This is a genomic window from Paraburkholderia sp. MM5384-R2, assembly GCF_014201025.1.
Taxonomy (GTDB): domain Bacteria; phylum Pseudomonadota; class Gammaproteobacteria; order Burkholderiales; family Burkholderiaceae; genus Paraburkholderia; species Paraburkholderia tuberum.
In genome coordinates this window covers 1-55,514 of sequence record NZ_JACHDI010000009.1, presented here as the reverse complement: position 1 = coordinate 55,514, position 55,514 = coordinate 1, and the positions used below count along the sequence as shown (strand labels likewise).

General features: G+C 64.8%; 56 protein-coding genes (1 of these 56 running past the window's edge). 22 read left to right on the top strand and 34 right to left on the bottom strand.

The window, feature by feature from the left end:
• The 3 genes from HDG37_RS16570 to HDG37_RS16560 form a co-directional block, all read right to left on the bottom strand.
• Positions 1 to 1,234: the beginning of an efflux RND transporter permease subunit gene (locus HDG37_RS16570; RefSeq protein WP_184049461.1), read on the bottom strand. The gene continues 1,907 nt to the left of window position 1, outside the view; the window shows 1,234 of its 3,141 coding nt (coding positions 1–1,234); the start codon lies at positions 1,232 to 1,234; the stop codon falls past the left edge of the window.
• Positions 1,231 to 2,346: an efflux RND transporter periplasmic adaptor subunit gene (locus tag HDG37_RS16565; RefSeq protein WP_184049459.1), complete on the bottom strand. Its 1,116-nt coding sequence runs from the start codon at positions 2,344 to 2,346 to the stop codon at positions 1,231 to 1,233. Before HDG37_RS16565 ends, HDG37_RS16570 begins: the two co-directional genes overlap by 4 nt.
• Positions 2,347 to 2,429: 83 nt before the next feature.
• The gene (locus HDG37_RS16560) at positions 2,430 to 3,047 is read right to left on the bottom strand and encodes a TetR/AcrR family transcriptional regulator (protein ID WP_184039356.1); all 618 of its coding nucleotides are present in this window, start codon (positions 3,045 to 3,047) and stop codon (positions 2,430 to 2,432) included.
• Positions 3,048 to 3,123: 76 nt separating this feature from the next.
• On the opposite strand from HDG37_RS16560, the gene HDG37_RS16555 reads away from it, so the two are divergent.
• The 3 genes from HDG37_RS16555 (at position 3,124) to HDG37_RS16545 (ending at position 5,724) form a co-directional block, all read left to right on the top strand.
• Entirely contained in the window at positions 3,124 to 4,584 is a 1,461-nt protein-coding gene (locus HDG37_RS16555) for an efflux transporter outer membrane subunit (RefSeq protein ID WP_184049457.1), read from the top strand.
• 130 nt (positions 4,585 to 4,714) lie between these two features.
• Positions 4,715 to 5,290, top strand: coding sequence for a TetR/AcrR family transcriptional regulator (locus tag HDG37_RS16550; protein ID WP_260334889.1), 576 nt, complete (start codon positions 4,715 to 4,717; stop codon positions 5,288 to 5,290).
• A gap of 287 nt (positions 5,291 to 5,577) precedes the next feature.
• Positions 5,578 to 5,724: a hypothetical protein gene (locus HDG37_RS16545; RefSeq protein WP_184049453.1), complete on the top strand. Its 147-nt coding sequence runs from the start codon at positions 5,578 to 5,580 to the stop codon at positions 5,722 to 5,724.
• Here HDG37_RS16545 and HDG37_RS16540 read toward each other — a convergent pair.
• The 3 genes from HDG37_RS16540 to HDG37_RS16530 all read right to left on the bottom strand — a co-directional run bounded on the left by HDG37_RS16540 (position 5,716) and on the right by HDG37_RS16530 (position 7,974).
• The gene (locus tag HDG37_RS16540) at positions 5,716 to 5,985 is read right to left on the bottom strand and encodes a hypothetical protein (protein WP_260334888.1); all 270 of its coding nucleotides are present in this window, start codon (positions 5,983 to 5,985) and stop codon (positions 5,716 to 5,718) included. The two genes, HDG37_RS16545 and HDG37_RS16540, sit on opposite strands and share 9 nt — an antisense overlap.
• 188 nt (positions 5,986 to 6,173) lie before the next feature.
• Positions 6,174 to 7,169: a hypothetical protein gene (locus HDG37_RS16535; RefSeq protein ID WP_260334887.1), complete on the bottom strand. Its 996-nt coding sequence runs from the start codon at positions 7,167 to 7,169 to the stop codon at positions 6,174 to 6,176.
• 226 nt (positions 7,170 to 7,395) lie between these two features.
• Positions 7,396 to 7,974, bottom strand: a complete 579-nt coding sequence (locus tag HDG37_RS16530; protein ID WP_184049451.1) for a hypothetical protein — start codon at positions 7,972 to 7,974, stop codon at positions 7,396 to 7,398.
• 242 nt (positions 7,975 to 8,216) lie between these two features.
• Between HDG37_RS16530 and HDG37_RS16525 the strand changes: the two genes are divergently transcribed.
• Together HDG37_RS16525 and dmeF are read left to right on the top strand one after the other, a co-directional pair.
• The gene (locus HDG37_RS16525; protein ID WP_090809546.1) at positions 8,217 to 8,492 is read left to right on the top strand and encodes a metal/formaldehyde-sensitive transcriptional repressor; all 276 of its coding nucleotides are present in this window, start codon (positions 8,217 to 8,219) and stop codon (positions 8,490 to 8,492) included.
• 6 nt (positions 8,493 to 8,498) lie between these two features.
• Positions 8,499 to 9,416: a CDF family Co(II)/Ni(II) efflux transporter DmeF gene (gene dmeF, locus HDG37_RS16520; protein ID WP_184049449.1), complete on the top strand. Its 918-nt coding sequence runs from the start codon at positions 8,499 to 8,501 to the stop codon at positions 9,414 to 9,416.
• A 122-nt stretch (positions 9,417 to 9,538) separates the two neighbouring features.
• Here dmeF and pcaF read toward each other — a convergent pair whose 3' ends face one another.
• The 7 genes from pcaF to HDG37_RS16485 all read right to left on the bottom strand — a co-directional run bounded on the left by pcaF (position 9,539) and on the right by HDG37_RS16485 (position 16,638).
• Positions 9,539 to 10,741 carry a 3-oxoadipyl-CoA thiolase gene (gene pcaF / locus HDG37_RS16515; RefSeq protein ID WP_184049447.1) on the bottom strand — a complete coding sequence of 401 codons (1,203 nt, stop codon included), beginning with the start codon at positions 10,739 to 10,741 and terminating at the stop codon, positions 9,539 to 9,541.
• A 366-nt stretch (positions 10,742 to 11,107) separates the two neighbouring features.
• The gene (denD, locus tag HDG37_RS16510) at positions 11,108 to 12,088 is read right to left on the bottom strand and encodes a D-erythronate dehydrogenase (protein WP_184049445.1); all 981 of its coding nucleotides are present in this window, start codon (positions 12,086 to 12,088) and stop codon (positions 11,108 to 11,110) included.
• 33 nt (positions 12,089 to 12,121) lie between these two features.
• Complete coding sequence (gene otnI, locus HDG37_RS16505) at positions 12,122 to 12,922, bottom strand: 2-oxo-tetronate isomerase (protein WP_184049443.1); 801 nt, start codon at positions 12,920 to 12,922, stop codon at positions 12,122 to 12,124.
• A 61-nt stretch (positions 12,923 to 12,983) separates the two neighbouring features.
• A complete protein-coding gene (locus HDG37_RS16500; protein WP_184049441.1) occupies positions 12,984 to 13,646 on the bottom strand; it encodes an aldolase in 663 nt (220 codons plus the stop codon).
• Complete coding sequence (gene otnK / locus HDG37_RS16495; RefSeq protein ID WP_184049439.1) at positions 13,643 to 14,956, bottom strand: 3-oxo-tetronate kinase; 1,314 nt, start codon at positions 14,954 to 14,956, stop codon at positions 13,643 to 13,645. Before otnK ends, HDG37_RS16500 begins: the two co-directional genes overlap by 4 nt.
• A gap of 14 nt (positions 14,957 to 14,970) precedes the next feature.
• Complete coding sequence (gene ltnD / locus HDG37_RS16490; protein WP_184049437.1) at positions 14,971 to 15,861, bottom strand: L-threonate dehydrogenase; 891 nt, start codon at positions 15,859 to 15,861, stop codon at positions 14,971 to 14,973.
• 72 nt (positions 15,862 to 15,933) lie between these two features.
• Positions 15,934 to 16,638, bottom strand: a complete 705-nt coding sequence (locus HDG37_RS16485; protein ID WP_184049435.1) for a FadR/GntR family transcriptional regulator — start codon at positions 16,636 to 16,638, stop codon at positions 15,934 to 15,936.
• 245 nt (positions 16,639 to 16,883) lie between these two features.
• Here HDG37_RS16485 and HDG37_RS16480 point away from each other — a divergent pair, with 245 nt between their 5' ends.
• Positions 16,884 to 17,708, top strand: a complete 825-nt coding sequence (locus HDG37_RS16480; protein ID WP_184049433.1) for an IclR family transcriptional regulator — start codon at positions 16,884 to 16,886, stop codon at positions 17,706 to 17,708.
• Positions 17,709 to 17,792: 84 nt separating this feature from the next.
• On the opposite strand, the gene HDG37_RS16475 is transcribed toward HDG37_RS16480, so the two are convergent.
• Positions 17,793 to 18,983, bottom strand: coding sequence for a M20 aminoacylase family protein (locus tag HDG37_RS16475; protein ID WP_184049431.1), 1,191 nt, complete (start codon positions 18,981 to 18,983; stop codon positions 17,793 to 17,795).
• A 111-nt stretch (positions 18,984 to 19,094) separates the two neighbouring features.
• Between HDG37_RS16475 and HDG37_RS16470 the strand changes: the two genes are divergently transcribed.
• Positions 19,095 to 20,003, top strand: a complete 909-nt coding sequence (locus tag HDG37_RS16470) for a LysR family transcriptional regulator (RefSeq protein WP_184039306.1) — start codon at positions 19,095 to 19,097, stop codon at positions 20,001 to 20,003.
• Positions 20,004 to 20,018: 15 nt separating this feature from the next.
• Here HDG37_RS16470 and phnN read toward each other — a convergent pair whose 3' ends face one another.
• From phnN to phnF, 3 genes are read right to left on the bottom strand one after another with little or no spacing between them, the layout of a single operon-like run.
• The gene (gene phnN, locus HDG37_RS16465; protein ID WP_090809526.1) at positions 20,019 to 20,570 is read right to left on the bottom strand and encodes a phosphonate metabolism protein/1,5-bisphosphokinase (PRPP-forming) PhnN; all 552 of its coding nucleotides are present in this window, start codon (positions 20,568 to 20,570) and stop codon (positions 20,019 to 20,021) included.
• Positions 20,567 to 21,331 carry a DUF1045 domain-containing protein gene (locus HDG37_RS16460; protein WP_184049429.1) on the bottom strand — a complete coding sequence of 255 codons (765 nt, stop codon included), beginning with the start codon at positions 21,329 to 21,331 and terminating at the stop codon, positions 20,567 to 20,569. The genes phnN and HDG37_RS16460 overlap by 4 nt, the downstream gene beginning before the upstream one ends.
• Entirely contained in the window at positions 21,328 to 22,086 is a 759-nt protein-coding gene (gene phnF / locus HDG37_RS16455; protein ID WP_090809521.1) for a phosphonate metabolism transcriptional regulator PhnF, read from the bottom strand. The genes HDG37_RS16460 and phnF overlap by 4 nt, the downstream gene beginning before the upstream one ends.
• Before the next feature lie 179 nt (positions 22,087 to 22,265).
• On the opposite strand from phnF, the gene phnG reads away from it, so the two are divergent.
• The 7 genes from phnG to HDG37_RS16420 are packed head-to-tail and all read left to right on the top strand — an operon-like array spanning position 22,266 to position 28,197.
• A complete protein-coding gene (gene phnG, locus HDG37_RS16450) occupies positions 22,266 to 22,781 on the top strand; it encodes a phosphonate C-P lyase system protein PhnG (protein ID WP_184049427.1) in 516 nt (171 codons plus the stop codon).
• Positions 22,781 to 23,392 (top strand): phosphonate C-P lyase system protein PhnH, encoded by a 612-nt coding sequence (gene phnH, locus HDG37_RS16445; protein ID WP_184049425.1) that lies wholly within the window; start codon positions 22,781 to 22,783, stop codon positions 23,390 to 23,392. Before phnG ends, phnH begins: the two co-directional genes overlap by 1 nt.
• Positions 23,392 to 24,528 carry a carbon-phosphorus lyase complex subunit PhnI gene (locus tag HDG37_RS16440; protein WP_184049423.1) on the top strand — a complete coding sequence of 379 codons (1,137 nt, stop codon included), beginning with the start codon at positions 23,392 to 23,394 and terminating at the stop codon, positions 24,526 to 24,528. The genes phnH and HDG37_RS16440 overlap by 1 nt, the downstream gene beginning before the upstream one ends.
• Positions 24,525 to 25,475 (top strand): alpha-D-ribose 1-methylphosphonate 5-phosphate C-P-lyase PhnJ, encoded by a 951-nt coding sequence (locus HDG37_RS16435; RefSeq protein ID WP_184049421.1) that lies wholly within the window; start codon positions 24,525 to 24,527, stop codon positions 25,473 to 25,475. The genes HDG37_RS16440 and HDG37_RS16435 overlap by 4 nt, the downstream gene beginning before the upstream one ends.
• Complete coding sequence (gene phnK, locus HDG37_RS16430) at positions 25,472 to 26,242, top strand: phosphonate C-P lyase system protein PhnK (RefSeq protein WP_184049419.1); 771 nt, start codon at positions 25,472 to 25,474, stop codon at positions 26,240 to 26,242. The genes HDG37_RS16435 and phnK overlap by 4 nt, the downstream gene beginning before the upstream one ends.
• Before the next feature lie 8 nt (positions 26,243 to 26,250).
• Positions 26,251 to 27,027, top strand: coding sequence for a phosphonate C-P lyase system protein PhnL (gene phnL, locus HDG37_RS16425; RefSeq protein ID WP_184049417.1), 777 nt, complete (start codon positions 26,251 to 26,253; stop codon positions 27,025 to 27,027).
• A gap of 36 nt (positions 27,028 to 27,063) precedes the next feature.
• Positions 27,064 to 28,197, top strand: a complete 1,134-nt coding sequence (locus HDG37_RS16420) for an alpha-D-ribose 1-methylphosphonate 5-triphosphate diphosphatase (protein ID WP_184049415.1) — start codon at positions 27,064 to 27,066, stop codon at positions 28,195 to 28,197.
• Between the two features lie 116 nt (positions 28,198 to 28,313).
• Here the strand turns inward: HDG37_RS16420 and HDG37_RS16415 are convergent, their stop codons facing one another.
• Both HDG37_RS16415 and HDG37_RS16410 read right to left on the bottom strand, forming a co-directional pair.
• Entirely contained in the window at positions 28,314 to 30,152 is a 1,839-nt protein-coding gene (locus HDG37_RS16415; protein WP_184049413.1) for a GGDEF domain-containing protein, read from the bottom strand.
• The gene (locus tag HDG37_RS16410; RefSeq protein WP_260334886.1) at positions 30,152 to 31,393 is read right to left on the bottom strand and encodes an extracellular solute-binding protein; all 1,242 of its coding nucleotides are present in this window, start codon (positions 31,391 to 31,393) and stop codon (positions 30,152 to 30,154) included. Before HDG37_RS16410 ends, HDG37_RS16415 begins: the two co-directional genes overlap by 1 nt.
• A gap of 622 nt (positions 31,394 to 32,015) precedes the next feature.
• Here HDG37_RS16410 and HDG37_RS16405 point away from each other — a divergent pair.
• The 5 genes from HDG37_RS16405 to HDG37_RS16385 all read left to right on the top strand — a co-directional run bounded on the left by HDG37_RS16405 (position 32,016) and on the right by HDG37_RS16385 (position 38,410).
• Positions 32,016 to 32,798, top strand: a complete 783-nt coding sequence (locus HDG37_RS16405) for an ABC transporter substrate-binding protein (protein ID WP_184049411.1) — start codon at positions 32,016 to 32,018, stop codon at positions 32,796 to 32,798.
• Positions 32,799 to 33,065: 267 nt separating this feature from the next.
• Entirely contained in the window at positions 33,066 to 34,181 is a 1,116-nt protein-coding gene (locus tag HDG37_RS16400; protein ID WP_184049409.1) for a succinylglutamate desuccinylase/aspartoacylase family protein, read from the top strand.
• 329 nt (positions 34,182 to 34,510) lie between these two features.
• Positions 34,511 to 35,689: a porin gene (locus HDG37_RS16395; protein ID WP_184049756.1), complete on the top strand. Its 1,179-nt coding sequence runs from the start codon at positions 34,511 to 34,513 to the stop codon at positions 35,687 to 35,689.
• A gap of 329 nt (positions 35,690 to 36,018) precedes the next feature.
• Positions 36,019 to 37,311, top strand: a complete 1,293-nt coding sequence (locus tag HDG37_RS16390; protein WP_090809498.1) for an MFS transporter — start codon at positions 36,019 to 36,021, stop codon at positions 37,309 to 37,311.
• 43 nt (positions 37,312 to 37,354) lie between these two features.
• The gene (locus tag HDG37_RS16385; RefSeq protein WP_184049407.1) at positions 37,355 to 38,410 is read left to right on the top strand and encodes a serine hydrolase; all 1,056 of its coding nucleotides are present in this window, start codon (positions 37,355 to 37,357) and stop codon (positions 38,408 to 38,410) included.
• Between the two features lie 130 nt (positions 38,411 to 38,540).
• Here HDG37_RS16385 and HDG37_RS16380 read toward each other — a convergent pair whose 3' ends face one another.
• The 3 genes from HDG37_RS16380 to HDG37_RS16370 form a co-directional block, all read right to left on the bottom strand.
• On the bottom strand, positions 38,541 to 40,274 hold the full coding sequence (locus HDG37_RS16380; RefSeq protein WP_184049405.1) for an IlvD/Edd family dehydratase: 1,734 nt from the start codon (positions 40,272 to 40,274) through the stop codon (positions 38,541 to 38,543).
• Positions 40,275 to 40,494: 220 nt separating this feature from the next.
• Positions 40,495 to 40,920: a DUF1801 domain-containing protein gene (locus HDG37_RS16375; RefSeq protein WP_184039244.1), complete on the bottom strand. Its 426-nt coding sequence runs from the start codon at positions 40,918 to 40,920 to the stop codon at positions 40,495 to 40,497.
• A 240-nt stretch (positions 40,921 to 41,160) separates the two neighbouring features.
• Positions 41,161 to 41,952, bottom strand: coding sequence for a DUF899 domain-containing protein (locus HDG37_RS16370; protein WP_184049403.1), 792 nt, complete (start codon positions 41,950 to 41,952; stop codon positions 41,161 to 41,163).
• Positions 41,953 to 42,249: 297 nt separating this feature from the next.
• Here HDG37_RS16370 and HDG37_RS16365 point away from each other — a divergent pair, with 297 nt between their 5' ends.
• Positions 42,250 to 42,693: a glyoxalase/bleomycin resistance/extradiol dioxygenase family protein gene (locus HDG37_RS16365; protein ID WP_184049401.1), complete on the top strand. Its 444-nt coding sequence runs from the start codon at positions 42,250 to 42,252 to the stop codon at positions 42,691 to 42,693.
• A 53-nt stretch (positions 42,694 to 42,746) separates the two neighbouring features.
• Here the strand turns inward: HDG37_RS16365 and HDG37_RS16360 are convergent, their stop codons facing one another.
• A complete protein-coding gene (locus tag HDG37_RS16360; protein WP_184049399.1) occupies positions 42,747 to 43,124 on the bottom strand; it encodes a BON domain-containing protein in 378 nt (125 codons plus the stop codon).
• 30 nt (positions 43,125 to 43,154) lie between these two features.
• The gene (locus tag HDG37_RS16355) at positions 43,155 to 44,300 is read right to left on the bottom strand and encodes a porin (protein WP_184049397.1); all 1,146 of its coding nucleotides are present in this window, start codon (positions 44,298 to 44,300) and stop codon (positions 43,155 to 43,157) included.
• Between HDG37_RS16355 and HDG37_RS16350 the strand changes: the two genes are divergently transcribed.
• Complete coding sequence (locus HDG37_RS16350; protein WP_184049795.1) at positions 44,263 to 44,451, top strand: hypothetical protein; 189 nt, start codon at positions 44,263 to 44,265, stop codon at positions 44,449 to 44,451. The two genes, HDG37_RS16355 and HDG37_RS16350, sit on opposite strands and share 38 nt — an antisense overlap.
• Here HDG37_RS16350 and HDG37_RS16345 read toward each other — a convergent pair.
• From HDG37_RS16345 to HDG37_RS16315, 7 genes are all read right to left on the bottom strand, one after another.
• Entirely contained in the window at positions 44,439 to 46,064 is a 1,626-nt protein-coding gene (locus tag HDG37_RS16345) for a 3-(methylthio)propionyl-CoA ligase (RefSeq protein WP_184049395.1), read from the bottom strand. The two genes, HDG37_RS16350 and HDG37_RS16345, sit on opposite strands and share 13 nt — an antisense overlap.
• A 49-nt stretch (positions 46,065 to 46,113) precedes the next feature.
• Positions 46,114 to 46,470, bottom strand: coding sequence for a Rieske 2Fe-2S domain-containing protein (locus HDG37_RS16340; protein ID WP_184049393.1), 357 nt, complete (start codon positions 46,468 to 46,470; stop codon positions 46,114 to 46,116).
• Between the two features lie 32 nt (positions 46,471 to 46,502).
• Positions 46,503 to 47,069 (bottom strand): alpha/beta hydrolase, encoded by a 567-nt coding sequence (locus HDG37_RS16335; protein ID WP_184049391.1) that lies wholly within the window; start codon positions 47,067 to 47,069, stop codon positions 46,503 to 46,505.
• An 18-nt stretch (positions 47,070 to 47,087) separates the two neighbouring features.
• Entirely contained in the window at positions 47,088 to 47,936 is an 849-nt protein-coding gene (locus HDG37_RS16330) for a TauD/TfdA family dioxygenase (RefSeq protein WP_018424780.1), read from the bottom strand.
• Positions 47,937 to 47,946: 10 nt separating this feature from the next.
• Positions 47,947 to 48,927, bottom strand: a complete 981-nt coding sequence (locus HDG37_RS16325) for a quinone oxidoreductase (RefSeq protein WP_184049389.1) — start codon at positions 48,925 to 48,927, stop codon at positions 47,947 to 47,949.
• 107 nt (positions 48,928 to 49,034) lie between these two features.
• Positions 49,035 to 50,357: an MFS transporter gene (locus HDG37_RS16320; RefSeq protein ID WP_184049387.1), complete on the bottom strand. Its 1,323-nt coding sequence runs from the start codon at positions 50,355 to 50,357 to the stop codon at positions 49,035 to 49,037.
• A gap of 154 nt (positions 50,358 to 50,511) precedes the next feature.
• On the bottom strand, positions 50,512 to 51,567 hold the full coding sequence (locus tag HDG37_RS16315; protein WP_184049385.1) for a 3-keto-5-aminohexanoate cleavage protein: 1,056 nt from the start codon (positions 51,565 to 51,567) through the stop codon (positions 50,512 to 50,514).
• 242 nt (positions 51,568 to 51,809) lie between these two features.
• On the opposite strand from HDG37_RS16315, the gene HDG37_RS16310 reads away from it, so the two are divergent.
• Complete coding sequence (locus tag HDG37_RS16310) at positions 51,810 to 52,811, top strand: AraC family transcriptional regulator (protein ID WP_090809453.1); 1,002 nt, start codon at positions 51,810 to 51,812, stop codon at positions 52,809 to 52,811.
• 88 nt (positions 52,812 to 52,899) lie between these two features.
• Here the strand turns inward: HDG37_RS16310 and phaC are convergent, their stop codons facing one another.
• The 3 genes from phaC to HDG37_RS16295 all read right to left on the bottom strand — a co-directional run.
• Complete coding sequence (gene phaC / locus HDG37_RS16305; protein ID WP_184049383.1) at positions 52,900 to 54,642, bottom strand: class I poly(R)-hydroxyalkanoic acid synthase; 1,743 nt, start codon at positions 54,640 to 54,642, stop codon at positions 52,900 to 52,902.
• A gap of 14 nt (positions 54,643 to 54,656) precedes the next feature.
• Positions 54,657 to 55,127 (bottom strand): MaoC family dehydratase, encoded by a 471-nt coding sequence (locus HDG37_RS16300; RefSeq protein WP_184049381.1) that lies wholly within the window; start codon positions 55,125 to 55,127, stop codon positions 54,657 to 54,659.
• Between the two features lie 84 nt (positions 55,128 to 55,211).
• The coding region (locus HDG37_RS16295) for an electron transfer flavoprotein subunit alpha/FixB family protein (RefSeq protein WP_221312039.1) at positions 55,212 to 55,514 on the bottom strand (303 nt) is incomplete at its 5' end.

The window sequence follows — 55,514 nt, the reverse complement described above, 5'->3', positions numbered from 1 at the left end:
CGATCGCGATGATCGCGTCGTCCACGAGCAGGCCGAGCGCGAGGATCAGCGATCCGAGCGTGATGCGATCGAAGTTCTTGCCGGTCGCGGCCATCACGACGAACACCACCGCGAGTGTCAGCGGTACGGCCGCGGCAACGACGAGGCCCGCCCGCCAGCCCATGCTGACGAAACTCACCAGCATGACCACCAGCAACGCGACGAAAAACTTGAGCATGAACTCGTCGACCGCCGAATGAATGTTGACGGCTTGATCGGTGACTTTGGTAAGGCTCATGCCTAGCGGCAGCCCGGCGTTGATTGCGCCGACCTCGCTGTCCAGCGCCTTGCCGAGATCGAGCCCGTTCCAGCCGTCGCGCATGACGATGCCCAGCAGCAGTGCCGGTTCGCCGTTGTTGCGGATCATGAACGTCGCCGGATCTTCATAGCCACGTGTGACGGTGGCGATGTCCGACAGCTTCAGCGTGCGGCCCTGCGCTACGACCGGCGTGTCGCGGATCTTCTGCAGGTTGTCAAAGGCACCGTCCAGGCGAATGAACACCTCCGGACCTTTGGTCTCCACGGAGCCGGCCGGCGTCAGGGCATTCTGACCGTTGAGCGCGGCGAACACGTCCTGGGGGCTCACGCCCAGCGTTGCCAGCCGGTCATGTGAGAGCTCGACATAGATTCTCTCCGACTGCTCGCCGATGATGTTGACCTTCTTCACGCCTGGCACGTGCAGCAGCCGTTGGCGCAGCGTCTCGGCATCGCGAACGAGCAGGCGCTGCGGTTCACCCTTCGCCTTCAACGCAAACAGCGCGAAGGTAACATCCGCATATTCGTCGTTGACCATCGGTCCGATTACGCCGGATGGAAGATTGCCCGCCTCGTCGCTGATTTTTTTCCGGGCCTGGTAGAACTGCTCCTGCACTTCCGACGGCGGCGTGCTGTCGAGCAAGGTCAAGGTCGTGAAGGCCAGCCCAGGCCGTGTGTAGGTCTCGGTCCGGTCGTACCAGCGCAGCTCCTGCATGCGCTTTTCGATCTTCTCGGCGACCTGATCGTGCATTTCCTGCGCCGTGGCTCCCGGCCAGGCGGTGATGATGGTCATCACCTTGACCGTGAACGCGGGGTCTTCCGCCCGGCCCAGCTTGAAGAACGAAACGAGCCCGGCCAGTGAAATCAGGCAGATCAGGAACAGGGTGATGGAGCGCTCGCGCACGGCGAGCGCCGACAGGTTGAAACGGCCTTCGCTCACGGACGGGCTCCCTCGGCCGTCATGGCGACGGCTTGACTTGTCACCCGGACCTGCTCGCCTTCGCGCAGCAACTGCGCGCCGAGCGCGACGATCCGGTCGCCTTGCTTGATCTCACCGGCGACGCGAGCACTATCGTCGTCCAGACGTTCGACGGTAACCGGCCGCCAGGCAACCTTTGCCGGCTCGCCGTTGATGACCCACACCCCCGGTCCCTTGCCCGCGTCAAACAGCGCGCCGATCGGCACCTGCAAACCGCCTTGCACCGCGGAACGCGCGTCCGGAATCTGGACCGTGACGGTGGCGCCCAGTGGGGCGTCGGCCAGCTCTCCCTGCAGCACATACCGCGCTTCAAAGGTCCGGGTACGAGGATCCGCCGTATCCGAAAGCTGGCGCAGCGTCGCCGGCACGCTAACGCCGCCGTTGCCGAACAGCGTGGCCTGGGCGACCGAACCGATCGCGGGGCGCAGGGTTTCGGGTAGCTGGATGACAGCCTCGCGGCGCCCGGCGTGCGCGAGGCGTACCACGGGCTGGCCGGCGCTGACGACCTGGCCCGGCTCGGCCAGCGTTTCCATCACGACGCCATCGCCGTCCGCCACCAGCCCGGCATAACCCGTCGCGTTGCGCGCAACGTCGGCGTCAGCCACGGCCGCGCTGAGCTGCGCTTTGGCGGCATCGGCCGCCGCCTTGATCTGGTCATAGGCCGATGCCGATATCGCGCCGGTTCCGCGCAGGTCGCGATAGCGCTCTTCATCCTGCGCGGTCTGCTGCGCGCGTGCTCGCGCGGCGGTGACCGCGTCCTGCCGGGCCTGCGCGGCAAGCCTCAGATCGATGGGGTCGAGGCGCATCAGCAGCTGGCCGCGTTTGACGGTTTGCCCGGCATCCACCAGCCGCTCGAGCACCTTGCCGGAGACGCGAAATCCCAGCTCGCTCTGCACGCGCGCGGCGACGGTTCCGGTAAACGAACGGGAGGCTGGGATCGCCGCCCGAGCGATGGCGGTGCGCACCAGGGGCGCTTCGGTGCGCGAATCGGACGGTGCTTTTGCGCCGCAGGCGGCTAGCGCAAGTGCCAGTGCACAGACGACTGTAGAGGTAGCAAGGCGACGCCGGAGCATGAAAGACCCATTGACGGAGTGATCGGGGCTTTCATTATGGTTCTAGTGACCAACTTAGTCAATGGTCACAACCGAGATTTCCATCAAGGCGACAGACTGCGGAGCACGAGACCGGACAGTTGTGCAGGCGCGACCTTGGTGTAATCGAAGCTGTACTGCAGGAGCATTGGGTTGAGGTAGGGGCGCAACACCAGATAGATCGCCATCGCAGTCTCATCGAGGGGGGTTTTGCGCTCGAAGTCCCCGCTTTGCCGACCCTCCTGGAGGACGTCCCGAAGCAGCTTCTGGACGCGCTCTTCATACGCAAGCACCGCCTGCCAATTCTCCGTGGCCGCCGATGCGGCAATCTCGTAAAGTTTGCGGTCCTGGAAAAACAGACGGAGGCTCGCTTCCGTGAAGACGTTGAACATCCGCCGCAGCTTCTCCGGTGGCAGATCGGTCTGTGCGACGGCCGACCTGACCTCGGTTTCGATCTCGTGCAGGCAGTTCGCGCAAATCATCTCGCCAATGGCCTGCTTGGACTCGAAGAACTTGTAGATGTAGGCCTTGGAAAACCCGATCGCCTTGGCGAGGTCTGAGACCGTCGTTTTCTCGTAGCCATACCGGCTGAAGTGCTCGGTGGCGGCGACAACGATCTGATCCCGTACCTCGTGGTCAGCGGGGCCGCGCGCCGGGATGGGGGAACTGGTGGCTTTTTTCATGGGTATAGCATACAGGAATGGACAACCAGTGACTATTTGGTATTATAGTCACAACCGGAATCTTGCGAAGACGCTCATGCTACCCAAACCCATCCTTGCCGCGGTTATTGCCGCCAGTCTCTCGGCTGGCTGCGCTGTAGGCCCCGATTATGTCCGGCCCAATGTAGCCATGCCCGAGCAGTTCCGGGGCCAGGCCGCGGTGGATCACCGGCACGCGGCGGCCAGTGCCGACCTTGTCACGTGGTGGACGGGTTTCGATGATCCGCAACTGACACGATTCGTCACGCTCGCACTGGATCAGAACCTGGACCTCGCGCAGGCCGCCGCTCGCGTCTCGCAGGCGCGCGCGGGACTTGGCGCGGCGAATGCCGCGCTGCTGCCGTCCGGCACTGTCAGCGGGCAGGCGGCGCGAGTCTACCAGTCGGTCGAAACCCCCTTGGGGCGAGTCCTGAATTCGACGCCCGGTTTCGATCGCTACGGCAATGATTACGAGGCTAATTTCAACGCGAGCTGGGAACTGGATGTGTTTGGTGGCCTGCGTCGCGGGCGGGAAGCCGCACTTGCCGAATACCAGGCTTCGGAAGCCGGTGCGGTGGCCACGCGCCTGGCAGTGGCGGCGCAGACTGGCGATATTTACATCACGATTCGTGGGTTGCAGGCCCGTCTGAAGGTTGCCCGGCGGCAGGTGCAGACGCAGCAGGATCTGCTTTCGACCATCAACCTCCTGTATAGCAAAGGATTGGCGGCCGACCTTCAGGTGAGCCAGGCCGAAGGTGCGCTGTCCCAGGTTCAGGCATCCGTCCCGGTCCTCGAGGCGGGTCTGGATGCAGCGATGAACGCGCTGGATGTAATGCTGGGTTCACAGCCCGGCACGCATCGAGCCGAACTGGTCGAAGCTGGTGACATCCCGGTCGCCCCGCGGATCGCGGACACAGGATCGCCGGGTGAGTTGCTCAGGCGCCGGCCCGACCTGATCGTGGCCGAGCGTCGCCTCGCCGCATCGAACGCGCGCATCGGCGTGGCCATCGCCGAGTATTACCCCAAGGTGTCGCTCAGTGGACTGCTCGGCAGCGCCACCTCGGTGGCCAGCGGCAACCTGTTCAGTACCGGCGCCAATCAGGCCGCTGGCGTGCTGGGGCTGCGCTGGCGTCTGTTCGATTTCGGCCGCATCAATGCGCAGATCGAGCAGGCCAAGGGGCAGCAGGCGGAAATGCTGGCCGCGTATCGGCTCGCCGCGCTTCATGCAACCGAAGACGTCGAGAACTCATTCTCGGCACTCGTGAAGCGCGAGCAAGAGGCCGCGGTGCTCGCCCAGGGAGTGAACTCGCTCGGCCGGGCTCGAGCGGCCTCGTTCGCAGCCTATCAAAAAGGTGTCGTCAGCCTGATCGAAGTCCTGCAGGCCGACGAAAACCTGCTGCGCGCCTCGGATGAGCGAGTGCAGGCGCAAACGGAATCGGCACGCGCAGCCGTTGCTGCCTTCAAGGCGCTCGGTGGCGGATGGCAACCTCGCGAATCCGAAGCGGTCGCCATCAAATAGCAACCCTGCGCACCCAACGATTTGCGAGGAGCGTGGATTTTGGCCATCGTTCTTTGTCATATGAGTGCTTTGCCGCATGCCACACAAACGAATGACGCGAGCAGAAAGTCGCGAGCGAACCCGGCGGCGCTTGCTCGACGCAGCAGCGTCGAGCATCGCCGAAAAAGGGTTTGCTGCGACTAGCGTGGAGGATATCGCAGCCCAGGCCGGCTATACCCGCGGCGCGTTTTACTCGAACTTCAGCAGCAAGAGCGATCTGTTCGTCGAGCTGCTCCGTCTCGATCACCAGAACATGCAAGAAAACTTGCAGAAGCTGCGAGACGCCGCACCGTCCAGCGAAAACCTGCAAGTGCAGCTCACTTTGTTGTACGCGCAGTGCTATCGCGACGACAACAACTACATCATCTGGGCTGAGGCACGTTTGCATGCCATGCGTGACGCGAAATTCCGACAACATGTGAACGCCCTATGCCTGCAAAAGCGCGACATGATCGCGTACTTCATTGAGCAGCTATGCAAGCGCCTCAACATGCAGTTGCCGGGCCCTTTCGCCGACCACGCGCTCGCCGTTATCGCATTGATCGACGGCATCCTCTACTTCAACATGATGATGCCCAATGATCTGTCGAACGCTTCGGCCGAAGCGATTTTGAGCAACGTTTTGACAAAGATGTTCTGCAATGCACCAGTCCTGACTGAAACATAGTTTGATCATGTGCCTCCTCCACAAATACCCGGTCAAGCGATTCAATCCCATCAGTTGGTATCAGCCACACACCAGTCAATCAGCGAGGTCTTCGATGAACCGGACCTTGCGTTACCAGTGGCCGATGGGTCGTTTGTGAGTAAGAGTGCCATCACCCAGGCGCGGCGGCGGCGGCGTGGCGCCACTGGCGTGGCTGTTTCACGAATCAGCCAGAAACTGGGTTGTGCAGAATCAGGACCGATGCCTCTTCAAGGGATTCTCGCTGTTCGCGATGGGGCTATCGCCGCATGCGTCTCGACAAGCTGCCGACGATGCAAGCGGCGCTCGGCCTCTACGCATCGCTGGGATTCGAGCCCATCGACGCCTACGTGTTCAATCCGATCCCCGCCGCAATTTTTCTGGAACGCGATCTGACGCGGCCGCGTTCAATGTAATGGCGGTGCAGGCCTGACCCGGCCTGCAGGTATGCACTCGCTCATTGCCCCGTTCTGCTGGCTCAAGCCACGCACGACCACCTCGGACGATTTGCCGTCACGCCGCGCGAGTTCGGCCAGATCGAGTAACGCGGCGTAGCGCGCGGAACAGTCGCTCGCCGCGCCGGCGTCGGGGTTCGCGCGAAGGTCGTCGCTGGCGTCGCTGGCGTCGCTGGCGTCGCTGGCGTCGATGACTGCGTTGATCGCCAGCAACGTCGCCACGACGATCGTCGCGAGCGCGACCGTTTTGCGGAGCGCGCCCCGCGCAGCCCTTTGCGCTCGCGAGTGACGCTCCGCCTCAGCAGATGGTGGACACGAGCCCGCCATTTCGCACATCGCGTCGCACCGCGCGGCGCGACGTGAGCGCCACGATTCTACGCAGGTTCTGATTCTCATCGCCGCGCTCATCGTCAGGCCCAATGCGCCGGCACCCACACGCGCCCGACCCAATGGCCCGGCACCCAGACCGCGGCCCGCGGCGCGACATACACAGGACGCGGCGCGACGTAGACGGCCGGCGGCGGGGGCGGCGCCACGATTACCACCGGCGGCGGAACATAGGCCGGCGGAGGCGTCACCACGACCGGCGGCGGCACGTACACGACCGGCGGCGGCACGACGACCGGCGGAGGCGGCGCCACGACCACCACCGGCTTCGGCGCAACGACCACGGTCGTACCGGTCGCCGTCGTGGTCCCGCCCGCGACCACCACGCCGCCTGTTACCACCGTACCGCTCGAGGTCACCGTGTGGCCTTGCGTGCCGGTCACGCTCGTCGAAGTCGTCACGACGCCGGGCGCGACCCGCGTCGCGGTGCCTGAGTGATAGACGTTGTTGTTGTCCGGACCCGTCACCGTGCCCGAGCGCGCGCAGGTCGAACCCGCGCAATTCGTCGACGCAGAATGATTGGCCGTATTGCCGTTCGACCCGGTGATCGAGCCCGACGACGAATACTGGCCCGGCGCGGTGCGCGTCACGTCGCCGGACGTCGTCGCCGTTTTGCCGTCGGGACCGGTCAGCGTGCCGCTATGCGAGCAGGAGCCGCCCGCGCAACTGGTGTCGCCCGAGTGCTGCACCGAGTTGCCGTAGCGGCCCGTCGCGGTACCCGAGTTCGAGAACTGGCCGGGCGCCGTGCGCGTGACCGTGCCGGTGTTGCTTGCGAAGCCGCCATAGGGGCCGGCCACGCTGCCCGCATGCGAGCAGCTACCGCCGCCGCACGAGCCGTAGTGCGCGCCGTTATAGACGCCGCGCGACGTGTACGCGGTGCCGTGACCCGACCACGCCAACGCCGATGCGCTGCCGAGCGCGAGCACGGCGGCGGCCGCGCCGAACGCCGCCTTGCGCAGCGCGCCTCGCGCCATGCTGGCGCAGACCCTGTCGGAACCTGCGAATGAACGATTTTTCATGGTATGTCCTTGCTGGATTCGGGCCACTTGCGTCACTGCCGCGTGGCGACGAACGGACTATAGAAGGACACACCGCGGAAATCATCACGGAACATATGTCGCGCTGTTTCACGGCGACGCGGGCCCGCCAGGCAAGGTTTTTCGGGCATTCGGCGGGAGCCGCGACATATTTCGACATAGTTTGCGAAACAGATGCGGCCGCCGGAATCGACTGCGGCCCCGCCGCTCACTGCCCGACCGGCGTCACCTGCACGGCGGCGGCGGACACGAACGCCGCATGCACGGTGTCGCCGACCTTCACGTCGCTCAAATCGACGTCGGGCGCTGCTTCGAAGGTCTGGGTCTGATACGCGCCGCGCAGCGTCACGAGGCGCTGCTTGCGATCGATCTTCAGCACGGTCGCGAGCACCTCGGTCTGCCGCGCCGACTCGTACCCACCCGACGCCGGCGCATAGCTGCGCCGGTCGACCCGCTCGCGAATCCCCTTGCCCGCGCTGCTTGCCTTCTCGACCTTGGTGAGCAACGCATTCTTGTACAGCACGTCGACGCGATCGCCGATCTTCAGCTGATCGAAACCGGCGACCTGCTGGCTGACGAGCACGATCGCGACGTCGCCATGCGGAGCCTTCAATGTCAGCGAACGGTTGCCCGCATCGATGGCGACGATCTCCGCCGTCATATGCACCGGCTGCGCCGCGCTGAGCATCGCTTGCGCGGTGCTCGCCATGTCGTCCTGCGCTCGCGCCGGCGGGGCCGCGGCCACCACCGCGCTGACCAATGCTGCAGCTATCGTCGCTGTTTTCATCCGCGTTCTCCTCCTGCGAGGTATAAATACGGCTTGACGGCCGGTCATGCGCGTCGAGCGCAATCGCTTCGTGCTACGCAGCATTCGTGCCCGGCGTCATGAACTCTGCGCCTACAGGACAACCACGGCCAACAGTATGACGCGAACGATTTGCCGACGTATGCATCGGCATGGCCGCCGACAGCCATCAGAAACGCCATCGCGGTACCGTGCTATCCTATATACCCATAGGGGGTATATGTATGGCACATCTGAGCATACACAAAGACGGCTTATTGAAACGCGTTCGTCGCATCGCGGGCCAGGTTCAGGCTATCGAGCGTTCACTGGAGTCGGACGCCGATTGCGAAAAAGTCCTGCACCTGGTGGCCGCGACCCGCGGCGCAATGAACGGCCTGCTCGACGAGATCGTCGAGGCGCACGCGCGCGAGCATGTCGCGCATCCGGACCTGACGGCCAGCCAGCGCAAGAAGGGAGTTGATGCATTGATCGGCGCAATCCGCCGCTATTCGAAGTAAGTGTGTATGACTGACCATCTGATCCACAAACACGAGCACTCGTTTCTCGGCAGCTCGCACGACGACAACGCGCGCCGGACCCGCTTCGTCGTCGCGCTCACCGTTGTCATGATGATCGGCGAAATCGCGGCCGGTTACGTGACCGGCTCGATGGCGCTGCTCGCCGATGGCTTCCACATGGCGACGCATGCCGGCGCGCTCGGCATTGCCGCGCTCGCGTATGCGTTCGCGAGACGCAACTCGGCAAACCGCGCGTTCAGTTTCGGAACGGGAAAAGTGGGCGAGCTTGCCGGCTTCGCTTCGGCGCTGATTCTCGCGTTGGTGTCGCTTGGCATCGGCATCGAATCGGCGATCCGGCTCGTTCATCCCACCGGTGTCGCGTTCGGGCAGGCCGCGGTGATTGCGGCGATCGGGCTGGTCGTGAACATCGTCAGCGCGCTGCTGTTGTCGGGCGGCCATGCGCACCATGGGCATCACGATCATCACCATCATCACGACCATGCGCATGGGTCCGACAACAACCTGCGCTCCGCCTACGTGCACGTGCTCGCAGATGCGCTGACCTCGGTGCTGGCGATCGTGGCCATGCTGGCCGGCCGCTATCTCCAGTGGGTCTGGATGGACCCGCTGATGGGCATCGTCGGATCGATCGTCATCGCGCGCTGGGCATGGACGCTGATGCGCGACACGGCCGGCGTGCTGCTCGACAGAACCGACGAGCACGTGGCCGGCGAAATCCGCGAAATCCTGGATTCGCACGGCGATGCCGAGATCGCCGACCTGCACGTCTGGCAGATCGGCCCGGAGGCGCGAGCGGCGATCGTCAGCGTGCGCACGCATGGCGGCGTTACGGCCGAGACGATCCGCGCGCGGCTCGCGCCGGTGCATGAGGTCATGCATCTGACCGTCGAAGCGGCGTCATAACGCCTGCGCCCGGCGCAACAAGGCGCGATCAAAACAAAGGGCCGGCGTGTCTCGACGCCGGCCCTTCTTTTCACCATTCAGCTTGTGCGGAGACCGAAGCTCGCGCTAAACCAGCTCACGCATCACACGCGCTCGATCGCGATCGCGATGCCTTGGCCGACGCCGATACACATCGTGCACAGCGCGAAGCGGCCCTGCGTGCGTTGCAGTTGATACATCGCGGTCGTCACCAGACGCGCGCCGCTCATGCCGAGCGGATGGCCGAGCGCAATCGCGCCGCCGTTCGGGTTCACGCGGGGATCGTCGGCGGCGACGCCGAGGGCGCGCAGCACCGCGATACCTTGCGAGGCGAACGCTTCATTCAGTTCGATCACGTCGAACTGGTCGATCTTCATGCCCAGACGCGCGAGCAGCTTCTGCGTGGCGGGTGCCGGGCCGATGCCCATCACGCGCGGCTCGACGCCGGCGGTGGCCACACCGAGCACGCGGGCGCGCGGCGTAAGGCCGAAACGCTTCGCGGTCTCTTCATTGGCAAGCAGCAACGCCGCCGCGCCGTCGTTCACGCCCGATGCGTTACCGGCCGTAACCGTGCCGTCCGGACGCACGACGCCCTTCAGCTTCGCGAGCGTTTCGAGGCTCGTTTCGCGCGGATGCTCGTCCTGCATGACCGTGATCGGATCGCCCTTCTTCTGCGCGATCGTCACGCCGACGATCTCCTGCGCGAGCGTGCCGTCGCGTTGCGCGCGCGCCGCCTTCTGCTGGCTGCGCAGCGCGAATGCGTCCTGGTCGGCGCGGCTGATGTTGTAGTCGGTCGCGACGTTTTCGCCGGTTTCCGGCATCGAGTCGACGCCGTACAGCTTCTTCATCAGCGGATTCACGAAACGCCAGCCGATCGTCGTGTCGTAGACCTCGTTCTGACGCGAGAACGCGCTGGTCGCCTTGGGCATCACGAACGGCGCGCGGCTCATGCTTTCGACGCCGCCGGCAATCATCAGCGCGGCCTCGCCCGACTTGATCGCGCGCGCGGCGATGCCGACCGCATCCATGCCCGAGCCGCACAGACGGTTGACCGTCGAGCCCGGCACGTCCTTCGGCAGACCCGCGAGCAGCAGCGACATGCGCGCGACGTTGCGGTTGTCGTCACCGGCCTGGTTGGCGCAGCCGTAGATGAGGTCGTCGATCGCGGTCCAGTCGACGTTCTTGTTGCGCTCCATCAGCGCCTTGAGCGGCACCGCGCCCAGGTCGTCGGCGCGCACCGACGACAGCGAACCTGCATAGCGGCCAATGGGGGTGCGAATCGCGTCGCACAGGAATGCTTCGGTCATGGGATGTCTCCAGTTGAGATGCTGCGTGCGCTGCGCCTCGGCCGGCTTCGCACCGATGAGGCCGGTTCGATGCGCCGAGGCATCGGCCCTGGGCGCCAACGGCCGCGGACGGGCAACTGCAAAATGGCGGCGGCGTAACGCGCCGTCACGTCGAAGCAGCTTAGCGCAGGATCGTGAACGATGGGCTTGGGATTGACGACCGATACGGCTGCCGCCCCTTCTTCGCCCTACCTCGTGTTCTATATACGAACACAAGGTCATATATCGAACAAAACAGCCTCGATAATAGGCGGGCGCGCGAAAGCATGTCAAGCACGGCCGCAGCCGTGCCAAGCGACACCAGGGAATACGCGGAGGGGGTGATCTTCAGCGAACTTCGATTCCTTCATCGGCGATGTAGCCGCGAATCACGTCCGCGAAACTGCGCTCGGCCGCGAGCCCGAGCCGTTCGGCGCGCGACGTATCCCACGCGCCGGGCCAGCTGCCGACGATCTTCTCGATGCGCTCGTCGGGCTGCCGCACAATGCGGCTCGCGACCGCCTCGCCCGCGACCTCGCGCAGTGCCGCGATCATCTCGTCGACGCTGACCGACAAGCCCGGCAGGTTCAGCACGCGTCGCTTGCCAAGCGCGGCGCCATCGAGTTCGAGGCCGGCGATAAGACCCTCGATCGCCTTGCGCGGCGACAGCAACCACAGCCGCGTCGAACCGGCGATCGGACACACGGCCTCCTCGCCATTGAGCGGCTCGCGGACGATGCCGCTCGCGAACGACGACGCCGCCGCATTCGGCCGCCCCGGCCGCACGCTGATGGTCGGCAGCCGCAGCACGCGGCCGTCGACGAAACCGCGCCGCGAATAATCGTTGAGCAGCAGCTCCGCGATCGCCTTCTGCGCGCCGTACGATGACTGCGGATTGAGCGCGGTGTCGTCCTGCACGACCGCAGGCAGATCGCCACCGTAGACCGCGACCGAACTGGTGAACACGACGCGCGGTTGGTGCCCGCGCTGCCGGCAGATTTCGAGCAGCAGCCGCGACGCATCGAGATTGATGCGCATGCCGAGATCGAAGTCCGCCTCGGCCTGGCCGCTGACGATCGCAGCGAGATGAAAGATCGCCGAGGTTTGATCGTCGATCACGCGTTCGAGCACGCTGCGCTCCGCGATATCGCCGACTTCGGTGCGCACGCGCGCATCGCCGAAATCGTGTGCGCGCACGACGTCGAGCAACACGAGCCCGGTAATCGCTTGCGGTGCGCCGTGCGCATCTCTCAGTGCGCCGCGCGCGAGCAGCTCGCGCGCGAGACGCTGGCCGAGAAAACCGGCACCGCCGGTGATCAGTACTTTCATGGTTACGTGTGCGTCAGTGGTTGTCGGAAAGAGTCAACGCCCCGCATCGAGATAAGGCTTCAGCCAGCCAAGCCCCGCCGAGGTCCCCGCGCGCGGCCGGTATTCGCAGCCGATGTAGCCGTCGTAGCCGAGCGCATCGATCAGATCGAACAGGTACGGGTAGTTCAGCTCACCGATGTCGGGCTCGTGCCGCTCGGGCACACCCGCAACCTGGATGTGACCGATGCCGGCCATATCGCGTTTGAGCTTCATCGCGAGATCGCCCTCGACGATCTGGCAGTGATAGCAATCGAACTGCACCTTCAGATTCGGCGCGCCGAGTTCGGCGCAGATCGCTTGCGCGTCGTCCTGTCGATTGAGGAAATAGCCGGGCATGTCGCGCGTATTGATCGGCTCGATGACGACCGTGATCTGTTCGGCTTGCGCGGCCCGCACGGCATAGGCGAGGTTGTTCAGGTACACGTCGCGTTGTGTTTTGCGCTGCGTTTCGCCCGCTTGATCGCCGGCAATCAACCCCGCCATCACATGCAGCTTGCGATTGCCGAGCACGCGCGCGTACTCGAGTGCCGTGTCGATGCTGCGGCGGAACTCGTCCTCACGGCCCGGCAACGACGCAAGGCCGCGCTCGCCGCCGCTCCAGTCGCCGGGTGGCGCATTGAACAGCGCCTGCGTGAGGCCATGCGCGTCGAGCCGCGCCTTCAGCTCGCCCGGGCGGAACTCGTAGGGAAACAGGAATTCGACCGCGTTGAAGCCGTCGCGCGCGGCGGCGGCGAAGCGATCGAGGAACGCGTGCTCGTTGTACATCATCGACAGATTGGCGGCGAAGCGAGGCATGGCGGCAGCTCCTTCAAGACAGTGCGATACGGTGCGCGGCGTTCATCGGCAATGCGCGCTGCTACCAGCGCGCGCCGAACGCGGCACGGAGTTGTTCGATCGCGGCGGCGTCGAGCGGCGCGGGCCGCGGATTCGTCATCAGCCACAGGCGCGCGGTCTCCTCGAGTTCTTCGAGCGCATACGACGCGTGCGCGACCGAGCGCTCCCACACTACCGGCCCCAGACGTTCGAGCAACACCGCGCGCACCCGATCGGCCAGCGCAGCGATTTGCGCGGCCACTCGGGGATCACCCGGGCGTTCGTAGCGAATCAGCGGCACGTGGCCCACTTTCATCACGTAGTACGGTGTGATCGGCGGCAGCACGTCCGCTTCGCTCCACACGCCCGCGAGCGTCAACGCGACCAGATGCGTCGAATGGGTATGGACGATGCCGCGCGCCTCGCCGTTGCGCGCATAGATACCGCGATGCAGCGCCAGCGTTTTCGACGGCTTGCCGCCCGACACCGCGTGGCCGTTTGCGTCGACCTTCGCGATGTCGGCGGGATCGAGGCGGCCGAGGCACGCGTCGGTCGGGGTGATCAGCCAGCCGTCGTCGAGCCGCGCGCTGATGTTGCCGGCGCTGCCGACCGTATAGCCGCGCTGATACAGGCTCGCGCCGACCGCGCAGATTTCCTCGCGAACGCGCGCTTCGGCGCAGGTGTGAAGTGCCGGTGCGTCGCTCATTGCGCGGCTCCGTCGAGATGGCGCAGCGCCTTGTCGAAGAAGTCGGTGGTGCCGAAATTGCCGGATTTCAGCGCGAGTGCGAGCGGTTCCGCTTCGGTCGTCGCCGTGGCCGGCACGCCCGGATCGATCTGCGCGCCGATGCGCAGCATGCGCACGTCGAGCGCCTGCACGACGGCGCCCGAAGTTTCGCCGCCCGCGACGACGAACTTGCGCACACCCCGTTCGCGCAGACCGCGCGCAATCGCCGCCAACGTCTTCTCGACCAGATGCCCGGCCTCGTTGACGCCGAGTTCGCGCTGCACGGCCTGCACTTCGTCGGGCGATGCGGTCGCATAGACCAGCACCGGTTCCGCGTGCACGAAGCGCTGTTGTGCGAACGCGAGCGCCTCGCCGACGACGTCCTCGCCGCGCGCCGCCGCGAGCGGATCGATGCGGAACGCGGGCCGTGTCGCGCACCAGGCGGCGACCTGCGCGTTGGTCGCCGTCGACGCACTGCCTGCGAGCACCGCCGACAAACCTTCTATACGCGGCAATTGCGCGGCATGGGTTTGCTCGCCGAGCAGACCCGCGCGCCGGAAGTTGGCGGGCAAACCAAGCGCGACGCCGGAGCCGCCGGTGATCAGCGCGAGGTCCGCGCAGGCCGCGCCGAGCGTGTGCAAATCGGCGTCGGACACCGCATCGGCAATCGCGATGCGCACGCCGTCGGCGCGCAACGCGGCGAATGCGGCACGCACGGCCGCATCGCCTTGCGCGAGCTGGTCGTAATGCACGAGCCCGACCTTCGATTGCGTTTGCCGCCGCAGCACGCGCACGAGGTTCGCGTCGCGCATCGGCGTCAGCGGATGGTTTTCCATGCCCGACTCGTTGAGCAGCGCATCGCCGACGAACAGATGACCGCGAAAAATCGTGCGGCCGTTCTCTGGAAACGCGGGACACGCGATCGTGAACGACGCGCGCTCAGCGAACTCGGTGGACAGCGCATTCAGCAACGCATCGGTCACCGGGCCAATGTTGCCCGCATCGGTCGAATCGAAGGTCGAGCAGTACTTGAAGAAGAATTGCCGGCACCCTTGCGCGCGCAGCCAGGCGAGCGCGGCCAGCGATTGCGCGACCGCGTCGGCGGCCGGGATCGTGCGCGACTTCAGCGCGACGACGAGCGCGTCGGCGCCGAGCGCTGCGTTGGAGGTGGGCACGCCGATCGTCTGCACCGTGCGCATGCCACCGCGCACGAGCATGTTGGCGAGATCGGTGGCGCCGGTGAAGTCGTCGGCGATGCAGCCGAGCAGCGCGGGTTTCGTTTGAGCCGTCATGACCTCTCCCTCGCCTAGTGCTTCGTCGGCAATTCGATGCCTGGGAAAATCTTCACGACCGCCGAGTCGTCTTCGCCACCGTGGCCCGCCGTCGACGCCATCATGAACATCTGATGCGCGGCCGCCGACAGCGGCAGCGGAAACTTCGTGCGACGCGCGGTATCGAGCACGAGGCCGAGGTCCTTGACGAAAATATCGACCGCCGACAGCGGCGTGTAGTCGCCCGCGAGAATATGCGGCACGCGGTTCTCGAACATCCACGAATTGCCCGCGCTGTGCGTGATCACGTCGTACAGCGCGTGCGGGTCGACACCTTCGCGCAGGCCGAGCGCCATTGCCTCGGCGGCCACCGCGATATGCACGCCGGCCAGCAGCTGGTTGATGATCTTCACCTTCGAGCCTGCGCCATGCGTGGCGCCAAGCCGATACACGTTGCCGGCGATCGCGGCGAGCACGTCTTCGCACGCGGCATAAGCGGCCGCGGGACCGGACGTCATCATCGTCATCTCGCCCGACGCCGCGCGCGCCGCGCCGCCCGACACCGGCGCATCGAGCATCTGCAGACCGGCCGCCTCGACGCGCCTGCCGAGATCGCTCGCGAACTCCGGCGCGACCGTGGCACTCGCGATCACGACGCCGCCCGGCTTCATGGCCGCGAGCGCGCCGTGCTCACCGAACAGCACGGCTTCGGTTTGCGCCGCATTCACGACCAGCGTGATCACGACCTCGCACTGCGCGCCGAGCTCCGCGGGCGTCGCACAGCCGATGCCCCCTTCATCGACGAACGCCTGCAGCGCGTCGCGCCGCAAGTCGCACGCGTGGACCCTGAAGCCCGCTCGCAACAGCGAGCGCGCGACGCCGAGCCCCATGGCCCCCAAACCAATGACACCGACATTTCTCGACATGCATGACCTCTATGGATGGGTGCCGCATTCGTGGGTTCGCGCGCGTCGGAATCACCGCGCGCCTTCAGCGCGTCAGACGATGCCCGCCTCGGCAAGCCGCCGCGCCGCGTTGTACAGATGCGTCTGCGCGGCATTGCGCGCCGCCATCGGATCGCCGGCACGAATCGCCGCGGCGATCGCCACGTGCTCCTCGCGCACCTGCCGCGAGAAGTCCTCGCGCAGCGCCTCGTTGCGGCGCGTGACGACCGTGCCCGCTTCGAGGTACTGATTGAGGAACGTCAGCGTCTTCAGGAAATACGGATTGCCCGTAGCCGCCGCGATCGCGCGATGAAACGCGACGTCTTCGGCGACGCCGTCTTCGCCAGTGCCGACCGCGCGCTCGATGCGCGCGAGCGCGGCGTCGATCGCGGCCATCTCGGCATCGCTGCGGCGCATCGCGGCTTCCGACGCGACCTCCGCCTCGATCGCGCGTCGCAGCGCGAGGATCTGCACGACCGAGCCCGGCTCCACGGCTTCCGCGTAGTCGATTCGCAGCGGGCGGATCGCGCCGTGCCCGGCGACGAACACGCCACTGCCCTGACGCGGCTCGACCACCCCCTCGTTCTTCAGTCGCGACAGCGCCTCGCGAATCACCGTGCGGCTTACGCCGAACTGTTGTGCGAGCACGGCTTCGGTCGGCAGCCTGGCGCCGCGCGCGAAGGTGCCCTTGTCGATCTGCTTCAGCAGTTGCTGCGCGACGGTGTCGCTCAAAGCGCGCGCGGGAATCTTGTCGAACATGGCGGATCCGTTGGACCGGGTGTCTCGAACTAGTCAGGTTATCGGGTCATCATACAAATTTGGAGTGGGGAATCGCATCCACGCAAACCCTGGGTTTTTTGCACGAATCGGCGTTATTTGGCGAAATAGAAGGCTTAAGCTATCGTCTCGCCTTTGCGCCGCAACGCAAAACGCGGCGCCGCATCGAAACGAACGCGCGTCGCGCGTCCTTCGCACGCACTCTTCCGAACCCACGATCAAGGTCCATGAGCAAAGCCCTGCCGCCGTCTTCCGTCGCGCCCGCCAACGCCGAACCGGCCCCGGAGAAACCGGGCGACTCGTACGTGCAGTCGTTCGCGCGCGGCCTCGCGGTCATCCGCGCGTTCGACGCGACGCGGCCTGAACAGACGCTCACCGACGTCGCCGCGGCGACTGGCCTCACGCGCGCCGGCGCGCGCCGGATCCTGCTGACGCTGCAAACCCTCGGCTATGTGGAAGCCGAGGGACGCCTGTTTCGTCTGACGCCGAAGATTCTCGACCTCGGCTTCGCGTATCTGACCTCGATGCCGTTCTGGAATCTCGCCGAACCGGTGATGGAAAGCCTGTCGGCACAGGTGCACGAAAGCTGCTCCGCGGCCGTGCTCGATCGCACCGATATCGTCTACGTGCTGCGCGTGCCGACTCACAAGATCATGACGATCAACCTGTCGATCGGCAGCCGCCTGCCCGCGTACTGCACGTCGATGGGCCGCGTGCTGCTTGCCTCGCTCGACGACGAGACGCTCGACGCGACGCTGAACTCGACGCCGCTCTACGCGCACACGCCGCGCACCGTCACCGACAAGCAAGAGTTGAAGAAGCTGATCGAGCAGGTGCGTCGCCAGGGGTGGGCGATCGTCGATCAGGAGCTCGAAGGCGGCTTGATTTCGCTGTCCGCGCCGATTCGCAATCGCCAGGGCCGCGTGATCGCCGCGATGAACATCAGCGGCAACGCACAGCGCAATTCGGCCAAACAGATGGTGAAAGCGTTCCTGGAACCGCTGCAGCGAGCCGCGCAGACAGTCTCGGAGATGGTCGCGCGGCGCGGCTAATGAACGCTTCGTGGCTCTGGCCGCGCGGTGATGAGCAGCCGGGCGCGCACGCCTCGTGCGCGCCGCGTCGTGTGCATCAAGCGCTCACTGCGCGAGATAGCGCTCCACCAACCGTGCCCAGAACGCCGCGCCGATCGGCAGACTGCTGTCGTTGAAGTCGTAGTGCGGGTTGTGCACCATGCAACCTTCCTCGCCGACGCCGTTGCCGATGCGCAGGAACGTGCCCGGCCGCTTCTGCAGCATGAATGCGAAGTCCTCGCTACCCATCAGGATGTCGGTCTGCTCGACCACCTTGTCGTCGCCCACCAGTTCGCGCGCGACCTGCACCGCGAAATCCGTTTCGGCATCCGTATTGATGACGACCGGATAGCCTTCGATGTACTCGACGTGCGCTTTGCCGCCATAGCTCGCGGCCTGCGACTCGGCCAACTCAGTGATGCGCTTCTTCAGCAACGAGCGCACCTCGGGGCTGAACGAGCGCACGCTGAGCTCGAGCCGCGCGCTGCTGGAAATCACATTGTTCGCGGTGCCCGCGTGCATCGAGCCGACCGTCACCACGGCGGGCTGCGACGGATCGACGTTGCGCGCGACGATCGTTTGCAGCGCCATCACGATGCTCGCGGCGACCACGACCGGATCGACGGTCAGATGCGGACGCGCCGCATGGCCGCCGACGCCTTCGATCGTGATGATCGCCTTGTCGCCCGCCGACATGAACGGTCCCTTGCGGAACAGCAACACGCCCGGCTCGGCTCCCGGATGGTTGTGCAGGCCGAACACGGCGTCGCACGGGAAGCGCTCGAACAGGCCGTCGTTGATCATCTTCAGCGCACCGCTGTCGATGCCGCTTTCCTCGGCCGGCTGGAAATACAAATGCACGGTGCCCGAGAATTTGCGCGTGGCCGCGAGACGTTGCGCGGCGCCGAGCAGGATCGTGGTGTGGCCGTCGTGGCCGCACGCGTGCATCTTGCCGTGGGTGCCGCTCGCGTACGGCAGGCCGGTCTGTTCGATGATCGGCAACGCGTCCATGTCCGCGCGAATGCCGATGCTGCGCTTGCCGTCACCCTCTTTCAGCGTGCCGACCACGCCGGTCTTGCCGACCCCGCGCGTGACCTGCCAGCCCCACTGTTCGAGTTTTTCCGCGACAAGCGCCGCGGTCTGCACTTCCTCGTACGCGAGTTCCGGATGGTGGTGAATGTGATGGCGAATCTCGCGCAGGCTCGCGGCGGCGGGTTCCAGATCGGACACTTCGGTCAAACGCGGGGTCTCGTTCATAGCTTGTATGGCTCCAGTGAGTAGCCTCGCACTATAGCCACGCCGTTTTGTTCGAATAAGATGCTATTTTTTTCACCCTGATTAACAGGCCTTATATACGGGGTTACCCTTATGAAGCTGCAGCAGTTGCAGGCCTTCGTCGCCGCCGCGCATCACCGCAGTCTGCGCGCCGCCGCGCGTGAGCTTGGCGTCACGCAGCCGGCCGTCACGCATACGATTCGCGAGCTGGAAAGCGCGCTCAACGCCGAGCTGATGGTGCGCAGCGTGCGCGGCATCGAGCTGACCGCGTGCGGGCTCGCGCTGTTGCCGCGCGCCGAGCAGTTGCTCGGCGACATGCGCCGAACGGTCGAGGCCGTCGAGCAGGTCAAAGGCGAACTGGCCGGCAAGGTCAGCGTCGGCACGATGCCATCGCTGGCGCTGACGGTACTGCCGCATGCGGTGTCGAGCTTTCGCGAGCGGATGCCGCTCGTGAGTCTGCATCTGGAGGAAGTGACGGTGCCCGACGCGCTCGCGCGTCTGCGCAACGGCGCGCTCGATCTCGCGGCGATCCATCACGTTCTGGCATTGGATAACGATCTGGTGCAGGTGCCGCTGTACTCGACGCAGTTCGTCGTCACGATGCGCGCCGGCCATCCGCTCGCGAACGTCACGCGTCTGTCCGAGCTGCTCGACGCCGAGTGGATCGTCACGGTCGGCGCCGACCACTTCCCGCACAGCGTGATGATGGCGATGTTCAGCGCGCACGGCTTGCCGGTACCGAAGCGCTTGCTGCGCGCGCCGTCGTCGTTTGCAGTCACGCTCGGACTCGTGTCGCAGACCGACGTGATCAGTTGCTTCACGCGGCCGCTTGCGCAGAGGGTCGCGCCGCTCGGCATTCGCGTCGCACAGATCGAAGACGCGCTGCCGAACTACGATCTGAGCATCATCTCGCGACGCGATCTGCTGCCGACGCCGGCCGTGCAGCAGTTCGTCGCATGTTTGCGGCAGGTGACGCGGGAGCGGATGGGAGCCGTGCAGTAAGGCCGCGTGCTTGCGCTATGCGCTCACCTGCTCCTTGAGCACCGTGATCAATGCGTGCCCCGCTTCTTCGAGCGCGCCGGAGTTGTCGATCGTCGTGCAGCGCACGCCGGCCGGCAACGCAAACGGCGCGCGCCGCGCGAGCCGCGCCGCGACTTGCTCCGACGATTCGCGCGCCCGCGCGCCGAGCCGTGCTTCGAGAATATGCGGCGCGGCGCTCACGTGCACCACTTCCGCGCGTGGATAGCGCGCGAGCGCATGCTGCAGGTACTGCCGCGAGCCGTTGACGACCACCGTGCAGCCGCGCGCGAGCCACGCATCGAGTTCGATGCCGATGCCATAGCGCAGCGAATGGCTCGACCATTCGAGCGCGAACAGGCCAAGCACCGAGCGCGCGGCGAACTCCTCGACGCTTAGTGCAACATGCACCTCGCCATTGCCGCTCGGCCGCGTGATGTAACGATGCGCGAATACGAGCGGCTCGCCGGCGAGCCGCATCCGTGCGAACTGCAGCAGCGAATCCTTGCCCGCGCCCGACGGCCCCATCACATAGATCAAACGCCCAGTCATTGGCTGCTCACCTCGTCTTGCTGCTTGTTCGTGCGATCGCCTGGTTGCGCGCCGTGGCTGAACGGCAGCGGCTGCCAAAGCACGAACGGCTCGCCCGCCGCCGGCTCGACGAACAGCGCGGCCTGATCCACAGCGAGCGGCCCGAGCGCGGGCGTGCGCTCCCGCCACCATGCGAGCAGCGTCGCGCGCTCGTCGGCATCGGCGAGCGAACTGGACAACGTCATATGAAAACGGAACTCGTCGAACACGTACGGATAGCCCCATTGCAACAGCAACGCACGTTGGCGTTCGCTGAGCGGCGCGGCGAGCCGTCGCTCGAGATCGGCCGCCGACGGCCGCGCGCGCAGCCTGTCGAGCGACTGCAGCGCGTTCGACGCGAGCTCGCGAATGCGCGTCTCGCCATCTGCATCGGCCGGTCGCAACGCGACGAAGTCGCCCAGCGTGGCCGCTTCTACCGGCAACGTGAACGGCCGCTGCGCGAGCGCCCAGGCTCGCGCGGCCGCGAGCACGTCGGGCTGCGTGACGCCGGCGCCGAGCCGGAACGGAGCGACCAGCGTGCCATGCCAGCCATAGCGGCGCGGCGCGTCGGTCAACGCGGCGAGCGGGCGCGTCAGGCCTGGCGGCTGCGGCTGCGCGCGGCGCTCGCCGCTGTGCGCATCGCGGCCGAGCCATGTCGAGCCGGCTTGCCACCACGCCGATTCAACCGACGGCGCGTAGTACAGCGCGAAGCGCGCTTCGGCACTCCATGCGGGGCCGCTCACAGGTCATGCTCCACGAGCAGTTGCACGCGATCGGCCGCGAAATGCGTGAAGCCGTATTTGACCGGCGTGCCCTGCAGATCGACGTCGACGTTCTCGACCCACAGCACCGGCTGCTGACGGTTGATGTTGAGCCGCCGCGCGACTTCCGGCTCGGGCAGCACGCTGCCGATGCGGCTCCACTTGCGCAGATAATCGTCCACGCCGAATTCGGCCAGCGCTTTCGTCGTGCCGCCGAGGCGTTGCACGACCTCCGGCAAATCCGGAAAACGCGCGGCCGGATACCAGCTGCGCGCGTATGTGAGCGGCACGCCGTCCGACTCGTTCAGCGATTCGATGCGATAGACCGCCGCGCCCGCGCGCAGACCCAACGCCTTCGCGACACTGGGCTCGGCCTTCACGCGCGCGGCCGACAGCATCGTGCCCGCGGGCGAGTGGTGTTGTTGACGCAGGTTTTCGGTGAAACGCGTACGGCGGCCGATCGAATAGTCGATCGCGCCGGGCTGCACGAACGTGCCACGCCCCTGCTCGACGCTGACGAGGCCGAGCGCGGCGAGGCCGAGCATCGCGCGGCGCACCGTGTGACGGTTGACGTCGAAGCGCTTCGCCAGCTCACCCTCGCTCGGCAGCCGCCCTTCTTCGCCGAACCCGCTTGCCGTGATCTCTGCGGCGAGAATCTGTTCGATCTGTCTCCAGACGGCCACGCCCGCGCCGCGTTCGAGCGTCGTGGCCGGCGCCGCGCTGTCGTTCGATGTCATGGTGCTGTCATTCCCTTCGGTTCAAATGATCGCCATGACGTGCATTGTAGTGCGCGAGCCGTGATGAAAATATGAACGTCCGCCGCGCACGACAGTCCAGACAACTATGCTTATAAACGTCTAGACGTTTAGATGAATAGATGCTTCAATGCCCACTCGCTGGATCGACAGGAAATCCGATGAGCCCGAGTTCCGTTCCGCCCCGGCCACCCTCTTCGCCGTTGCCGGCCGTGTCTTCGGCGGCGCGGCGCGCCTGGATGGCCGTGCTGGCGCGCACGCCGCGCGCCGACCTCGAAGCCGCGCTGCAGCGCGCGCTGCAAGGCCGCCCCACCCCCGCCTACGACTGGCTGCGCCCCCCTGAAATCGGCCTCGCGATGGTGCGCGGGCGCATCGGCGGCAGCGGCGATCCGTTCAATCTCGGCGAAGCCACGGTTACGCGCGCGACGCTGCGTCTGCATGCGAGCGGCGACGCCGAAGCCACCGTCGGCGTGGCCTGCCATCTGGGACGCGACCGCCGTCGCGCCGAACTTGCCGCGCTCGCCGACGCCTTGCTGCAGATGCCCGAGCATCACGACAGCCTGCATGGTCAATTGATCGGGCCATTCGCCGCGCAACAGCAGGCCCGGGGCGCGCAACAGCAACAGGACGTCGCGGCGACGCGCGTCGAATTCTTCACCATGGTGCGAGGCGACTGATGGAACGTTCACCGATTGCGTTGTCCACGCTGACGCCGGGTTTCGCGGACCCGGTCCACGATACCCAGGCCGTGTTTCGCACGCTGCTCGACGCGTTGTCGCGGCCCGGCACGATCGGCGTGATCCGCGAGGTGCTGCCCGAGTTGCGCAACACGCCGGTCGAACCCGCCGCGTTTGCCGCACTGCTGACGCTCTGCGACTACGCGACGCCGGTGTGGCTCGCGCAGCCTGATCCCGCGCTCGCGTCGGCGTTGCGTTTTCATACCGGCGCGCCGCTCGTCGATGCGCCCGGCAACGCCGCGTTCGTGTATGTGCACGATGCCGACGCGTTGCCATCGCTCGAAAGCTTCGCGCCCGGCAGCGCCGAGTCACCGGAACAATCGGCCACGTTGCTGATCCGCGTCGACGCGCTGACGGGCGGCGCAGCGGTCACGCTGAGCGGCCCCGGCATTCTGGATGCCGAAACGATTTCGCCGGTCGGTCTTCCCGCGCGGTTCTGGCAAGAACGCGCAATGCTCGCGCCGCTGTTTCCGTGCGGCATCGACTGTTATCTGGTTTGCGGCCCGCGCGTGATCGGCCTGCCGCGCACAACCGAAGCGAAGGTGAACTGATGTACGTTGCCGTCAAAGGTGGAGAACGCGCGATCGAAGCGTCGTGGCGCCTGCTCGACAAAGCGCGCCGCGGCGATACGCGAATCGCCGAACTGAGCGTCGCGCAGATTCGCGAGCAGTTGCGGCTCGCGGTCGCACGCGTGATGACCGAAGGCTCGGTCTACGACGAGGAGCTTGCGGCGCTCGCAATCAAGCAGGCGGCCGGCGATCTGGTCGAGGCGATTTTCCTGCTGCGCGCGTATCGCACCACGTTGCCGCGCTTCGGCTATACGCGCGCCATCGATACCGAAACGATGCAGGTCGAGCGGCGCATCTCGGCGACGTTCAAGGACCTTCCCGGCGGCCAGTTGCTCGGCGCGACCTATGACTACACGCAGCGTCTGCTCGATTTCGCGTTGCTCGCCGATGGTGAGGACGCGCAGCAAGACGTGACGCGGGGCAGCGGGCCGGTTCCGCAAGAGCCGCCCGAGGCGGAATCGATGCCGCGCGTCGTGTCGCTGCTCGACAAGGAAGGCCTGATCGAACAGGAGCACCCGACACCCGACGGCGCGGAACCCGGCGACCTGTCGCGTGAACCGCTCGCCTTTCCGGCGAGCCGCGCGACGCGTCTGCAAAATCTCGCGCGTGGCGACGAAGGCTTTCTGCTCGCGATGGGCTATGCGACGCAACGCGGCTACGCGCACTCGCATCCGTTCGCGGGCGAGATCCGCTTCGGCACGATCGCGGTCGAGATGGACCTCGACGAACTCGGCGAAGCGGTCGACATCGGCGATATCGACATCACCGAATGCCAGATGATCAACCAGTTCGCGGGCAGCGGCACGGTGCCGCCGACCTTCACGCAGGGCTACGGCCTCGCGTTCGGCCACTCGGAGCGCAAGGCGATGGCGATGGCGCTCGTCGATCGCGCGTTGCGCGCCGAAGAACTCGGCGAGACGCTCGCGTCACCGACGCAGGACATCGAGTTCATGCTGTCGCATAGCGACAACGTCGAGGCGTCGGGCTTCGTGCAGCACCTGAAGCTGCCGCATTACGTCGACTTCCAGGCGGAGCTGGAACTGGTGCGGCGTTTGCGCGCGCAGCATCGCAGCAACGATGAAACAAGCCGCGCCACCGACAAGGAGCAGGCAGCATGAACGCGCCCGACACCGCTGTTGCCAACACCTCACACGACACCGCCGCGCACGGCTACAACTTCGCGTATCTCGACGAGCAGACCAAGCGCATGCTGCGCCGCGCGCTGCTCAAGGCAGTCGCCGTGCCGGGCTACCAGGTGCCGTTCGCGTCGCGCGAAATGCCGCTGCCGTACGGCTGGGGCACCGGCGGCATCCAGGTGACGGCCGCGATCATCGGCAGGACGGACACGCTGAAGGTCATCGATCAGGGTTCCGACGAAACCACCAACGCCGTCAACATCCGCCGCTTCTTCGCGCGCACCACGGGGGTGGCGACCACGCGGCACACGAGCGAAGCGACGATCATCCAGACGCGGCACCGGATTCCCGAAACGCCTCTGACCGAGCGGCAGATCCTCGTCTATCAGGTGCCGATGCCCGAGCCGCTGTACCGGCTCGAACCGCGCGTCGCCGAATGCAAGAAGCTGCATGCGCTCGCCGATTACGGGCTGATCAGCGTGAAACTGTACGAGGACGTCGTGCATCACGGCAGCATCGCGACCACGTACGACTACCCGGTGATCGTCAATCATCGCTATCTGAGCTCGCCGTCGCCGATCCCGAAGTTCGACAATCCGAAGATGCATATGAACGCCGCGCTGCAACTGTTCGGCGCGGGCCGCGAGCGCCGCATTCACGCGATTCCGCCCTATACGCCGGTGCGCAGCCTCGACTTCGACGATCATCCGTTCGAAGTGCAGAAGTGGCAGCACGCGTGTGCGCTGTGCGGATCGAAGGAAAGCTTTCTCGACGAGATGATCGTCGACGATGCGGGCACGCGCATGTTCGTGTGCTCGGACAGCGACTACTGTCACGGGCGGCGCGGCGATGGCGATAGCGACCGCGACGGCGCTATCGAAGCGCAAGCGCCGCTGCCCCACGCCACGCGCGAAGGAGAATCCGCATGACGCCGCTTCTGAGCGCACGCGCGCTCACCAAACAATATGGCGGCCGCAACGGTTGCCGCAACGTGAGTTTCGATCTGTATCCGGGCGAAGTGCTGTGCATCGTCGGTGAATCGGGTTCGGGCAAGACCACGCTGCTCAACACGCTGGCGCTGAAGACCGAGGCCGATAGCGGCTCGCTGCACTACACCGCGTCGCATGGCGACTCGCTCGATCTGCGCGCGCTGTCCGAGCCGCGCCGCCGTCTGCTGACGCGCACCGAGTGGGGCTTCGTGCAGCAGAATCCGCGCGACGGCCTGCGCAGCGGCGTATCGGCCGGCGCCAACATCGGCGAGCCGTTGATGGCGGTCGGCGCGCGCCACTACGGCGAGATTCGCCGCACAGCCACGCAATGGATGGAGCGCGTCGAACTCGACCCCGCTCGCATCGACGAATTCCCCGCCGCGTTTTCGGGCGGTATGCAGCAACGTCTGCAGATCGCTCGCAATCTCGTCACCGGTCCGCGTCTGGTGTTCATGGACGAACCGACCGCCGGTCTCGACGTGTCCGTGCAGGCGCGTCTGCTCGATTTGCTGCGCACGCTGAGCTCGACGCTGCATCTGTCGGTGCTGATCGTCACGCACGACATCGGCGTTGCGCGTCTGCTCGCGCATCGGCTGATGGTGATGCAGGCGGGCGAAGTCGTCGAGGCGGGTCTGACCGATCAGGTGCTCGACGATCCGCAGCACCCGTATACGCAAACGCTGGTTTCCTCGGTTCTGCCGGTTTGAGGCTCACGATGCAATCCACTGAGGTAGTCAATGAAGCAGGCAGCGATGCACGCCACGGCGAGCGCGCTTTCGCCGACAACGCGGCGCTGATGCTGCGCGCCATCGGCATCGGCAAGACTTTCACGCTGCACGGCCAGGGCGGTGTGCGGATCGACGCGCTCGCGAACGTGTCGCTCGAGGTCGAGCGCGGTGAATGCGTGGTGCTGGTCGGGCCGTCGGGTGCGGGCAAGAGCACGCTGCTGCGCTGTCTGTACGGCAACTATCTGGCGAGCACCGGCTCGATTGCGATTCGCGACACCAGCGATCAGGGTCGGCCCATTGCAATCACCCGTGCCGAACCGCGTGACGTGCTGCGGCTGCGCCGTCGCGTGGTCGGCTATGTGAGCCAGTTTTTGCGCGTGATCCCGCGCGTGCCGACGCTTGCGCTCGTCGCCGAGCCGCTGGTCTTGGACGGCGTCGCCGAACCTGAAGCAAACACGCGCGCCGCTGAATTGCTGGCGCGGCTCAACGTGCCGGAACGTCTGTGGTCCCTCGCGCCCGCGACGTTTTCGGGCGGTGAGCAGCAACGCGTGAACATCGCACGAGGTTTGATCGCCGAACATCCGCTGCTGCTGCTCGACGAACCGACCGCTTCGCTCGATGCGGAAAACCGCGACGTTGTGGCCGATCTGATCGTCGAGGCGCGCGAGCGCGGCGCGGCGATCGTTGGTATCTTTCACGACGAAGAGACCCGCAACAAGGTCGCGACGCGCCGCCTGGAACTGCGGCCGCCGGTGCGGCACTAAATTGACACCAGTCCCGACTGACTACGGAGCAAGTCGATGTTGATCAGCAACGCTCGCATCGTGACGCGAGACGAAGAATTCATTGGCACCGTGCGCGTGGAAGACGGCGTGATTGGCGACGTCGAACGCGGCGCGGGTTTGGCGCGCGACGCCGAAGACTGGGACGGCGATTATCTGCTGCCCGGTCTGATCGAACTGCATACGGACAACCTCGAGAAGCACCTCGTGCCGCGTCCCGGCGTCGAATGGAATACCGACGCGGCCTTCGTGATTCACGACGCGCAGGTCGCCGCAGCCGGCATCACGACGGTATTCGACGCGCTCGCCATCGGCTCGCGCTCGAGCGTTGGGCTGCGTAACCGCGATGTGCAAACGCAATGCGCCGATTCGCTGCTGCGGCTGTCCACGCGTCGACTGCTGCGCGCCGAGCACTTTCTGCATCTGCGCTGCGAGATCGCGACCGCCGACGTGCTCGAGGTATTCGATTCGCTGTGCGCGCATCCGCTGCTGCGGCTCGCGTCGGTGATGGACCATACGCCGGGCCAGCGCCAATGGCACGACCGCGAGCAATGGCGCCGCTTCCAGGAGCGCAACGGCAAGATGAGCGACGAGCGTGTCGCGAGCACGCTCGCCGAACTCGCGGTCGAACAGGAGCGTTACGCGGACGAGCACCGCCGCGAGATCGTCGCGCGTTGCCGGCGGCTCGGCATTCCGGTCGCGAGCCACGACGACACGCTGATCGAGCACGTCGAACAGGCGAAAGCCGAGGGCATCGTGCTCGCCGAATTCCCTACCACGCGAGTCGCCGCGCAAGCCGCGCGCGAGCATGGCATCGCGACGATCATGGGCGCGCCGAACATCGTGCGCGGTGGCTCGCATTCGGGCAACGTGTCGGCGCTGGAACTCGCGCGCGCGGACCTGCTCGACATCCTGTCGTCGGATTACGTGCCGTCGAGCTTGCTGACCGCGGTGTTCGATCTCGTCGAAAAAGCGGGCTGGTCGCTGCCGCGCGCGATGGCAACGGTCTCGGCCGAGCCGGCGCGCACCGCCGGCCTCACGGACCGCGGCGCGATCGAGCCCGGCCTGCGCGCGGATCTCGTGCGCGTGACGATGCTCGACAAGCTGCCGGTGCCGCGCGCGACTTATCGCGCAGGGGTGCGGATCGTTTGAGTGGGCTGGTTGAGCGCGCCGGCGTCTCGGGTCGACAACGGCACACGCTCCGGCTCATTCGCGGCGCGATCGCGGCGTGGCAATAGAAAACCCTCAGCGGCGCGGGTAAGACCGCGTCACGCGGTGGGCTCCGCCTCGCGCCCCTCGGTCGCATCTCGCGCGGCGTGCGCCTGGGCGAGCTGGGCCTGGGCCGCCCTCGCCTGCCCAGCCTGTTCGTCGAGCCGCATGGCGAGCAGATCCTGATAGCGCAGATACGCGCAACGGCCACCCGATTTCGCCGCATACATCGCGGCATCGGCGTTCAGCAGCAGTTCCTCGGCATTGCCGCTGTCGTGCGGGAACTCGCTGATGCCGATGCTCGCGCCGACCGTCATGCTATTGCCGTCGACGGTCAGCGTTTCGTTCAGCGCGTCCATGATGCGCTCGGCGATTTCTGGCGTGACCTCGGCCGCGCGCTGCCCTTCGATCAGCACGATGAATTCGTCGCCGCCGAGCCGCGCGACCACGTCCCCGGCATACAGCACGTCCTTCAGACGGCGTGCGACCGCGACCAGCACCTTGTCGCCGACCGAGTGACCGAACTGATCGTTGATCTGCTTGAAGCGGTCGAGGTCGACGAACAGCACGGCGAGGCCTTCGCGACGGAAGCTTGCCTCCTCGATCGCGTTCTCGAGCTTCTGCATGAACAGCATGCGGTTCGGCAAGCCGGTCAGCACGTCGTGCGAGGCCAGATGCACGAGCTCGCTCTGCTTGCTGTGCAGCGTATCCATCTGCGCGCGGATTTCGCAACGCAAATGCTCGAAGCAGCGCGCGAGCACGCCGATTTCGTCGGTGCGTTTGAGCGGCAACGTGTGCATCGCATGGTCGGCGAACAGGTGCGTCGCCGCATACGCGAGCAGATGCAGCGGTTTGGTCAGCGCTCGCGCGAACAGGATCGCCAGCAGTACCGACAATGCGCTGAACACCAGCACCATGCGAATGATCCGCGTGCCGAGCTGATTGGCGCCGGTCAGCACGTCCTCGAGCGGCTTCGCGAGACCGAGCACGATGAAGCGGTTGCCCTCGGAACCGCCGAACGGCCGCCGCACGAACGCGAGCACACGGCCGGCCGCCTCCCCGGGTCTCGCGAGACCGTTGATGAGCACCTCGCTTTGGCGTTGCTCGAACAGCTGCTTCGTGGCCGGGAAGCTGTCCTGCATCAGCACGCGACGGCCGCGGTCGAAACCGAAGGTTTTCGACGCGTCGGGATGGACCAGGAAGTCGCCCCACTCGTTCGCCAGATAGACCTGATAGTCGCTCGGCAGATCGCTCTGCAAACGCCGCAGCATGCCGGCCAGATCGACATCGATTACGACGACGCCGACCACCGTGCCGCGCGCATCCGCGATCGGCGTGCCGAGACGCAGCGTCGGCTTGCCTTGCGCCGCATGCGTGCCGGATTCGTGATTGACCGAAATCGGCGACGTGTAGATGCGGCCCGGCGAAAACGCGAGCGTTTCGAATACGTAGGGAAACTGAGCTTTTTCCTGCAAATCGCCACCCTCTACGCGCACGAGGCCATCGCTGTCGCGATCGAAACGGAGCAGTTCGAGACCGTGATGCTGCCGCGTGATCAGCCGCACCTGCAGATACTCCGGGTGGTGCAGCATGAAGCTCGAATACACCTGCGCGAGCCGCTCGCGGCCGGCGTTCGGGCCGATACCGTCGTCGGTCTGCGCGACGCGCACCGACGACGGCATCGTCGCGAGCACGAGCGCGTCCGCCGCGACGTCGTCGATCGATACCGCGATGCGCTGGCCGAGCAGCTCCGTCGACGTCTGCAGGCTGTGCTCCGCTTCGTTGACCAGCATCGTGCGATTCGCGCGATACGCGTAATAGCCGGTCGCGCCCGACGCCAGCACGCCGATGCACGCGAGCAGCACGGATAGCTTGAAGGTCAGGCCGCGATGCAGCATCAGAAGCGCTCCGAACGGTCGCCCGACACGATGCGCGTCCACAGTTGCTCGCGGCGCTCGATATCTTCCACCGGACTGATCCAGACGATGTGCGCGTTGGCGCTGCCTTCGGCCGGCTCGGTCAGCGTGTTCGCGAGCCCCTGGCGCTGTGTCAGCAACGCGCTCACGCTCGGCTCGAGCATGTAGTTGATCCACGCGAGCGCGAGCGGCTGGTCGCTCGCCGCGCGCGTCATCGACCAGCAATCGAGCCACGCGAGCGCGCCTTCGTCCGGAATCACGTAGCCGACGTCGGCGCCCGCGCGCCGCAGCAACTGCACCTGCTGCGTGCCGTAGTTGCCGAACATCAACGCGACCTTGTGCTGGATGAAGAACGCGGTCGCCTCCTCGGGCAGCGTGTAGTAGGTCAGCAGGTTGCGGCGCAGATCGACGAGCTTGTGCGCGATCGTGCGCATCTGCGCGGGGTCGAGTTGAAACGGATGCGGATAGCCGAGCGCAAGCGCGGTGAACGAGAAGTTGTGCTGCGCGCTATTGAAGTCGAGCACCTTGCCACGATAGCGCGGGTTCCACAGTTCGAGCATCGAATGCGGCGCAACCGGAATCTGCTTGCGATCGTAGATGAGTCCCATCGACGAATACGTGAACGGAATCGCGTATACCTTGCCCGCCGAGGTCAGGCCGTCGATCGAGCCGAGCGCCTGGAAACGCGGCAACTGCTTCTTCGTATTCGGCAGACTCGCGAGATCGAGCGGCGCGAGCAGATTCGCCTGCGTATAGCGGCGGATTTCGGCGGTGTTGGCGGCGAGTACGTCGAACGGCGGCGCGCCCTTGCTGTGCATCTGCGCCCACAGCGCCTCATCGGAATCGACGAGCGTGACCTCGACCTTCGCGCCGTAGCGCGCTTCGAACGCCTTCACGACGTCCGGGTCCGCATAGCCGGGCCATGCGAGAACGTGCAGCACTTTCTCGGCGGCCGCTGCGGGCGTCGCCGCGCCGAAACCCGCGCACAGCAATGCGCCTATCAGAACGCGCGACACGCGGGGTAAAACCCCGGAAAAAACCTCGCACGAAAATCCGGATGAGCCAATCGATGAAAATCCCGATGTAACGCTCGACAAAAAACCGTCAAAAAACCGTCGCTGCAATAATGCCGCGCGAGCCCGCACGCCGGTGCTCGCGATTCGTCGCTTAAAAGTCTGTTTACAACAGCCTGTTCGATCCGCCGTGAACAACATCGTGTGCATGCATAACACCGTTGAGCAGAAAGGCCATGTGAGCGAGCGCAAACGCGCGGAATTTGAATCTTGACGGCCGTCCAACGCGGGCGGCCGGCGTCCAACGCAGGGAGCATCGATGATAGCGCCAAAGCCTTTGTTTTTGCACCGGTCCGAAACGGCGGGGCAAAAATATCGGTGTTGGTAATAACGTGCAAGGCAATAGCCTCGAGGCCGTTCTTAATTAACGGCAAATTCAGCCGCGAGCTTTAACGATCCGTCCACGTTTCAAACTCGCGTTTCAAACCGGTTTTCGGTGAACTCGCGAGAAAACCGGCGTAAATCCCAGTCGATTACGCTCGCCGGCCCTTCGTATTACCGCTCGTGCATTGCATCCGCGCTACGCAAACCCCACCAACGGTGTACGATCCGCTCATAGCGGCTGGGGCGCAAGCGTTGCTCTAGAGGGCCTCCTCCCGCGCCATCCGGTGTTTTACTAGCTTCCCAATATTTTTGAACTGATAAGCTTGGCGCGCGTTGCAGGCCATTCGGCTTGCATCCTGACCAGAAGCCCGTTTGCGAGACGCGCCGGGCGTCCCGAGGCGGCACAACCGCCGAGGGCGTAATTGAACTACACCGAGGAGTAAAAACAGTGAAAAAACTGCTAGCGGCTTTGACGGTTGCTCTGCTTGCCACCGTCTCGATTGGCGCACACGCTAAAGATTGGTCGACGATCCGTTTTGGTGTTGATGCCAGCTATCCCCCGTTCGAGTCGAAAGGCGCGGACGGCAAGCTCGTTGGCTTCGATATCGACCTCGGCAACGAAATCTGCAAGCGCGTCGGTGCGAAGTGCGTGTGGGTGGAAAACGACTTCGACGGCATGATCCCGGCACTGAAGGCGAAGAAGTTCGACGGCGTGCTGTCGTCGATGTCGATGACGCCGCAACGCGCCGAACAGATCGCTTTCTCGTCGAAGCTGTTCAATACGCCGACGCGCCTCGTCGCGAAACAGGGCTCGGGCATCCTGCCGACCGCTGAATCGCTGAAGGGCAAGACGGTGGGCGTCGAACAGGGCACCATCCAGGAAACCTACGCGAAGACCTACTGGGAACCGGCGGGCGCGAAAGTCGTGCCGTATCAGAACCAGGACCAGGTCTACGCCGACTTGATCTCGGGCCGCCTGGACGCAGCGCTGCAAGACGCGGTGCAGGCTGACCAGGGCTTCCTGAAGACGCCGCGCGGCAAGGGCTTCGCGTTCGTCGGCAAGGACCTCGACGATCCGAAGATCCTCGGCAATGGCGCCGGCATCGGCATGCGCAAGGAAGACACGGATCTGAAGGTGAAGGTCGACAAGGCGATCGCCGACATGATCAAGGACGGCACTTACAAGAAGATCGAGAAGAAGTACTTCGACTTCGACGTGTACGGCAGCTAAATCGCCCACGCGCGCCGTACGGCGCGCCGGCAGCTTGTCCGAAACGGGCTCCGCGACGCGGAGCCCGTTTTGTTTTTGCGGCTCCACATCTAGCCACATCAAGCCACATCGTGTGGCATATCGGCTAAGATCGTGCGAGACGCGGCTTCCCTGAGACAGGTTGCCGCGGTCCGCGCATGCGGACCATGCGCGCTGCCGGCGCGCATCTTTCCCCTTGCAATCAACCACCTAGCGCGGCTGCTCCGAACGGGCCGCGAAGCCAAAACCATGCAAACCCAGACCCATCCGCTGATTGCCCCGTCGCTTGGCACCGCCCGTGAACTGACGAGTTTCCACTACGGTCCCGGCGGCGGCCAGAAAATCTATATCCAGTCGTCGCTGCATGCGGACGAACTGCCCGGGATGCTGGTGTCGTGGTCGCTGCGCCGCAAGCTGGCCGCGCTCGAAGCCGCGGGCAAGCTGCGTGGCGAAGTCGTGGTCGTGCCGGTGCCGAATCCGATCGGCCTTAATCAGCATCTGCTCGGCCAGATGCTCGGCCGCTTCGAAACCGGCAGCGCGCAGAACTTCAACCGCAACTTCTACGACCTCGCGGAACTCGTGCAGCCGTTCATCGAATCGCGTCTGACCAGCGACATCGACGCGAACCGCGCCGCCATCCGCACGGCGATGCGCGAAGCGCTCGACGCGCAGCAGCCGACCACCGAACTCGGCTCGCAACGCCTCGCGCTGCAAAAGCTCTCGTACGACGCCGACGTCGTGCTCGATCTGCATTGCGACTGGGAAGCCGCGATGCACCTGTACACCAATCCGGACCTGTGGCCCGAAGTCGAGCCGCTCGCGCGCTACCTGGACGCGAAGGCGTCGCTGCTCGCGCTGAACTCGGTCGGCAATCCGTTCGACGAAATCCACAGCTTCTGCTGGTCAGATCTGCGCGGCCGTTTCGGCGAGCGCTTCCCGATCCCGAACGGCGGCATCTCGGTCACGATCGAGCTGCGCGGCCAGCGCGATGTGTCGTACGAACTCGCGGAAAAAGACGCGCAGGCGATCATCGAGTATCTGACCTCGCGCGGCGTGGTCGACGGCGAGCCGGCTGCGCTGCCGCCGCTCGAATTCGCCGCGACGCCGCTCGCGGGCGCCGAGCCGCTCGTCGCGCCGATCAGCGGCGTGCTCGTCTATCGCTGCGAGGTCGGCACGTGGGTGGACGCGGGCCAGGAAATCGCGGACATCGTCGATCCGTTGACGGACCGCGTCGTCACGATCAAAAACACCGTGGCCGGCGTGCTGTACGCGCGGCATCTGGCGCGTTTCGCGACGGCCGGCCTCGAATTCGCGCGCATCGCCGGCCAGACGCCGTTCCGCAGCGGCTCGTTGCTGAGCAACTGACGCCAGAGTCGCTGCGACCGTCGCTGCTGTCGCGGCCGGCCATGTAACTGAATTTTCACGCACCAGCTGAAATAACCGATCGCCCGCCGCCAGGCGGGCGATTCGCTGCCACGCGTCCAGCCTCGCTCCAGGGTCGACCGACCCGCCCCGCCACCGATACACCTGCCTCCGGTGCACACGCAAAGTGTCGCGCCGACACGACACCGTGAAAGAAATTTTTCAGTGTCACATACCTTACTCAGCGTTCCCTTAAATTGCCGGCCATCGCGCGACGTTGCCGCAGAGCAGCGCGTCGCGATCGCCAAAATTTGCTAACTCGGAGAAGTATGTTGAACAAGAAAATCCTGACCGCCGCTACGCTTGCCGTCTTCGCCTCCGCCGCTCACGCACAAAGCAGCGTCACGCTGTACGGCCTGATCGATGCCGGTATCAGCTACGTGAACAACTCGAAAACGGCCACCGGCCACAGCAGCCTGACCAAGTACGACGACGGCGTCGCGAACGGCAGCCGTTGGGGCCTGCGTGGCACGGAAGACCTCGGTAACGGCCTGAAGGCGCTGTTCGTGTTGGAAAACGGCTTCAACAGCGGGAACGGCACCGCCGGCCAAGGCGGCGCGATGTTCGGGCGCCAGGCGTACGTCGGCGTGTCGCAGAACAACGTCGGCTCGCTGACGTTCGGTCGCCAGTACTCGTTCTCGACCGACTACCTCGGCTCCAACTACGCGACCGGCGGCCAGACCGTCGCGGGCAACTACGCTTACCACATCAACGACGTCGACCAGCTCACGTCGAGCCGTATCAACAACTCGGTCAAGTTCAGCAGCGCGAACTTCTCCGGCCTGACCTTCGGCGCGATGTACGGCTTCTCGAACACGGCAGGCGGCTTTGCCGGCACGCCGGGTACGGGCACGTCCGCTGCCCCGGTGGCAGGTTCGTCGCGCGCTTACAGCTTCGGCGCGAACTACGCGAACGGCCCGTTCGGTATCGGCGCGGCGTACACGGACATCCGTTATCCGGGCCAGGCATCGCCGGCCTTCTCGACTTCGCTGGCTAACGTCAGCTTCCCGACGATCGGCAACGGCCAGATCCAGGATCTGCGCACGTTCGGCGTTGGCGGCCGCTACGCATTCGGCCCGGCGACGCTGTGGGCCCTGTACACGAACACGCGCCTCGCACCGATCTCGGGTGGGTCGACCACGTTCGCCGCCTACGAAGCAGGCGCGAAGTACGCGCTCACGCCGGCTATCACGGCAGGCGCGGGCTACACGTACATGCACCTGAGCGGCGCGAACGTCGGTCACTGGAACCAGGTGGACCTGAGCGGCGACTACGCGCTGTCGAAGCGCACGGACGTGTACGTGCTCGGCATCTATCAGATCGCCTCGGGCCGCAACGGTACGCAGGATCTGCAGGCACAGATCGGTTCGAGCACGAGCTACTTCAGCACGTCGGGCGTCGGCGCCGACAACCAGCTGGCGTTCCGTGTCGGTCTGCGTCACAAGTTCTAAGCAGACGGTTCGCGGTGGGGAACACCTGTGTTCCCTGCCTGATCGAATCTGAATCGATGGAAAGCGCCCTGCGGGGCGCTTTTTCTTTTGCGGCGCGAAATCGGTCGAGCAACGCCGGATCGAACGCGAGGCCTTCGAGACTGCATGCGATATCGAATAGCTGGGTCAGCTCGATTCCGCTTTGCCGTTTCGGCAACGATATCTGCCAAATATTGTAATTGTCTATAAATATCGTCCACCCCAACATCGGTCACACGCTTCGATCCCGCGCCCGCGCCGCTCACGCGACACTGCCGGCGCGCCTCCCAATGCCGCCAGAGGACTTCGTCATGAGCATGGACTCCGTCACCACCGCCGACGCGCTCGCGCGGCACACTTCGCGCTCGAGCGTATCGCGGCTGATTCTCGCGACCTCGATCGGCAACGCACTGGAGTTCTACGATCTGGTCGTGTACGGCTACTTCGCGGCCGTGCTGTCGCGCACGTTTTTTCCGGTGCACGACCGCACCGTATCGCTGCTGCTCACGCTCGGCACCTTCGCGCTGTCGTATCTCGCGCGACCGATCGGCGCGCTCGCGCTCGGCTCGTTCAGCGACCGCAAAGGCCGCAAGGCATCGTTGACGCTATCGATTGCGATGATGACGCTCGGCACCAGCATGATCGCGTTGATGCCGTCGTATGCGGCGATCGGCGTGCTCGCGCCGATTGGCGTATTCGCGTCGCGGCTGTTGCAGGGATTCTCGGCGGGCGGCGAGTTCGGCAGTTCGACCGCGTTTCTGATCGAACATGCGCCGGAGCGCAAAGGCTTCATGGCGAGCTGGCAGTTCTCGAGCCAGGGCGCGAGCACGGTGCTGGCGTCGCTGTTCGGCGCGGTGTTGACGAGCACGCTGACGACCGCGCAACTCGAAGGCTGGGGCTGGCGTATTCCGTTCCTGTTCGGCATGCTGATCGGTCCGGTCGGGCTCTACATTCGCCGCCGCATCGACGAAACGCCGGAGTTCGAGCGCGCGGAAAAATCCGCCGCGCCGGTGCGAGAACTGCTCGCGACGCAAAAGGAACGGGTGCTCGTGTCGATCGGCGTGCTCGTGCTGACCACCACGGCCAACTACATGCTGCTCTACATGCCGACCTACGCGGCGCGGCAGCTCGGACTCGCACCGTCGTCGGGCTTCATCGCGACGCTCGCGGCCGGTCTGATCATGATGATGCTCACGCCGCTCGTCGGTCATCTGTCCGATAAGGTAGGCCGCGTGCGCATCATGCTCGGCGCCGGCGTGCTGTTCTTCGCGACCGTGTATCCCGCCTTCGTGCTGATGAACGCGCGCCCGTCGCTCGGCTCGTTGCTTGCCGCGGTCACGTGGGTCGCGTTGCTGAAGGCGACCTACTTCGCGCCGATTCCGGCCTTGATGTCCGAGCTGTTCCCGACCCGCACGCGCACGACCGGCATGGCGTTCGGCTACAACATCGGCACCACCGTGTTCGGGGGCTTCACGCCGCTCGCGGTTGCCGCGCTGATCGCGGCGACCGGCAATAATCTCGCGCCCGGACTCTACCTGATGCTCGCGGCCGTGCTCAGCCTTTTCACCGTGATGTGGGCACGCGTGCGACTGCACGCACGCTGAGTCTCTGCCTCGCGGGCTTCGTTGAACCGACAGGAACTTATCCATGCAAGACCGTTTGCAGCAAGCCGTGCAGTTCGCGGTGGATCATGAATCGCTTTGGGACCGCCATGTGGGTGGCGCATGGGGTGTGCACGTGAACGACCCGCCGCCGTGGAACAGGCTGCTCGGTCCCGTGCATGATCGCGGGCCGGTGTCGGGCGCGATCGCCGTCGACGGCCGCGTGCTGACGAGCTGGGGCGAACCGGATCGCGCCGACCTGACCTTCAGTGTCGCGAAGATGTACCTCGCGCTGCTGGCCGGCGTCGCGCACGATCGCGGCCTGTTGCCCGAGCTCGACGAACCGGTGCGCGTGCGCGTACCCGACATCGGCTTCGACGACGAACACAACGCGCCGATCAGTTGGGCGCATCTACTGCAGCAAACGAGCGAATGGCGCGGCACGTACTTCGGTTTGTCGGATCAGGCGGATCACTACCGTGCGGTCAATTTCGCCGCGCCGCCCGATGGCAAAAAAGGCGATCTGCGTCCGCCGCAACGGCCGGGCACGTACTGGGAATACAACGACGTCCGCATCAACCAGTTCTCGCTCGCGCTGCTGCATCTGTTCCGTCAGCCGCTGCCCGAGGTGTTTCGCGAAGCGATCATGCGGCCTTCGGGCGCGAGCGAAAACTGGCAATGGGTCGGCTACGACAATGCGTGGGTCGAAATCGACGGGCGACGCATGCAGTCGGTGCCGGGCGGCACGCACTGGGGCGGCGGCATGTCGGTCAGCGCGAACGATCAGTTGAAGGTCGCACAGATGCTGCTCAACGACGGCGTCGCGAACGGCCACCGCGTGCTGTCGTCCGAATGGATCGCGCGCATGCGCACGCCGTGCGCGATCGCGCCGTTCTATGGCTACCTCGTGTGGCTCAACACCGGGCGCAAGGTGTTCCCGAACGTGCCGGAGTCGAGCTATTTCGGTGTCGGCGCAGGCAGTTCGTTCACGTGGGTCGAACCGGAGCGGCGCATGACGGTGGTCGTGCGCTGGCTGAATCCGGCCGCGGCGAACGAGTTCTTCGGACTCGTGCTCGACGCGGTCGACAACCTCGGCCAATAGCCATTAGCGGCGCACCTTCCAAGGCAGCTGCGCCGCGAACGCCACCGACAGGTCATAAAAAAATGCGGGCGATGCACGAATGCATCGCCCGCACGGTCATGGGCCGAGCCGTTGCCGTTGCAGCGGCGCGTCAGTGCGAATGCCGCGGCACCGCGGAACCTCGACACCCCACGAGGAAGTCGAGGTCGCAACCCTCGTCGGCCTGCAGCACGTGATCGATATACAGGCGCCGGTAGCCGCCACCTTCCGGCGGCTGGGGCGGCACATGCTGCGCGAGACGGCGCTCGAGTTCCGCGTCGCTGACATCGAGGTGCAGCGTGCCCGCGTCGCAATCGAGCTCGATCCAGTCGCCGTCCTGCACCGCGGCGAGCGGGCCGCCGGCCGCCGCTTCCGGCGTCACGTGCAGCACCACGGTGCCGTAGGCGGTGCCGCTCATGCGCGCATCGGAAATGCGCACCATGTCCTTCACGCCCTGCCTCAGCAGCTTCGGCGGCAGGCCCATGTTGCCGACTTCGGCCATGCCCGGATAACCCTTCGGCCCGCAGTTCTTCATCACCAGCACCGAATTCGCGTCGACGTCGAGCGTCTCGTCGACGATGCGCGCCTTGTAGTGCTCCAGGTTCTCGAACACGACCGCGCGTCCGCGATGCTTGAGCAATTCGGGTGTCGCCGCCGACGGCTTCAGCACCGCGCCGCGCGGCGCGAGATTGCCGCGCAGCACGCGGATGCCGCCATCGGCGACGAGCGGCTTGTCGAGCGGACGGATCACTTCGTCGTTGGTGTTGGGTGCATCCTTCACGTTGTCCCACAGCGACTTGCCGTTGACCGTCAACGCGTCCGGATGCGGCAGCAGGTTCGCTTCGCCGAGCCGGCGCAGCACGGCCGGCAGGCCGCCCGCGTAATAAAACTCTTCCATCAGGAAACGGCCCGACGGCATCAGGTCGACGATCGTCGGCGTGTCGCGGCCGATGCGCACCCAGTCGTCGAGATCAAGCTCGATACCGATGCGCCCCGCGATCGCTTTCAGATGAATCACCGCGTTGGTCGAGCCGCCGATCGCCGCATTGACGCGAATCGCGTTGACGAACGCCTCGCGCGTGAGGATCTTCGACAGCTTCAGGTCTTCGAGCGCCATTTCGACGATCCGGATTCCCGACATATGCGCAAGCACGTAGCGGCGCGAGTCGACCGCGGGAATCGCCGCGTTGTGCGGCAGCGACGTGCCGAGCGCCTCGGCCATGCAGGCCATCGTCGACGCGGTGCCCATCGTGTTGCAGGTGCCAGCCGAGCGCGACATGCCCGCCTCTGCCGACAGGAACTGATGCAGATCGATCTCGCCGGCCTTCAGCGATTCGTGCAGCTGCCACACCGCGGTGCCAGAGCCGATGTTCTTGCCGTCGAGCTTGCCGTTCAGCATCGGGCCGCCGGTCACGACGATCGCCGGCACGTCGCAGCTCGCCGCGCCCATCAGCAGCGCGGGGGTCGTCTTGTCGCAGCCGGTCAGCAGCACGACCGCGTCGATCGGATTGCCGCGGATCGCCTCCTCGACATCCATCGCCGCGAGATTGCGCGTGAGCATCGCGGTCGGACGCAGATTCGATTCGCCGTTGGAAAACACCGGGAATTCGACCGGGAAGCCGCCCGCTTCATAGACGCCGCGCTTCACGTGCTCGGCGAGCTTGCGAAAGTGCGCGTTGCACGGCGTCAGCTCGGACCACGTGTTGCAGATACCGATCACGGGACGCCCGTCGAACTCATGATCGGGAATGCCCTGATTCTTCATCCAGCTTCGATACATGAAGCCGTTCTTGTCAGCCGTGCCGAACCACTCGGCCGAGCGCAATTTCCGCTTTTTTTCCGACATACTAGGTCCTTGATGCATGTGCCGGGACCCTCACCGGCCAATTTGACTGAAGCGGCCCGCCCGGCGCTACGGCGCAAGGTTGCCGCTCAGTGTCCAGGGATGGTGAAGTGTACGGAGCGAGTTGATATCTTTCCAATTATATTTTGGGTGATATCGATATCAATTCTGGTATCGACCCACCGGGGCTGGCGGCGCGGCTGGCGAGCAGACTGTGCCGGCCTCAGGCGTCGCCGGACGCCTGCTTACGGCGGGCTTTCGGTAGTGCGCCGCGCGTGTTCGTCTTCAGATGATTCTGGTTATAGTCGATTGCGGCGCGCACCAGCGCTTTCAGTGCGCGCTCGTCGACCCCGTCGCTCTCGAAGAAGTCGATAGCGCGCCGCGCGTTGCCTTCGAGGCCTGCGTTGAACAAGCCGTCCGGATCGGCCAGGCCCGCCCCATGCGCGAAGGTCAGCTTGACCTTACCCTTGTGCGCGTTGGCGACCGCAATCATGCCGTCGCGCGACCAGACCGGGCTACCCATCCACTTGAATTCCTCGACGATCGCCGGGTCCGCCGCGAGCACGCATTGACGGATGCGAGCGAAGGTTGCGCCGCGCCAGTCGGTGAGTCCCGCGATCAGTTCGTCGATACGTTCGGATGCGTTCATTGGAGTGCGGCCCTCGTAAGCGGGGAAACGAAGCGGTTGAACCGATAGGATGCCGTAACGATCCAGTCATTGTAATCTCCGCCTGGATTCGTGGCGGGCGGATGACGCGATTTCAAACATCGAACGTACCGCGATACTGCTCATTCGCATCCGGGGACCTGGACTCAGATTTCACCTCGAAACTCTACGCTCGAAGTGAGTCACTCGGAGAAACGACAGCGATCGATGATTCGTCAGGCGCTAGTCGTCGCGTTTCCGAAACGCAGCCTCTCCGGCATCTGACACCTCGACCCACTTCGGATCGGGAGCCGCGCCGGGGACGTAAGTGTCGTTCCAGTTCCACCACTTGTACGGTCGGCTCTGCGGGTAGCCCTCCGGCGAATCCTCCCACGTCTCCTGCCGCCCGAGCGCCGTCATGTCAAGGTAGCTCCAGATCGTGCCCAGCGCCTCGTCCCCACGCCCGTTAATGAAGTACGTTCGGAACACCCGCTCGCCGTCCCGGATGAACGCGTTGTGGCCGTGCCATTCGTCCACGCCGAAGTCGGCGTCGAAACTGTCGGTGATGGTGTACCAGGGGATCATGTCCCAGCCCATCCGGGTCTTCAGCCGCGCGATATCGGCTTGCGGCGCGCGGGACGCGTACACAAGCGTAGTGTCGCGAGCGTGCAAATGGGCAAGGTGGGAGACCTGATCGGCCCCCAGGGAACAGCCAATGCACGCATGCTCTGGCCACCCGTGCACGCCGGGCTCGAAAAAGGCGCGATAGACGACCAACTGGCGGCGGCCGTTGAACAGGTCGAGCAGGCTTACTCTGCCCTCCGGCCCGTCGAACGCATACGTTTTTTCCACGGCAAACCATGGCATCCGCCGTCGCTCAGCGGCCAGCGCGTCGCGGGCACGTGTCAAGGCTTTCTCCTTGACGAGCAGATGCTCGCGCGCGGCCTCCCACTCTTGCCGCGACACAATCGGTGGTGTCTTCATGGCAGGCTGTCCATCTTTCCCACGCTTCTCAGGTGACTTGATCGTCGTCATCGTGACCTCCGGGTTAGAGCGATGTCCTGTGCGTTCGGGTCGGAAGGCGATTCGCTCACCCGGCATCGCTCGCTGTTGATGATGGGGTAGTTTAGGCCGCCGGACATCGAATGGTGGGAGTGACAAATGTGACGCGATTCAGGTGCGGCTTGATTCAGAAGGAGCAGCGCTAGCGACCTCGATTCATCGTTGGTCAAAAGGCGATGGAATCCCGTGGGTAGCCAAGCGACCGCTTAGCGGATCGGGGCAGACTATTATGTCCGGCAACCCATATTCGCCCACCACCCGGAGGTGACGATGAACGCGATCCACGAGGTCTACCCCTATCTGCGCGTGCGCAACGCCGCACGGGCTATCGAGTTCTACGCGCAGGCATTCGGCGGCGTCGAGCAGTTTCGCCTGACCGAGCCAGGCGGCCGCATCGGTCATGCCGAAGTGAAGATCGGTCCCGCGACCGTGATGCTGTCCGATGAATATCCCGAGCACGACATGCTCGGACCGACCGGCGACACCCGGCCGAGTGTGCTGCTGCATATCCACTGCGACGACGTCGACCGACTGTTCGCACAAGCGCTCAAAGCGGGCGCAACCGTGGTCCGCCCGCTAACCGATCATTTTTATGGCGAGCGCTCGGCGACCGTGCGCGATCCATTCGGCCACGAATGGATGCTCGGCGCGCAGATCGAAGCGCTCACGCCTGAAGAGATGCAGCGCCGTTACACGGCGCTGTTCGACAGCTAGTGGATTGTTATATTGGGCTCCTCGCGCTTGATCCCCCGATGCGTGAGCTCTTTTTACATCCCGCCGAACGGCTTTTGCACCGTGAGCTTGTTGGTCACCGAAGTCACCCCCGGAACACCCTTCGCGATCTCCGCGACCTGATTGATCTGGGAAACGTCGGTGACCGTGCCGCTCAGCGTCACCGCGCCGCCTTTTGCGATGACGCTTATATTGCCGGCGCTGATCTCCTTATGCTTGCCGATCGCGGCATACACCTGCCGACGCAGCGCACGATTGGCTTTCCTCGAGCTGACGGGAGCGGCTGCGCTAGCTGACATCGCGGGTGCGCCCGAAGGTGCACTGGCCATCTGGCCCGACTGCGACCACGAGTTGCTCGACGCGGCCAGAATCAATATGGCAATCGCCAACGCGCGTGCCTGGATGCTTTTCATCGAATACTCCAGTTGTTATAGGTGACGTAATCAGAAGTTATGGCGGATGCCGACCATGGCCGCCGTGGTGGACATGCCAGGCGCAACCGGGGCGCCATAGACGATGGTCTGGTTCATGGTCCCCCTGTTGTTGACATAACCCACCTGCGCGTAAGCCTTGGTGCGCCGGGACAGGTTGTATTCCGCGCCCACGGCGAACTCGCCCGAATGGTTCGCCGAGTTGTTCTTGTCTTTCAGGTAGTAGTACCCGGACGTGATCTTGAAACGCGGATTGAACTGGTAGCCGAGGCCCCCCGAGATCATTTCGAAGTCCGCGGTGTTGGTATGGGCCGGGTTCTTGCCGGCGCCGTACGAGGCCGACACCGAAAATCCGGCGATCGTGTACATCGCACCGAAATAGTAGAAACGGTTGTTCGCAAGCCCGGTCGCGGGGATAGCGGGGGCCGCCGGGTAGGTGATCGGGTACGGGTTGGTATCGTGGCCGTTGTAATACAACGCGGACAGATTCAGACCGTAGTTCGAATACTTGAGCACGGCCGACTCGCGCGTGCCGCCCTGGAAATGACCGGCGACGCCGCCCGGCGCGTACTCGAGCGCGAGCGACGCGCCATGGAATTTCGGCGAGTTGTAGACGAGCGCGTTGCTGTCGTACAGCGCGCCGATCGGCGCGTTCGTGCTCGTGCCAGGCCAGCCGGCCGCCTGATTGATGCCCAGCCACGCGGTCAGAACACTGCCGAAATACTGCGCGCCGCGGACGTCGGTTTCCGCCATCGCGTAGATCATCGGAATGATCTGCCGGCCGGCGTCGAAGGTACCGAACGGCCCCGATGCGCCGACCGTCGCGAACTGGTTGAAGATCGCCGTGACGCCCGGCGTGTCGGACAGACCGAACTTGCCGTTCGTGGTGTTGAACGCACCCTGCAGCTTGAAGTTGATCTTGTAGCCGCCGCCGATGTCTTCGCTTCCCTTCATACCCCAGAAGCTCGAATAGATACCGCCGTCCTTCAGCTGATAAATTTTGCCCGTGTTCGGCGCGTGCGGCAGAAAGGTAGCGGCCGATGTGCTCTGATACAGCAGCCCCGTATCGACTACGCCATAAAGCGTCACTGACGACTGCGCATGAGCCGCGGTGGCGAAAATGGCCAACACGACAGCGCTGCTTGGCTTCAACTTCATTGTGTCTCCTTCGCGTACCGGCGGTGGCGCAAAAGCCGATGCTGCGGTCGCTTCAAATGGTTGGTGGTTTTGTGTGCGCCGGGCGTACCCGGTCGCGTTGTTGCGTGAATCGAACTGCGTTGCTGCGAAAGCCGCGCATCAGGGCATGTAGTAGTTGCCGAACTGATCGCGTAACTGGTTCTTCAGGACCTTGCCTGTTGCGCCGATAGGCACCGTGTCGACGAACACCACTGCATCGGGAGTCCACCAGCGCGCGACCCGGCCGTTGAAGAAGGACAGCAGTTCGTCGCTGGCCAGCTCGCTGCCCGGCTTTTTCACGACCAGCAGCAGCGGCCGCTCGTCCCACTTAGGATGCCGTGCGGCGATACACACTGCCGTCGAGACTTCCGGATGCAGATAAGCGACGTTTTCGATCGCCGCCGAACTGATCCATTCGCCGCCCGACTTGATCACGTCCTTGCTGCGATCGGTGATCTGCATGAAGCCGTGCCCGTCGATCGTCGCGATGTCGCCGGTCGGAAACCAGCCGTCGCACAATGGCGACTCGACGTCGGCGCCGAAATACTGTTGCGTGACCCAGTGACCGCGCACCTGCAGATCGCCAGCGCTCTCGCCGTCCCACGGCAATTCATTACCGTGGGAGTCGACGATCCGCATGTCGATGCCGAACAGCGCGCGTCCCTGCTTCGCCTGAATCATGTACTGATCCTCCATCGGCAGCGACTGTTGATGCGCCTTGAAGCTGCAGACCGTGCCGATTGGGCTCAATTCGGTCATGCCCCACGCGTGCAGTACCTCCACCCGGTGGCGCTTCTGGAACGCCTCGGTCATCGCGGTCGGACACTGCGCGCCGCCGATCACCGTGCGTCGCATCGACGAGAAGGTCCCGCCCATCGCATCGACATGCGTGAGCAGTCCCTGCCACACCGTCGGCACGCCGGCCGACAGCGTCACGTGTTCCGTTTCGATCAGTTCATAGAGCGACTTGCCGTCGAGCGCCGGCCCCGGAAACACCAGCTTCGCGCCGACCATGCAGGCGATATAGGGCAGGCCCCACGCGTTCACATGGAACATCGGCACGACCGGCAGGATCACGTCGCGCGCGGAACAGTTCAGCGAATCGGGCAGCGCCGCCGCGTAGGTGTGCAGCACGGTCGAACGATGGCTATACAGCACGCCCTTCGGATTGCCGGTGGTGCCCGACGTGTAGCACAGCGACGACGCGCTGTTTTCATCGAGCAGCGGCCATTCGAAAACGTCGTCGTGCAGCTCGAGCAGATCCTCGTAGCACATCAGCATGCCGGTCAGGTCGTTCGCTTGCGGCATGTGCGCGCGATCGGTCATCGCCACGAATACTTTCGGGCTCTTCACCCGGGGCGCGACGCTCTCGATCAACGGCAGAAAGGTCAGGTCGAAGAACACGACACGATCTTCCGCATGCTCGATGATGTACGCGAGCTGGTCGACGTGCAGTCGTGGGTTCAGCGTATGCAGCACGGACCCGGAGCCCGACACCGCGAAATAGAGCTCCATGTGGCGATAGCCGTTCCACGCGAGCGTCGCGACGCGCTCGCCCTGGCCGACGCCGAGCGTCGACAGCGCGTTGGCCATCCGGCGCGCGCGCTGCGCGAGGTGCCGATACGAATAACGATGGATGTCTCCTTCCACGCGTCGCGACACGATTTCCTGTTCGCCGTGATGGCGCTCCGCGTGCGTGAGCAGCGCGGAAACCAGCAGCGACTGCTGCATCATCAAGCCTTGCATCTTTCCGTCTCCTGATTGGTTGTGGCGTCTCGGGCCCGGCCTACCGGCTTTACGTTGCCGCGCTGCCGGCTCGCGCTTGCGAGGGCGTCGGGTTCGGCGCATCGAGACTCACCACCACCTTTGAATCCACTATGTCGACCGGGAAGGTCGTCACGCTCAATCCGCCTGTTCCCGCCATGCAGCCCGTGCGCACGTCGAAGCGCAGACCGTGCGCCGGACAGCGCAACATGCAGCCTTCCAGCTGGCCGCTCGACAGCGCGGCCCCGTTGTGCGGACATGTGTTGTCGATGGCGTGAAGCGTGCCTTCGACGTTGAACAGCACGATGCTGCGGCCATCGATGAAGGCCAGCTTGCGCTGGCCCGGCGCGAGCTCGCCGGCAACACCCACCACGATCCGACGCGACATCCCAGACTCCTTCTGATCCGACGCGGGCCGCGTCACATCAGTACCAGGCGGCGAATCAACGTCTCCGCCATCGGCCATTCGCCAAAGCCCGAAGCAGGGTTGAGGTGCCCCACTTCGCCGAGATCGACGAGGCGGCTGCCCCAGTCCTGCGCCATCTCCAGCACCCGCTCGAACCGCCCGAGCGGATCGTTGCGGCTCGCGCCGACGATGCTCGGAAACGGCAGCGGCTTGCGCGGAATCGGCAGCCAGCCGTTCTGCTCGAGCGTATCCAGCTCCGGATAGCCCGCCGGCATCGGCCTCTCGAGGTCCGCGGGCGCCGCGAGCAGCGCAGCGTGAATCTCGCGCTTGTGCTGCGCCGCCCAATGCACGGTGATCATCACGCCGGCGCTATGCGCGACCAGAATGACCGGGCCGTCGATCCGCGCGAGCGTGGCATCGAGCGCCGCGACGCGTGCCGCGCAACTGAGCTTGTCGTGCTCGAGCGGCGGCACCGACAGCGCTTTCGGCAGCCGTTGCTGCAGCAGGGTTTGCCAATGCTCCGCGACGTGGTCACGCAGACCCGGAACCATCAGAATGGTCGGTTTCAATTCGTAATTCATGGGAAGCTACCTGCTAGTTCAGTACGGCTTGTCGCCGACGATGCCGGCGCGCTCCATCTTGCGGTGGCACGGCGGGTAGTCCATCACCGCATAGTGCTGCGTGCTGCGGTTGTCCCAGATCGCGATGCTGTTCTTCTGCCAGCGCCAGCGCACCTGGTACTCGGGGATGTACGCCTGGCTGATCAGATAGCGCAGCAGATCGCCCGCGCCCGGATTCGCGTCCTGCCCGAAGCGCACTCGCTCCGGCGTGTGAAAGTTGGTGAAATGGCTCGTGAAAGCGTTCACGAACAGCAACTTCTCCTTTGTTTCCGGATGCGTGCGCACGACCGGGTGCTCCGCGTCCGGAAATTGCGCCTTCAGCGCGAGACGCTTTTCGATCGGCATCGCGGCACCGAAGCTCGCCTCGATGCTGTGGCGCGCGCGCAGGTCCGCGATCTGAGCCTTCACGTGCGCCGGCAGATTCTCGTAGGCGAGGACCATGTTCGCCCACATCGTGTCGCCGCCGACGGGCGGACACTCGACGCAGCGCAGCACGGCACCGAACTGCGGCGCTTCGCGCCAGGTGGCGTCGGCATGCCACGCGTTTTCGTAACGGTCGTTGGGCTGATCCGGGGTCTTGTAGATACGCACGAGGCCCGGATTTTCCGGATCGCTGCCCGCGACCGGATGGTCTTCCAGTTCGCCGAAGCGGCGCGCGAACGCCACGTGTTCGGCACGCGTGATGTCCTGGTCGCGCAGGAACAGCACCCGGTGCTTCAGCAGCGCCGAGCGGATCTGGGCAAACAGGCCATCGTCGTAGATGGCGTGGGCGAGATTCACCCCTATCAGTTCGGCGCCGATCGAGTACGTCAGTTGTTCGACTCGCATGGCTAGCTCCTTAGATCACGAAGACCGACGAACCCGTCGTCTTGCGCGATTCCAGATCACGATGGGCTTGCGCCGCATCTTCGAGCGCATAGCGCTGATTCAACTCGATCTTGATGCGTCCCGAGCCGATGAGCCCGAAGATTTCGTCGGCAAGCTCGTCCTTCTCGGCCGGGTCGGCGATGTAGTCAGCCAGCGCCGGGCGGGTCAGATAGAGCGAGCCTTTCATAGCCAGCAGTTGCGGATTGAACGGCGGGATCGGGCCGGAGGCCGTGCCGACGCAAACCAATAGACCGCGGCGCTTCAGCGAATCGAGCGAAGCCTCGAAGGTGTCTTTGCCGACGCTGTCGAACACGACGTTCACGCCGACGCCATCGGTCAGTTCGCGCACGCGCCTGGCGACGTCTTCGTGGCTGTAGTTGATGATGTGATCGCAGCCGTGCGCGCGGGCCACCTCGCCCTTGGCCTCGTTCGAAACCGTGCCGATCACGGTCAGACCCAGCAGCTTCGCCCATTGCGAAACGATCAGGCCGACACCGCCGGCGGCGGCATGCAGAAGGATCGTGTCGCCCGCCTTGAAGTCGTGAATGCGGCGCATCAAATATGCGGAGGTCAATCCGCGCATGGTCATGCCGGCAGCCGTTTCGCAGCCGATCGCATCGGGCAGCCGGATCAGCGGCGCGGCCGGAATCAGGCGTTCGGTGCTGTACGCGCCGAGCGTGTTGAGGAAGCCCGTGTAAGTCACACGATCGCCCACCGCAACGTTCGTGACGTCCGGGCCAACGGCCTCGACCACGCCCGCGGCCTCCACGCCCATCCCCGCGGGCAGCGGGACCGGATACAGGCCGCTGCGAAAGTAGGTGTCGGCGAAATTGAGGCCCACTGCCTGATGGCGCAGGCGAACCTGACCGGGACCGGGGTTGCCCACTTCGACGTCCTCGTAGCGCAGCACGTCGGGACCACCGGTTTCATGAAAGCGAACTGCCTTTGCCATGTTGACTCTCCAATTCTTTACTTGATCTGCACTTTGCAGAATTCGTTGCGCCAGCGGCGCAGTTACAGGTTCGGTGCTCCGCGCCGTCCGCGCGGCACCATGCGATGTCAGCGTGCGGCCTGCTCGCGCAGCGTGTTCAGCCGATCCAGATCGCCCGAGTAGTTCCGTTTGCCGATCATGAATGCGGCGGCCGCGACGAGCGGTGCGAACGGCACCAGTTGCAACGCGCCCAGCAGTCCGATCCGATCGGCGATGATCCCCGTGAGAACAGCCGCCGGCGCGAGGCCCAGCAGGTTGTTCGCGAGCGTCAGGGTCGCAAACGCCGAGGCATGAATCGTCGGCGGCGTGAGGTTCGCCACCATCGCACCCGACGGGCCGCTCGCACCGGCGCAGAAGAACATGCCGGCGCCGATCACGACCAGTTGCCACGGCCCCGCGGGCATCCGCAAGCCAATCCCGAGCAGAACGAAACAGGCGAGGCAGAAGGCGATCGCGGCGCTCCACTTGCGTTCCCGCATGTTCTTGCTGAGCCGGTCGGCGAGGTTTCCGCACACCACCATGCCCACCCCGGTCACCAGCACGAACACCGCCGCGCACATCGCAGCCTTGCCGGTGGCCATGCCGTAGTAGCGATTCAGGAAGCTCGGCATCCATGCCCACACAGCGGCGGGAACCAGCAGATGGAGGCCGCTGCCCACATAGGCACACACCACGGACTTCGTCGAAAACAACCCCTTCATCAGCGCGCGCAGGCTCATGCACATGCCGCGCGATTGCGCCTGCCTCGTCACGCTCGCCGGCTGCAGCGGCACAAGACGCTTTTCGGTGACGACGAGGCGGTAGATCACGACCAGCACGACCCCCATCGCCGCCATGGCGCCGAATGCCGAACGCCAGCCGAGGTGAGCCGCCACCGCGCCGCCGAGCGCCATGCCCAGCACCGAGCCGAACGCGCCGCCCGCCATGAAGGTGCCGGTCAGCGTGGAGCGCAGCCGGACCGGAAAGATGCTCAGAACAACTGCGATACCGACACTGCCATAGGCCGCTTCGCCGATTCCGACAAAGGCACGTGCCAGCAGCAACTGCCCATAGTTCGCCGAGATCGCGCAGCCCACCGTCGCGAGACTCCACATCGCCGCCATCAGCACGATGCTCTTCACGCGGCCCCAGCGGTCGGCCAGAACCGACAGCGGGAACGTGAGCACGCCGACCATCAGCGCGACCACGCTGCTGAGCGAACCCAGCTGCGCATCGGACAGATGCCATGCCGCCTTGAGCGGCGGAAACACGGCATTCAACACTTGCCGCGACATATAGTCGGAAAGCAGCAATCCGACCGTCAACGCAAACACCACCCACGCATAAGCGCGCACGTCCGTCTGAGCTGCCGAAACTTCGCCCGTCGTGGGCACTGCATTCTGAACGAGCATATTTTGTCTCCTTCCACGCTGACTCCCTGGCGGCCGCCTTGCCCGCATGGGCCGACGACTGTTATGGATTCAGCTATCTGCTCCCCGCTATGCACCGGAAGCGTTAGCCATGAAGCCCGGCCTCGGCCAATGCGCCGGCCCGGGCTCCAGGTGATCACGCCGCGCGAAGCGGCAGGTTCCTGACACCGGCCTGGCGGTTCGGCGCCATACCGTTGGCGACCAGCGTCTCTTCGACCGTCTCGTACTGCACACCAATACGATAGATCTCGCGCGCTTCTTTACCAGTGGCAATTTCGCGTCCCAGTTCGCGCGCGACGCGCACGCACTGCTCGATCTGCTGCACCGACGTGAAGCGCTTGCCGTGCTGATCGATGATCGTGTCCTCGATGCCGCAGCGCGGATGCAGGCCCATCGACATCGCCATCATGTTGAACGGCAGCACGTTCTTCAGCAGCGACTCGGCGGTGAGCGTGCAGCCATCCGGCGCGCGATGCACGAAGTTGAAGAAGTTGAATGGATTGGGGCCGTCGAAGCCGCCACCGATACCGATCCACGTCAGGTTCATCGGGCCCTTGTAGACGCCCTTGCGCACGAGGCGTTCGAGCGTTTCGAGCGCGTGAATGCCGGTGAGCTGGAAGTGCGGCTGGATGCCCGAAGCTTGCAGGCGGCGCAGGTGTTCCTCGACCCATGCGGGGCCGGCCGGCACCGTCATTTCACTATAGGCGGCCATGAACGCGGGGTTGGAAAGCGAGGTGCCTGCCAGATACTCCGGATAGAGCAGCTCCATGATGTTCATCTGCGTGGTGTTGATCGCGACCGTCACCTGATCGGGCTTCGGATCGAGATCGGCCAGCATATGGCGCGTGTCGTCGGACAACCACTTCGCGGCTTGTCCGTCGTCTTCCGGTGCAAACGAGATCGAGCCACCGACCTGAATGATCATGTCGGGCACTGCCGCGCGCACACCCGCGATCAGTTCATTGAACTTCGACAGGCGCTTCGAGCCCTTGCCGTCCAGTTCGCGCACGTGCAGGTGCAATACCGTGGCGCCGGCGTTGTAGCAATCGACGGCCTTCTGGATCTGCTGGTCCATCGTCACGGGGATGTCTTCCGGGAAGTCCGACGGCATCCATTCCGGGCCGTAAGGGGCGGTGGTGATGACTACCTTGTCCTGATTCTCAGGGTGCAACGAATCGTCGAGAAATTGCATTTGTTTGCCTCCATCCAGTTTTGAAGTGACGGTGTTCCGCTATCGCGAGGTCGCATGAAAATTTGCTGGAACACTTCGAACGACATGTACCCACGATACGGCAATCACGCGCTACACTTTTGTGATTGGACGCCATCCTTTTAGCGATTCGTGCCACTGCGCGTTAACACCAATAGTTGCGCGAAGCAAGTGTTTAATGACAAGAAAAATACTCAGCGTATGAATCGTCCGGAGAAACTACGATGGAAACGATGGTGACGTCGGTAGCCATGAGCGGTTATTTCGAAGTGACGCGACGGCTTGGACTGAATCCGGTCGAGCTCGCGAAACAGGCCGGCATCGACGCCGGCGCGCTCGCGAATCCGGACGATCGCGTATCGGCCACCGCCTGTTGCCGGCTGCTGGAAATGACGGCCGAAAAGGCGTCGTGCCCTACCCTCGCGCTGCAAATGGCGGAAACGCGGCAGACCTTCGGCAGCGGCGTGATCAATGTCCTGCTCGCGCACAAACGCACGCTGCGCGAAGTGTTGCTGGCGGCGGCCGAATACCGCCATCTGCTCAACGAAGCGCTGGCGGTGTACGTCGAGGACGCGGACAATACGGTCACCATTCGGGAGGAACTCGTCGTCGAACGGGGTACCCCGACAAGGCAGGCGATCGAACTCGCGCTCGGTGTCCTCGCGCGGCACTCCGGTGCTCTGCTCGGCAAGTTCTGGAAACCGCGAGAGGTCCACTTCACGCATCCGGCGCCCAAAGACCTGACGTTTCATCGACGCTTCTTCGGCTGTCCGCTGGTGTTCGGCAGCGACTTCAACGGGTTCGTCTGCGCAAGCGCCGATCTCGACTACCCGAATCCACTGGCCGATCCTGAACTCGTGCGCTATGCGGAAAGCCTCGCCTCTCCGCTGAACGTGAGCGCCGCGGAATCGGCCGCGCTGGAAGTGCGCAAGGCGATCTACCTGCTGCTGCCGCTCGAGCAGGCGAACGCCGAGCTGGTTGCACGTTATTTGCATCTGAGCGTGCGCACCATGCAACGGCAGTTGAATTCGGCCGGCACCAGCTTTTCGGATCAGGTCGAGGAAGTCCGCGGCGAACTCGCCGTGCGTTACATGAGCAATCCCACCTATCCGATCGGACGGGTCTCGGCGCTTCTCGGCTACGCGCAACAGGGATCGTTCACGAACTGGTTCGTGTCGCGCTTCCACATGACGCCGCGCGACTGGCGCGCGAGCCATGCGAAGTGACGGCCGGTGGCAGTGAAGACAAAAAAACGGAGGGTGATGCACTGAGCATTACCCTCCGTTGTTTGCCGCACCCGCTATCGCCATCCGGTCACTCGGCGCGAAGCTTCACATAGCGGCCCGGTGCGCTCTCGATTGCCTTGTACTTCCTGTTGCCGAGCTTCGTGCGCGCCTCGACCTGCTCGCCGGAATGCTGCTTGACCCAGTCGATCCAGTGATTCCACCAGCTGCCGCGCTGCTGAACCGACGTTGCGAGCCACTCGTCGGCGTTCTCGTCGCAGGCATCGTTGGTTCGGTAGCTGCGCTTGTTCTTCGAGGCCGGATTGATCACACCCGCAATATGGCCGCTTGCCCCCAGCACGAACTCGGTTTGACCGCCCAGTAGTTGCGTCGACTGATAGGCGGACCGCCACGGCACGATGTGATCTTCCTCGGCCGCCATCAGATAGCTTGGAATATCGATGTTGCCGAGATCCACCGGCGTGTCGCAGAACTTCAGTTTGTTCGGCACGCGCAGACTGTTTTCGAGGTACATGTTGCGCAGATAGAAGCTGTACATCGGACCGGGCAGATTGGTCGTGTCCGCGTTCCAGTACAGCAGATCGAACGCGGCCGGGGTTTTGCCTTTCAGGTAATTATTCACGACATACGGCCAGATCAGATCGTTGGCACGCAGCGACTGGAATACGAAGCCGAGTTCGCGTCCGGGATAGAGCCCACCGCCACCGATCGCATGCTCGCGCATCGCCACGCCCTGCTCGTCGATGAACACGCCGAGATCGCCCGGGTCGGTGAAGTCGAGCAACGCCGTCAGCAGCGTCAGGCTGGCCACGGAGTCGTCGCCGTTCGCACGCATGACCGCCAGCGCCGACGACAGCATCGTGCCGCCCACGCACCAGCCCAATGCATTGACCTGGTCGGCCCGGCTAATCGCACGCGCGACGCTGATCGCCTGCATCACGCCGTCCTCGAGGTAGGCGTCCCACGTGGTCTGCGCCATGTCCTGCTGCGGGTTGCGCCAGGACACGACGAACACCGTCAGGCCCTGCTCGGCGGCGAAGCGCACGAAGGAATTCTCCGGCTGCAGATCCAGGATGTAGAACTTGTTGATGCACGGAGGAACGATCACGAGCGGCCGCGCGGCGACCTTCGGTGTCAGCGGCTCGTACTGGATCAGCTGAAACAGATCGTTCTCATAGACCACCGCGCCACTGGACGTGGCAACGCTGCGGCCCACTTCGAACGCGCTTTGATCGGTGATCGAAATCGAGCCGCTGCCCAGATCGTCGAGCAGATGCGTGACGCCCGCGAGCAGGCTCGATCCGCCCGATTCCACCGCCGCCCGGATGACTTCGGGATTCGTCGCGACGAAATTCGCGGGGCTGGCGAAGTCGATGAACTGGCGCATGAAAAAGCGCAGCTTGTGCTTGCCCTTTTCGTCGAGCGCGCTCGCCTCGACGAACTCCGCGAGTGCCCGGGCATTGATCAGATAGCTCTGTTTAAGAAGGCTGTACCAGCCGTTGCTGGACCAGTCGTCGGCGTGAAAGCGCCGGTCTCCCTGCTCGGACTCGGCGACCGCCTTCAACTCCGTGCGCCCGCCGATCAATCCGGCGACGGCGTCGCTCCACAGTTGCGCCTGCTGTTGCAGATAGTGGGCGCTCGTGTGGGTCACGGAGCCTCGCGCGACCGGCCAGTTGAAATCGAAGTCCGAGCCGTCGGTGTCGGGCACCGTCGTCGCGTATTCATCCTTGACCGGCGAAAAACGCCAGAAATCGAAGCCGGCATTGACCCAGCCCGTGGAAAACTCGTGTGGCATGCTGAATGGCATTCTCATGGCGGGGCTCGCTATCATGCTTCGCCGACGGCGCAAGCCGCGTCCTCGACGACACGGTCGCGGCAGGTTGTCGGCATGACCACGGCGTCGCCTTCGATCACCACCTTGCCGCCGACCGTGCAAACGGTGGACAGAACCACGCGGCGCTTGTCGTGAATCAGTTCCTTGACGGTCACTTCGGCCTGCACGGTGTCGCCGGGCCGAACCGGCGCCTTGAAGCGCAGGTTCTGGCCGAGGTAGATCGTGCCCGGGCCGGGCAGCCGCCCCGCGATCGCCGCGGAGATGATGCTGGCGGTCAACATGCCGTGAGCGATGCGCCCCTTGAAGGGTGTGGTTTGCGCAAACTCCTCGTTGATGTGAACCGCGTTGATGTCTCCCGACGCGCCCGCGAAAAGCAGAATGTCCGCCTCCGTGATGGTCTTGGCAAACCGGGCACTCATGCCCGGTCGCAGGTCTTCGAAATCGTATCCGTTAAGCTCATTCATGATTATTCCGCTTGCTGGGCGCGCATTTGCCCTCTCTTCTGGCACGTACTGCGCGTTGTGCCGGACGCTAACCGCTGGATGCGGTTAGCCGAGCGCCTGCTCGAGTTCCGGCACGAGGGTGAACAGATCGCCAACGAGGCCGTAATCGGCCACGCTGAAAATCGGCGCTTCTTCGTCCTTGTTGATCGCGATGATGACTTTCGAGTCCTTCATGCCGGCGAGGTGCTGGATCGCCCCCGAGATGCCGACCGCGACGTACAGTTGCGGCGCGACGATCTTGCCCGTCTGGCCGACCTGATAGTCGTTCGGCACGAAGCCCGCGTCGACCGCCGCACGCGATGCGCCCAGTGCCGCGCCGAGCTTGTCGGCCAGCGGCTCGAGCACCTT

Excerpts from the sequence above, each read along its gene's own strand:
- HDG37_RS16565 (WP_184049459.1), bottom strand. The coding sequence starts at position 2,346 with ATGCTCCGGCGTCGCCTTGCTACCTCTACAGTCGTCTGTGCACTGGCA.
- HDG37_RS16560 (WP_184039356.1), bottom strand. The coding sequence starts at position 3,047 with ATGAAAAAAGCCACCAGTTCCCCCATCCCGGCGCGCGGCCCCGCTGAC.
- HDG37_RS16555 (WP_184049457.1), top strand. The coding sequence starts at position 3,124 with ATGCTACCCAAACCCATCCTTGCCGCGGTTATTGCCGCCAGTCTCTCG.
- HDG37_RS16545 (WP_184049453.1), top strand. The coding sequence starts at position 5,578 with ATGCGTCTCGACAAGCTGCCGACGATGCAAGCGGCGCTCGGCCTCTAC.
- HDG37_RS16535 (WP_260334887.1), bottom strand. The coding sequence starts at position 7,169 with ATGAAAAATCGTTCATTCGCAGGTTCCGACAGGGTCTGCGCCAGCATG.
- HDG37_RS16530 (WP_184049451.1), bottom strand. The coding sequence starts at position 7,974 with ATGAAAACAGCGACGATAGCTGCAGCATTGGTCAGCGCGGTGGTGGCC.
- HDG37_RS16525 (WP_090809546.1), top strand. The coding sequence starts at position 8,217 with ATGGCACATCTGAGCATACACAAAGACGGCTTATTGAAACGCGTTCGT.
- dmeF (WP_184049449.1), top strand. The coding sequence starts at position 8,499 with ATGACTGACCATCTGATCCACAAACACGAGCACTCGTTTCTCGGCAGC.
- pcaF (WP_184049447.1), bottom strand. The coding sequence starts at position 10,741 with ATGACCGAAGCATTCCTGTGCGACGCGATTCGCACCCCCATTGGCCGC.
- denD (WP_184049445.1), bottom strand. The coding sequence starts at position 12,088 with ATGAAAGTACTGATCACCGGCGGTGCCGGTTTTCTCGGCCAGCGTCTC.
- otnI (WP_184049443.1), bottom strand. The coding sequence starts at position 12,922 with ATGCCTCGCTTCGCCGCCAATCTGTCGATGATGTACAACGAGCACGCG.
- HDG37_RS16500 (WP_184049441.1), bottom strand. The coding sequence starts at position 13,646 with ATGAGCGACGCACCGGCACTTCACACCTGCGCCGAAGCGCGCGTTCGC.
- otnK (WP_184049439.1), bottom strand. The coding sequence starts at position 14,956 with ATGACGGCTCAAACGAAACCCGCGCTGCTCGGCTGCATCGCCGACGAC.
- ltnD (WP_184049437.1), bottom strand. The coding sequence starts at position 15,861 with ATGTCGAGAAATGTCGGTGTCATTGGTTTGGGGGCCATGGGGCTCGGC.
- HDG37_RS16485 (WP_184049435.1), bottom strand. The coding sequence starts at position 16,638 with ATGTTCGACAAGATTCCCGCGCGCGCTTTGAGCGACACCGTCGCGCAG.
- HDG37_RS16480 (WP_184049433.1), top strand. The coding sequence starts at position 16,884 with ATGAGCAAAGCCCTGCCGCCGTCTTCCGTCGCGCCCGCCAACGCCGAA.
- HDG37_RS16475 (WP_184049431.1), bottom strand. The coding sequence starts at position 18,983 with ATGAACGAGACCCCGCGTTTGACCGAAGTGTCCGATCTGGAACCCGCC.
- HDG37_RS16470 (WP_184039306.1), top strand. The coding sequence starts at position 19,095 with ATGAAGCTGCAGCAGTTGCAGGCCTTCGTCGCCGCCGCGCATCACCGC.
- phnN (WP_090809526.1), bottom strand. The coding sequence starts at position 20,570 with ATGACTGGGCGTTTGATCTATGTGATGGGGCCGTCGGGCGCGGGCAAG.
- phnF (WP_090809521.1), bottom strand. The coding sequence starts at position 22,086 with ATGACATCGAACGACAGCGCGGCGCCGGCCACGACGCTCGAACGCGGC.
- phnG (WP_184049427.1), top strand. The coding sequence starts at position 22,266 with ATGAGCCCGAGTTCCGTTCCGCCCCGGCCACCCTCTTCGCCGTTGCCG.
- phnH (WP_184049425.1), top strand. The coding sequence starts at position 22,781 with ATGGAACGTTCACCGATTGCGTTGTCCACGCTGACGCCGGGTTTCGCG.
- HDG37_RS16440 (WP_184049423.1), top strand. The coding sequence starts at position 23,392 with ATGTACGTTGCCGTCAAAGGTGGAGAACGCGCGATCGAAGCGTCGTGG.
- HDG37_RS16435 (WP_184049421.1), top strand. The coding sequence starts at position 24,525 with ATGAACGCGCCCGACACCGCTGTTGCCAACACCTCACACGACACCGCC.
- phnK (WP_184049419.1), top strand. The coding sequence starts at position 25,472 with ATGACGCCGCTTCTGAGCGCACGCGCGCTCACCAAACAATATGGCGGC.
- phnL (WP_184049417.1), top strand. The coding sequence starts at position 26,251 with ATGCAATCCACTGAGGTAGTCAATGAAGCAGGCAGCGATGCACGCCAC.
- HDG37_RS16420 (WP_184049415.1), top strand. The coding sequence starts at position 27,064 with ATGTTGATCAGCAACGCTCGCATCGTGACGCGAGACGAAGAATTCATT.
- HDG37_RS16415 (WP_184049413.1), bottom strand. The coding sequence starts at position 30,152 with ATGCTGCATCGCGGCCTGACCTTCAAGCTATCCGTGCTGCTCGCGTGC.
- HDG37_RS16410 (WP_260334886.1), bottom strand. The coding sequence starts at position 31,393 with ATGCACACGATGTTGTTCACGGCGGATCGAACAGGCTGTTGTAAACAG.
- HDG37_RS16400 (WP_184049409.1), top strand. The coding sequence starts at position 33,066 with ATGCAAACCCAGACCCATCCGCTGATTGCCCCGTCGCTTGGCACCGCC.
- HDG37_RS16390 (WP_090809498.1), top strand. The coding sequence starts at position 36,019 with ATGAGCATGGACTCCGTCACCACCGCCGACGCGCTCGCGCGGCACACT.
- HDG37_RS16385 (WP_184049407.1), top strand. The coding sequence starts at position 37,355 with ATGCAAGACCGTTTGCAGCAAGCCGTGCAGTTCGCGGTGGATCATGAA.
- HDG37_RS16380 (WP_184049405.1), bottom strand. The coding sequence starts at position 40,274 with ATGTCGGAAAAAAAGCGGAAATTGCGCTCGGCCGAGTGGTTCGGCACG.
- HDG37_RS16375 (WP_184039244.1), bottom strand. The coding sequence starts at position 40,920 with ATGAACGCATCCGAACGTATCGACGAACTGATCGCGGGACTCACCGAC.
- HDG37_RS16370 (WP_184049403.1), bottom strand. The coding sequence starts at position 41,952 with ATGACGACGATCAAGTCACCTGAGAAGCGTGGGAAAGATGGACAGCCT.
- HDG37_RS16365 (WP_184049401.1), top strand. The coding sequence starts at position 42,250 with ATGAACGCGATCCACGAGGTCTACCCCTATCTGCGCGTGCGCAACGCC.
- HDG37_RS16360 (WP_184049399.1), bottom strand. The coding sequence starts at position 43,124 with ATGAAAAGCATCCAGGCACGCGCGTTGGCGATTGCCATATTGATTCTG.
- HDG37_RS16350 (WP_184049795.1), top strand. The coding sequence starts at position 44,263 with ATGGCCAACACGACAGCGCTGCTTGGCTTCAACTTCATTGTGTCTCCT.
- HDG37_RS16355 (WP_184049397.1), bottom strand. The coding sequence starts at position 44,300 with ATGAAGTTGAAGCCAAGCAGCGCTGTCGTGTTGGCCATTTTCGCCACC.
- HDG37_RS16345 (WP_184049395.1), bottom strand. The coding sequence starts at position 46,064 with ATGCAAGGCTTGATGATGCAGCAGTCGCTGCTGGTTTCCGCGCTGCTC.
- HDG37_RS16340 (WP_184049393.1), bottom strand. The coding sequence starts at position 46,470 with ATGTCGCGTCGGATCGTGGTGGGTGTTGCCGGCGAGCTCGCGCCGGGC.
- HDG37_RS16335 (WP_184049391.1), bottom strand. The coding sequence starts at position 47,069 with ATGAATTACGAATTGAAACCGACCATTCTGATGGTTCCGGGTCTGCGT.
- HDG37_RS16330 (WP_018424780.1), bottom strand. The coding sequence starts at position 47,936 with ATGCGAGTCGAACAACTGACGTACTCGATCGGCGCCGAACTGATAGGG.
- HDG37_RS16325 (WP_184049389.1), bottom strand. The coding sequence starts at position 48,927 with ATGGCAAAGGCAGTTCGCTTTCATGAAACCGGTGGTCCCGACGTGCTG.
- HDG37_RS16320 (WP_184049387.1), bottom strand. The coding sequence starts at position 50,357 with ATGCTCGTTCAGAATGCAGTGCCCACGACGGGCGAAGTTTCGGCAGCT.
- HDG37_RS16315 (WP_184049385.1), bottom strand. The coding sequence starts at position 51,567 with ATGCAATTTCTCGACGATTCGTTGCACCCTGAGAATCAGGACAAGGTA.
- HDG37_RS16310 (WP_090809453.1), top strand. The coding sequence starts at position 51,810 with ATGGAAACGATGGTGACGTCGGTAGCCATGAGCGGTTATTTCGAAGTG.
- phaC (WP_184049383.1), bottom strand. The coding sequence starts at position 54,642 with ATGAGAATGCCATTCAGCATGCCACACGAGTTTTCCACGGGCTGGGTC.
- HDG37_RS16300 (WP_184049381.1), bottom strand. The coding sequence starts at position 55,127 with ATGAATGAGCTTAACGGATACGATTTCGAAGACCTGCGACCGGGCATG.